The sequence below is a fragment of the Methanobrevibacter sp. YE315 genome, assembly GCF_001548675.1.
In the GTDB taxonomy this organism is placed as follows: domain Archaea; phylum Methanobacteriota; class Methanobacteria; order Methanobacteriales; family Methanobacteriaceae; genus Methanocatella.
This window is the reverse complement of record NZ_CP010834.1, coordinates 832,844-890,514: the sequence shown is the minus strand read 5'-3', so window position 1 is coordinate 890,514 and position 57,671 is coordinate 832,844. Positions and strand designations below refer to the sequence as shown.

Annotated in this window: 35 protein-coding genes (2 of these 35 running past the window's edge); 9 read left to right on the top strand and 26 right to left on the bottom strand. The window is 33.7% G+C overall.

Annotation, left to right across the window (positions count from 1 at the left end; genetic code table 11):
* The 7 genes from TL18_RS03850 to TL18_RS03820 form a co-directional block, all read right to left on the bottom strand.
* Positions 1-1,293: the 5' portion of a DUF2193 domain-containing protein gene (locus TL18_RS03850; RefSeq protein WP_067041592.1), read on the bottom strand. Its footprint begins 207 nt before the window's first position; only the first 1,293 of its 1,500 coding nucleotides appear in the window; it begins with the start codon at positions 1,291-1,293; its stop codon lies beyond the left edge, outside the window.
* 199 nt (positions 1,294-1,492) lie between these two features.
* Positions 1,493-1,831, bottom strand: coding sequence for a P-II family nitrogen regulator (locus TL18_RS03845; protein ID WP_067041589.1), 339 nt, complete (start codon positions 1,829-1,831; stop codon positions 1,493-1,495).
* Between the two features lie 31 nt (positions 1,832-1,862).
* Positions 1,863-4,751 carry an excinuclease ABC subunit UvrA gene (gene uvrA, locus TL18_RS03840; RefSeq protein ID WP_067041587.1) on the bottom strand — a complete coding sequence of 963 codons (2,889 nt, stop codon included), beginning with the start codon at positions 4,749-4,751 and terminating at the stop codon, positions 1,863-1,865.
* A gap of 83 nt (positions 4,752-4,834) precedes the next feature.
* Positions 4,835-5,218 carry a type II toxin-antitoxin system VapC family toxin gene (locus TL18_RS03835; RefSeq protein WP_067041584.1) on the bottom strand — a complete coding sequence of 128 codons (384 nt, stop codon included), beginning with the start codon at positions 5,216-5,218 and terminating at the stop codon, positions 4,835-4,837.
* Positions 5,218-5,460: a hypothetical protein gene (locus TL18_RS03830; RefSeq protein WP_067041582.1), complete on the bottom strand. Its 243-nt coding sequence runs from the start codon at positions 5,458-5,460 to the stop codon at positions 5,218-5,220. Before TL18_RS03830 ends, TL18_RS03835 begins: the two co-directional genes overlap by 1 nt.
* A gap of 277 nt (positions 5,461-5,737) precedes the next feature.
* Complete coding sequence (uvrB, locus tag TL18_RS03825) at positions 5,738-7,702, bottom strand: excinuclease ABC subunit UvrB (RefSeq protein WP_067041579.1); 1,965 nt, start codon at positions 7,700-7,702, stop codon at positions 5,738-5,740.
* A 5-nt stretch (positions 7,703-7,707) separates the two neighbouring features.
* On the bottom strand, positions 7,708-7,998 hold the full coding sequence (locus TL18_RS03820) for a hypothetical protein (protein ID WP_067041576.1): 291 nt from the start codon (positions 7,996-7,998) through the stop codon (positions 7,708-7,710).
* Positions 7,999-8,482: 484 nt separating this feature from the next.
* On the opposite strand from TL18_RS03820, the gene TL18_RS03815 reads away from it, so the two are divergent.
* Positions 8,483-10,939: a hypothetical protein gene (locus TL18_RS03815; RefSeq protein ID WP_067041572.1), complete on the top strand. Its 2,457-nt coding sequence runs from the start codon at positions 8,483-8,485 to the stop codon at positions 10,937-10,939.
* A gap of 281 nt (positions 10,940-11,220) precedes the next feature.
* On the opposite strand, the gene TL18_RS03810 is transcribed toward TL18_RS03815, so the two are convergent.
* The gene (locus TL18_RS03810; RefSeq protein WP_067041568.1) at positions 11,221-12,135 is read right to left on the bottom strand and encodes a ribose-phosphate diphosphokinase; all 915 of its coding nucleotides are present in this window, start codon (positions 12,133-12,135) and stop codon (positions 11,221-11,223) included.
* A gap of 90 nt (positions 12,136-12,225) precedes the next feature.
* Here TL18_RS03810 and TL18_RS03805 point away from each other — a divergent pair, with 90 nt between their 5' ends.
* The gene (locus tag TL18_RS03805) at positions 12,226-12,744 is read left to right on the top strand and encodes a hypothetical protein (RefSeq protein WP_082706476.1); all 519 of its coding nucleotides are present in this window, start codon (positions 12,226-12,228) and stop codon (positions 12,742-12,744) included.
* A 16-nt stretch (positions 12,745-12,760) separates the two neighbouring features.
* Here the strand turns inward: TL18_RS03805 and TL18_RS03800 are convergent, their stop codons facing one another.
* Entirely contained in the window at positions 12,761-13,132 is a 372-nt protein-coding gene (locus tag TL18_RS03800; protein ID WP_067041562.1) for a zinc ribbon domain-containing protein, read from the bottom strand.
* 19 nt (positions 13,133-13,151) lie between these two features.
* A complete protein-coding gene (locus tag TL18_RS03795; RefSeq protein WP_067041559.1) occupies positions 13,152-13,670 on the bottom strand; it encodes a GNAT family N-acetyltransferase in 519 nt (172 codons plus the stop codon).
* An 84-nt stretch (positions 13,671-13,754) separates the two neighbouring features.
* Here TL18_RS03795 and TL18_RS03790 point away from each other — a divergent pair, with 84 nt between their 5' ends.
* Together TL18_RS03790 and TL18_RS03785 are read left to right on the top strand one after the other, a co-directional pair.
* A complete protein-coding gene (locus tag TL18_RS03790) occupies positions 13,755-14,657 on the top strand; it encodes an ADP-ribosylglycohydrolase family protein (protein ID WP_067041556.1) in 903 nt (300 codons plus the stop codon).
* The gene (locus TL18_RS03785) at positions 14,647-15,129 is read left to right on the top strand and encodes a hypothetical protein (RefSeq protein ID WP_067041553.1); all 483 of its coding nucleotides are present in this window, start codon (positions 14,647-14,649) and stop codon (positions 15,127-15,129) included. Before TL18_RS03790 ends, TL18_RS03785 begins: the two co-directional genes overlap by 11 nt.
* On the opposite strand, the gene TL18_RS03780 is transcribed toward TL18_RS03785, so the two are convergent.
* Together TL18_RS03780 and lonB are read right to left on the bottom strand one after the other, a co-directional pair.
* On the bottom strand, positions 15,119-16,543 hold the full coding sequence (locus TL18_RS03780; protein ID WP_067041550.1) for a Mur ligase family protein: 1,425 nt from the start codon (positions 16,541-16,543) through the stop codon (positions 15,119-15,121). The two genes, TL18_RS03785 and TL18_RS03780, sit on opposite strands and share 11 nt — an antisense overlap.
* An 83-nt stretch (positions 16,544-16,626) precedes the next feature.
* Positions 16,627-18,507 carry an ATP-dependent protease LonB gene (gene lonB, locus TL18_RS03775; RefSeq protein WP_231483701.1) on the bottom strand — a complete coding sequence of 627 codons (1,881 nt, stop codon included), beginning with the start codon at positions 18,505-18,507 and terminating at the stop codon, positions 16,627-16,629.
* 613 nt (positions 18,508-19,120) lie between these two features.
* Between lonB and cobQ the strand changes: the two genes are divergently transcribed.
* A complete protein-coding gene (cobQ, locus tag TL18_RS03770) occupies positions 19,121-20,647 on the top strand; it encodes a cobyric acid synthase CobQ (protein ID WP_067041544.1) in 1,527 nt (508 codons plus the stop codon).
* Here the strand turns inward: cobQ and TL18_RS03765 are convergent.
* Complete coding sequence (locus tag TL18_RS03765) at positions 20,622-21,365, bottom strand: class I SAM-dependent methyltransferase (RefSeq protein WP_067041542.1); 744 nt, start codon at positions 21,363-21,365, stop codon at positions 20,622-20,624. The genes cobQ and TL18_RS03765 overlap by 26 nt on opposite strands.
* 76 nt (positions 21,366-21,441) lie before the next feature.
* Here TL18_RS03765 and TL18_RS03760 point away from each other — a divergent pair, with 76 nt between their 5' ends.
* The 3 genes from TL18_RS03760 (at position 21,442) to TL18_RS03750 (ending at position 25,378) form a co-directional block, all read left to right on the top strand.
* Positions 21,442-21,684 carry a hypothetical protein gene (locus TL18_RS03760; protein ID WP_067041539.1) on the top strand — a complete coding sequence of 81 codons (243 nt, stop codon included), beginning with the start codon at positions 21,442-21,444 and terminating at the stop codon, positions 21,682-21,684.
* Between the two features lie 332 nt (positions 21,685-22,016).
* Complete coding sequence (locus TL18_RS03755; protein ID WP_067041537.1) at positions 22,017-22,796, top strand: class I SAM-dependent methyltransferase; 780 nt, start codon at positions 22,017-22,019, stop codon at positions 22,794-22,796.
* Between the two features lie 392 nt (positions 22,797-23,188).
* The gene (locus TL18_RS03750) at positions 23,189-25,378 is read left to right on the top strand and encodes a hypothetical protein (RefSeq protein ID WP_067041534.1); all 2,190 of its coding nucleotides are present in this window, start codon (positions 23,189-23,191) and stop codon (positions 25,376-25,378) included.
* A 196-nt stretch (positions 25,379-25,574) separates the two neighbouring features.
* Here TL18_RS03750 and TL18_RS03745 read toward each other — a convergent pair whose 3' ends face one another.
* From TL18_RS03745 to TL18_RS03700, 10 genes are all read right to left on the bottom strand, one after another.
* Positions 25,575-26,372 carry a class I SAM-dependent methyltransferase gene (locus TL18_RS03745; RefSeq protein WP_067041531.1) on the bottom strand — a complete coding sequence of 266 codons (798 nt, stop codon included), beginning with the start codon at positions 26,370-26,372 and terminating at the stop codon, positions 25,575-25,577.
* 4 nt (positions 26,373-26,376) lie between these two features.
* Positions 26,377-27,072 (bottom strand): class I SAM-dependent methyltransferase, encoded by a 696-nt coding sequence (locus TL18_RS03740; RefSeq protein WP_067041528.1) that lies wholly within the window; start codon positions 27,070-27,072, stop codon positions 26,377-26,379.
* Positions 27,072-27,551 (bottom strand): isoprenylcysteine carboxylmethyltransferase family protein, encoded by a 480-nt coding sequence (locus TL18_RS03735; RefSeq protein WP_067041525.1) that lies wholly within the window; start codon positions 27,549-27,551, stop codon positions 27,072-27,074. Before TL18_RS03735 ends, TL18_RS03740 begins: the two co-directional genes overlap by 1 nt.
* Before the next feature lie 88 nt (positions 27,552-27,639).
* Positions 27,640-29,091, bottom strand: a complete 1,452-nt coding sequence (locus TL18_RS03730) for an ABC transporter ATP-binding protein (protein ID WP_067041521.1) — start codon at positions 29,089-29,091, stop codon at positions 27,640-27,642.
* A complete protein-coding gene (locus tag TL18_RS03725; RefSeq protein WP_067041518.1) occupies positions 29,084-29,803 on the bottom strand; it encodes an energy-coupling factor transporter transmembrane component T in 720 nt (239 codons plus the stop codon). The genes TL18_RS03730 and TL18_RS03725 overlap by 8 nt, the downstream gene beginning before the upstream one ends.
* A gap of 8 nt (positions 29,804-29,811) precedes the next feature.
* Entirely contained in the window at positions 29,812-30,393 is a 582-nt protein-coding gene (locus TL18_RS03720; RefSeq protein ID WP_067041515.1) for an MptD family putative ECF transporter S component, read from the bottom strand.
* Positions 30,394-30,424: 31 nt separating this feature from the next.
* Entirely contained in the window at positions 30,425-32,170 is a 1,746-nt protein-coding gene (locus tag TL18_RS03715; RefSeq protein ID WP_067041512.1) for an ABC transporter ATP-binding protein, read from the bottom strand.
* On the bottom strand, positions 32,171-33,961 hold the full coding sequence (locus TL18_RS03710) for an ABC transporter ATP-binding protein (protein WP_067041509.1): 1,791 nt from the start codon (positions 33,959-33,961) through the stop codon (positions 32,171-32,173).
* A gap of 221 nt (positions 33,962-34,182) precedes the next feature.
* The gene (locus TL18_RS03705) at positions 34,183-35,133 is read right to left on the bottom strand and encodes an AraC family transcriptional regulator (protein WP_067041506.1); all 951 of its coding nucleotides are present in this window, start codon (positions 35,131-35,133) and stop codon (positions 34,183-34,185) included.
* A gap of 363 nt (positions 35,134-35,496) precedes the next feature.
* Positions 35,497-39,759: an SAP domain-containing protein gene (locus tag TL18_RS03700; RefSeq protein WP_067041503.1), complete on the bottom strand. Its 4,263-nt coding sequence runs from the start codon at positions 39,757-39,759 to the stop codon at positions 35,497-35,499.
* Between the two features lie 1,009 nt (positions 39,760-40,768).
* Between TL18_RS03700 and TL18_RS03695 the strand changes: the two genes are divergently transcribed.
* Positions 40,769-41,437: a hypothetical protein gene (locus TL18_RS03695; protein WP_067041500.1), complete on the top strand. Its 669-nt coding sequence runs from the start codon at positions 40,769-40,771 to the stop codon at positions 41,435-41,437.
* Between the two features lie 142 nt (positions 41,438-41,579).
* On the opposite strand, the gene TL18_RS03690 is transcribed toward TL18_RS03695, so the two are convergent.
* From TL18_RS03690 to TL18_RS03680, 3 genes are all read right to left on the bottom strand, one after another.
* Positions 41,580-43,766, bottom strand: a complete 2,187-nt coding sequence (locus TL18_RS03690) for a hypothetical protein (RefSeq protein ID WP_067041496.1) — start codon at positions 43,764-43,766, stop codon at positions 41,580-41,582.
* A gap of 538 nt (positions 43,767-44,304) precedes the next feature.
* Positions 44,305-46,293 (bottom strand): phage holin family protein, encoded by a 1,989-nt coding sequence (locus TL18_RS03685; protein ID WP_067041494.1) that lies wholly within the window; start codon positions 46,291-46,293, stop codon positions 44,305-44,307.
* Between the two features lie 63 nt (positions 46,294-46,356).
* Positions 46,357-57,671: the end of a non-ribosomal peptide synthetase gene (locus TL18_RS03680; RefSeq protein WP_067041491.1), read on the bottom strand. The gene runs 21,133 nt beyond the window's last position; the window shows 11,315 of its 32,448 coding nt (coding positions 21,134-32,448); its start codon lies off the right edge, out of view; its stop codon occupies positions 46,357-46,359.

The following is a 57,671-nucleotide window of genomic DNA, read 5'->3' as shown; positions in this document are numbered from 1 at the left end:
TGCACATGCAGGATAAGTGTATCTTTGTGGGTTCATTACGATTTCACTATCTAAAACAGGGCTTAAGTCAACATCAAATCCAGCGATTTTTGGTACTAATTCTCCACCGGTAGCTGCTCTGAATTTTCTAGCTCCACTAATAGCGTTGAATCCTCTATAAATCATGTCCATGAAGTCACAGTTGTGTAATTCTGCAGCTGCACCTCTTGTTGGATATTGCTGTACATAGTTGTGGAATCTTTTAGAGAATAAATCCACTATCATTGGTGCGTTAAATCCATCTAATTCTAATATAAATTCAGTTGCACATGCGGATGCGCCAGTAGATAATTTTAATACATTGAATGGAGATTCATAATTATCTAAGTTGTTTTTTAAAGTGTTTTCAATTACACCAGCAGTTGCCTGAACAATAGCTAAAGTCATGTCATCTTTACACATGTTGTAGGTTGATTGGCCAATGTGGTGTCCAATATCTCCAACACAGTATGCTGGTACTGTTACAATGTTACCGTAGTGTACTCCATCATCCATTGCAGCTTTAACTACAGAAGTCATTGCTTTTTTATATTTGTTCATGTAGTCTCTTACATCAAATGAAGAGTGATCAGCATCATCCATTAAAGTACCTTGTCCTTCAATAGGAGTTTTGTAAATCATTTGTAATGCTGCAATTTCTTTTTCAGTAGCTTCAGCAGCAGTTGCTCCAGCTTCAATAGCATTTGCAAATGCATCTCCAATACCATAAGAAGTGTTCATACCCCATGATTTTGCAGATAAGATTGCTTGTTTGTGAGCTACTGGAATGTCAGTTTTTTGTAAAATTTGGTTTACTACATTACTAGTACTTCCAGGCATTAATGCAAAGTCCACTACACAGGTTGGTCCATAAAATCCACCGTATCTTCTGATAGATTCTTTTGCAATGATAGCTTCATTATCAGCGATAGCTTGAATGAATTTATCTAAACTGTCTGCAAAGTCACCGTCTTCTTCACATAAAATTTCTAAAACCGGAGGAGTTTGGAAATGTTCAATGAATGGGTCGTCTTCACATTTTAAAGTGTCGGTAATGGAAGATAAAATTTCATAATGGTTTTTAACAGACTCTTTGTGTAGGTTAATTACTGATTCTGCTTGATTATCTAATGCTTTCATGCCAGCTACTGCATCTGCATAAGGTTTTGCATCAGTAATTTTAAAGTCGTTGTACCTATTTTCTGATATAACGGCAACATCTGCCTTTTGAGCAGCCATTGATTCGTTAATCATCTTTTCATATAACTCTCTCATTTTTATCACCTAGGTAATAAGAGTATTATATTAAACACTCTTAGATAATAATTATTCACCATATTATTTAAATTTGTTTAAATAATCTTTAAAAATGAGAAAAGCGACATTATATGTTTAGATAAATTAAAAAGAGTTGAATAATATTAAAAAGCTAAGTGGAAAAAGTTATCCACTTTTAAAAAAAAAATTAGTTTAATTAAACTGCATCAGAACCTCGTTCACCTGTTCTAATTCTGATAACTTCTTCAACATCGGAAACGAATATTTTCCCATCACCGATTTCTCCAGTTCGGGCATTTTCAAGTATAACATCAATGATACGGTCCAAATCTTCATCATTAACAATCAATTCTACCCTTGTTTTTGGAATTAAATCAATGCAAACCTTAGATCCCCTATACGATTCTCTCATACGTGGCTGTCTTCCCCTTCCTTTTACAGAAGAAACATTCATTCCTTCACATCCTGCTTCTAAAAGGGCATTTTTGACATTATCAAACATCTCTTCACGTATAACAGCAATAATCCTCTTCATAATATCTCTCCAATATTGATTGTAGAACTGGTTATTTGCCTATGTCTTCAACCAATTCCTTTGCATAAGGAGTTATATTCTCATCAAGCATACGCTCTAAAAACTCACCAGTGTATGTTCCGGATTCGGCAATCTCTTCAGGTGTTCCAGTGGCTATCACTTGACCTCCACCATCACCACCATCAGGACCCAAATCAATAATATGGTCAGCTGTTTTTATAACATCCAAATTATGCTCAATAACAACAACTGAATTGCCGGCATCGGTCAATCTGGCAAGAACCTCTAAAAGCCTTTTGATATCGGCAAAATGAAGACCTGTAGTTGGTTCATCCAAGATATACAATGTTTTACCGGTACTGGTTCTTGACAATTCTTTTGCCAACTTAATTCTTTGAGCTTCACCACCTGACAGTGTGGTTGCAGGTTGGCCTATCTTCATATAACCTAATCCGACATCATATAATGTCTGAAGTTTTTTAGTGATTTTCGGAATGTTTTCAAAGAACTCCAATGCTTCTTCAACAGTCATTTCCAGAACTTCATAGATATTTTTACCTTTATATCTGATATCTAAAGTTTCCTCATTGTACCTTTTACCACCGCAAACTTCACATGGAACATAAACATCAGCTAAAAAGTGCATTTCAATCTGAACAATACCATCACCGGAACAAGCTTCACATCTTCCGCCTTTAACATTGAATGAGAATCTTCCAGGCTTATAACCTCTGGCCTTTGATTCCGGAGTATTTGCAAATAAATCACGAATATCAGTAAATACACCAGTATAAGTTGCAGGATTTGATCTTGGAGTTCTTCCAATCGGCTTTTGATTGATTGCTATTACCTTATCAACATTTTCCAGCCCTTCAATCTCATCATATTTTCCTGCAAAGGTGAATTTTTTAGAAAGTTTTCCTTTAGCGCCTTTATATAATATTTCATTAATCAAACTGCTTTTTCCAGAACCGCTAACCCCTGTTACGCAAGTGAATTTGCCTAATGGGATTTCAACATCAATGTGCTTTAAATTGTTTTGTGCGGCTCCTTTGATTGTTATAAATTTACCGTTTCCTTCCCTTCTGGTCTTAGGAATGTCAATTTTTTTAACTCTTGAAATGTATTGTCCTGTTAATGAATCGGGATTTTTCATAATATCCAGCGGTGTTCCTTGAGCCACTACCTTTCCACCATGCTCACCAGCACCAGGACCAATATCAACAACATGGTCCGCTGACAAGATAGTTTCCTCATCGTGTTCAACAACAACCAAGGTATTTCCCAAATCTTTAAGCCTTTTTAAAGCTTCAATGAGTTTAATATTGTCTCTTTGGTGAAGTCCTATACTCGGTTCGTCTAATATGTACAAAACACCTACAAGACCTGAACCAATTTGGGTTGCTAAACGGATACGCTGAGCTTCACCACCAGATAGAGTACCGGAAGACCTTGACATTGACAAGTAATCAAGACCGACTTCAACTAAAAAGCTTAGACGCTCTTTAATTTCTTTTAAAACCTCTCTTGCAATGAAGTTTTCTCTTTCAGTTAGTTCCAAATCCTGGAAGAATTGATATGAATCTTTAATTGCAAGGTCGCACACATCAATAATGGATTTTCCACCAACGGTAACGGCCAATATTTCTGGCCTGAGCCTTTTACCTCCACAAACATGGCATTTCCTATCGGACATGAATTTTGAGAGGTATTTTCTTGAATAGTTTGATTTGGTCTCTATGTATAATCTTTCCATTCTTGGAATAACCCCTTCAAATTTACGGTTTACCATGTAGGATTTATTCCTGCGTTTAAATGTGAAAGCGATTTTGTCTTTGCATCCATATAAAATAGTATTCTGATATTCCTTATCCAATTCATTGAATGGAACATCCATGCTGAAATTAAAATGCCTTGATACTGCTTCAAGCATCTGATAATAATAATTTTCCCTTTTGGAAGATTTTGACCAAGGCGCAATAGCTCCTTCGTTTAATGTTAATGTTTTATCTGGAACAATCAAATCCGGATCGATTTCCATTTTTGAACCGATACCATTACATTCCGGACAAGCCCCCTGAGGAGCATTGAATGAAAACATCCTAGGGGTTAACTCTTCAAAGTTTATTCCACAATCGACACAGGCAAAGTGTTCGGAGTATTTTTTCTCATATTCACCATCATCTGTTGTGTACAGTACTGTAATCAGTCCTTCAGTAAATTCTGCAGCTGTTTCCAGTGAGTCAACAAGCCTTCTTTTAAAGTCAACGTCTTTTCTGATTTTCAATCTGTCAACTACAACATCAATATTGTGCCTGTAGGTTTTTGCAAGTTCAATATCCTCATCCAAATCCCTTATCTTTCCATCTACACGTACCCTTACAAAACCTTTGTTTCTAAGGTCATCCAGAACGTCCTTGAATTGGCCTTTTTTATCCCTGACAATCGGTGACAATATCTGAATCTTAATTCCTTCACCTTCTTCAATGATTGAATCGCCAATTTGGCCGATGGTCTGTTGTGAGATTTCTTTTCCACAATTAGGGCAATGTGGAATACCTATCCTTGCATATAATAATCTCAAATAATCATAAATCTCAGTAATTGTTCCTACTGTTGATCTTGGGTTTTCCCTTGTTGTTTTCTGATCTATTGAAATAGCTGGGGACAAACCTTCAATTGATTCCATTTCAGGCTTTTTCATCTGGCCCAAGAACTGCCTTGCATAAGCTGATAATGATTCAACATATCTACGCTGTCCTTCAGCATAAATTGTATCGAAAGCTAGTGAAGACTTTCCAGACCCACTAATCCCAGTAATAACAATGAATTCATCACGTGGGACACTAACATCAATATCTTGCAGATTGTGCTCACGTGCACCCTTGATGATAATTTGTTTTTTAGACTCCTCTGCCATAGTAATCTCCTTAATTTAGTTATATATTATTAGAACAAACTACTTAATAAAATGTTTCAGAGAGCAGTTGAAAAGTAAAAATTCTAATCTATAACCGATATTCCTTGAATCTTTTTAAAATCAGCATCAAAACTTAAAATAGAATTAATTTTATTTTTATTCATTGTTGATAGAATTGTACAATCAGAATAATTAATTGATGAGTCATAATGTAAGTAAATGTCAATTGCTTCTTCATAATCGGATTTATTTAAATATTGAATATCAAACATCTCATCGATAATACTATATAAATCCTTACCTATTTTCCCACCATTGCCTGTAAATGCATTTAATGTTTCATTTAATACAGTATTATTTATAACTTTTCGTTCATAAATTGTTTCTGAAATTTTTAAAGCCTTATCATGAAATTTGTCTGTTTTAATAAGCAAAGCAATTAAAAAACTTGTATCAACAAATATCACTAAAATTCTCCCCTACCAGATTTTCTTTTTAAATCAACTGCATCAGTTTCTTCATCAAGAGAAATTGCAAATTTTGATAAATCAGATAATGGCCTTTGTTTTTCCACTTCCACAATAATCACATCCTTTTCAATTCTCCAATTAAGAGTATCCTCAAGAGTGATTCCTATTTCATTCCTAATTTTACTTGGAATAATAGTTTGAAAACCTTTGTAAATCTTTGAGCTTACAACATCATCCATAAAATCATCTCCAGTTAATAATATAAAATACCTAATATTTAAAATTTCAGAAATTTAATTTTTCTAAAATAATAAAATACTAATAATACTTATCTTAATATTAAAACCACTTTTAATCAATTAAATTCATTATTTGATTGAATAGATTAAAATACTTTTCTATATTAACCTAAAAGAAATTTACATGTCTTTAATAAAAATATAAAGTGATATCAATATTATTTTTCAAATAAAAACAATTATGGATATTTTGAAAAAGTTTACTCAAAAGAGAAAACTATTTATCAAAACCTTTCAAGGCATAAAGCTTATTTCTTAAATCGGCAGCCCTTTCAAAGTCAAGCCTTGAAGCTGCATCCTTCATGTCCTTTTCCAAATCCCTTATCAGCAGGCGAAGCTCATCCTTAGGCATTTTTTCGATGTCTGCACCGCGCACTTTGTATTTTTCATCTTCCTCAGCGAGTTTTTCTTTCAATGTCCTTTGGGTAGATTTTGGAGTAATTCCATGAACCTCATTGTATTTCATCTGCAGCTTGCGCCTTTTCATTGTAATGTCATATGCATTTCTAACAGAATCAGTCATATCATCAACATACATGATTACACGACCGTTGACGTTTCTTGCCGCACGGCCAATGGTCTGTATCAATGAAGTTTCGTTTCTTAAAAATCCTTCCTTATCGGCATCAAGAATAGCTACCAGAGAAACCTCCGGCAGGTCCAGACCTTCCCTTAAAAGATTTACACCTACCAAAACATCAAATTTGCCTCTTCTTAAGTCATTGACAATGTCAATACGTTCCAATGTATCAATTTCTGAATGCATATATCTTACTTTAACACCTATTCTCGCATAATAGTCTGTCAAATCTTCAGCCATTCTTTTAGTTAATGTGGTAACCAAAACCCTCTCATCCTTTTCGGCAGTAAGTCTAACCTCTTTAAGCAGGTCTTCAACCTGGCCTGTTACAGGCCTTATCAATACTTCAGGATCCACCAGACCGGTCGGCCTAATAATCTGTTCAACAACATTTCTTGACTTTGAAAGCTCATATTGAGCCGGTGTTGCTGATACATATATTACCTGATTGACAGATGACTCGAACTCATCAAACCTTAAAGGCCTATTTTCCTTAGCAGAAGGAAGCCTGAATCCATGCTCAACCAAAGTTTCCTTACGTGCACGGTCACCATTATACATTCCCCTGATTTGAGGAACGGTTACGTGAGACTCGTCAATTATTGTCAAGAAATCATCCGGGAAATACTTTAAAAGCGAATATGGCTTTTCACCCCATTCACGTCCGGATAGATGCATGGAATAGTTTTCTACACCTGGACAATATCCCATTTCACGAAGCATTTCTATATCAAAACGGGTTCTTTGCTCCAATCTTTGAGCTTCCAATAGCTTACCCATTGAATTTAACTCTTCAAGCCTTTCATCTAGCTCTTGAGAAATTTTAGAAATAGCCGTATCCATCTTGTCCTGGCCAACGACAAAGTGCTTTGCAGGGAAAATCATGTATCTTTGAAGCGATTCCTTTTTTCTTCCGGTAACATTGTCAATGATACTAATGGCATCAATCTCATCACCGAACAGTTCGATTCTAATTGGAGGTGTTCCATGAACCGGATTAATTTCAATTACATCCCCACGAACCCTAAATTGACCACGAGCAAATTCAATATCATTTCGTTCATATTGCATGAATACCAGACGGGCGAGAATTTCAAATCTGTCATAGACATCTCCAACTGAAATCCCAAAGGCAAATTCACCATAATCTTCAGGTGAACCGATACCATAGATGCAGCTTACACTGCTTACAACAATAACATCATCCCTTGATAATAGTGATTGGGTTGCAGAATGCCTCATTATATCAATATCATCATTGATGGACGCTTCCTTGTCAATGAAAGTATCAGTTCTTGGCACATAAGCCTCAGGCTGGTAATAATCATAATAGCTTACAAAATATTCAACTGCATTATCAGGGAAAAATTCCTTGAATTCCTCATAAAGCTGTGCAGCCAAAGTCTTGTTGTGAGAAATGACAAGAGTAGGCTTCTGGACTTTTTCAATGACATTTGCCATCGTGAAAGTCTTACCTGAACCTGTTACTCCCAAAAGAGTTTGTTCTTTTATTCCATTCTTTATGCCTTCAGCTAATGAGTTAATGGCTTTTGGTTGATCACCCAGTGGTTTATAAGGTGATTTTAACTTGAATTCCTTCATATTATCTAGTTTTTGATTGTAATATTGAAACTAATATGTGTATAATTTGGTGCGCAGCAAGGGATAATCTTCTCGTCTCTTACTGATAATTCACCATACCCTTTCAGTTGTTTTTCCAAGTCCTTTACAATATCAGAAACAACATCTTCATTGTAAACTCTTAGTGAACCTAAAAAGACTGTCTTGGCAGACATATTCATTACTGAAACGCTTTCAACAATATCCGGTTCAGCATACTTTGCTAGAATATTGTTTGACTCATCAACCAGTTCTTTTTTGATTGTTTCTTTATCCATTCTATTCCCTCAATACATATTAATATCCATTACTTTTACTTCTCTACTACTAATTATTATGCTGCACATTAGTTAAATATTATCACTATCATTTAAAAAAATGACTTAAAATCAAAGTGATTATTGTGTAGTAAAACTTCCTATATTTAACTTTCAGATTCCCAACCAACCTACCAATTTTTCATGGTTAATGTTACGTTGTTTTGAATGATTCATCGATAAGTTTCGCATAATCTAGTTTGAATACATAATTTTTTAGGCATGCCAAAATTTATATAGTAGAAAGAGAACATACTAATCAAGAGTAGAGAATATTTATGAAATGTCAAATAACAATTTAAAATTTTAAACATTCAAATAAAATTTAACTTAAAATATAAATAATTTGAACAAAACTAGATTTTCAGACATTTCTATTCATAATTGCAAATTGATTCTGAAAGAACGTTTAATTCTTGATGAAAAAATGTTTCGGAGTGGAAAAATGAAATTAACAAAATGTATTTTATTATCATTAATACTGATTACTATCTTATTTTTCTCTGCATTATCCGTAAGTGCGGCAGATGTACATGATAATTTTGATAACATATCTTTAGACACGAATGACAATGATTTGACCAATTTACAAGACAACATTGTCGATTTGAATTCAGACGATTATCAAACTGAGAATCTGAAAAACAATAGTGAAGTCTTGCAGAACAGTAACTTAGGAAATGATTTAAATGTTGAAAAGATTGATTTGAAAAATCTAACAGAACTATACAATATTACACAAACATCCGAAAAAACATTCATACTGTCATTACCCAACAATATTACATTAAATATATGCAGGTTAGGAGTCTATGATTTACAGAGCTTTAAGGATGCATCCGCATTCATTTCAAAACCTGATGAAAACTATGATTTGATTATGCTGGAATTTAAAGACAAGCTAAATCTCGAAATTGAACCGTGGGTCGATGAATTGATAAACTTGAAAAGCATTAAGAACCTTATGATTTATGGGCATGGCGCAACAATATCCATCAGAAACCCCAGAATCGACAATATAAAACATTTTTTAAAAGTCAACTCAGGCACCATGGCAACAATCAATAACATCACATTAACAGGATTTAACAGTGCCATATTAAATTACGGACAATGCCAAATGACAAAAGTTGACTTCAATAAAAACATTGTTGATTTTCGATACGAAATCAAATATGCGAACCCTATCTTGAAAATACCTGATTTTTCAGACGTAATAAACCACAAGGATGAAGTGGATTATGGTGGCGCAATAAGAAATTTCGGAACCTTGAATTGCATGAACTGTTCCTTTACAAACAATATCGCCAAACTTGGCGGTGCAATCTATAATGAAAAGGGAACACAGTCATCTTTCATAAACTGTTTCTTCAAGGGAAATGAAATTTACACTGTCGTAGTCTATGACACGGTCACAAAAACCAAATATGTATACGACAATGAAGAAAGGTATCCCAGAGAAATGAGACTTTTTGAATGTGAAGGTTTCGACTGCAATAACGAGTATGACATCCATACATGCGACCTAGCAAACTGTTTTGTTTACAATGAAAATGATGAAATATATATTGCATATGTTAATAATACTGCTGATTTGAATAAATTCTTTTCAAACATCAAAAGCATCAAATACATGAAATTCTGTATACTAAATTTCCAACCAAACACAACATATAATATCGATTCCGATTTTGAGGGAATGAACTATAAAAATATAGAAAATTTAATCATTAATGGAAATGGTGCTATACTCAATGTGAAAGATCCAAAAAACAATAACGAATGTCATTTTCTCCAATTGCACAGAAAGGCCTCCTGTCTGGTAAAGAATTTGACATTTATTGGATTCAATCAGGCATTCATTAACCAGGGCACATTGAATATAGTGAACTCAACTTTTAAAGTGAATAAATGCTATTATATGATTAAAGACGATTATGGATCCTCGATTTATAATAATGAAGGTTTAGTATACCTGTCAAATACACGTTTTGAAGACGGATATGCGAAAAATGGAGGAGCGGTTTATAATAATAGGGGAATTGTGATTTGCACTGGATGCGACTTTACAGAAAATGTAGTCTATGGCGATGGTGGCGCAATATATAACGCATTTGGAATTACAAGTTGTGAAAACTGTATTTTCACTTCCAATAAGGCTGACGATGGTGGTGCAATCTTCAATCATTACGGCACCCTAAGAATAATCAATACTATTTTCGGTTACTGTTCAGTTACAGGTGACGGCGGCTCCATATACAATGACTTCGGTGAACTTACAATTTCCAACAATACATTTATAAATTCACAAGCTGTAAAAGGAAATGGAAAGGATATTTTCAGTTATGGGGCAGAAGCAAAAGTTTCAGTAATAGGCGAATCATATTCAATTACAGAAATAGGGGAAAAGGTTACCAATCAGACAATTAAAATTACAGAAGATGCTCCTAATGAAATTGCAAGATATGCTGTTAGAGCTGTGGAAATCGTCCTATGTGTCGGATTATGTTGTGCCTTAACTTTTCTTGGAGTGCCAGAAGGTTCTGCAGCTGTTATCGGATTTGTTGTAGGATCTCTTTTAGCGGGTGCTGAAGAGCTTTATGAAGAATGTTGCCTTGACCATAATTTCAACATATACAATTGTTTAGCAATGGTAGTTGTTGCAGGACTCTCCGATTCAATCTGTGGAGCTGTGGGAACTTGGATAGGTACTACATTCTTTAAAGTAGGTACACAAGAATTAACAGCGAAAGTGGCTGGAAAATTAGGTGCAATCTGTTTTGGTTTAGAAGTTACTGGTGAAATATTAACTGAGTTCCTTCCACGTTTTGATTTTTCAAACATGGACATGGTTACAGTGCCAATCAATGACTTAATCAATCAACAAGTTCAAAAAAATTAAGATTAATTTCTTAATTTACTTTTCTTTTTTCGATTATACTTACATTTTGGGTTATTTTTATGATTTTTGACTTGCCAAGCTTAGCTGAAGACGCAATTATATTTCAAATCACTAGTGATATGACAATACACTGATGAAGAAAATACCTTTCAGTAATTCTAAAAATAGTTAAATTTAGATATGTTTGAATAATCTAAATTGGGAAAAATGTTGAACATCCCCGGCTTAAATAAGCCGAAGAATTCATGCAATATATTAAAATACGTAGTTTTGAGCAATAATTAATCTCTTAATGCATCTGCAATGCTTTTAGCAATAGATACACGTGAAGTATCTGAAGATAAACTGTTAGTACCTATAATCTTGTTTGCACCGGCCGCATAAATTCTAGTAGCTCCATTATTGGTTAAAATCGGATGTACACAGCATACATCAACTGATGAAGCGCCGTATTGTTTTAGAATATTGATTGCATTGACAATGGTTCCGCCGGTAGCTATGATATCATCAATGATAACTGCATGCATGCCTTTTACAGAGTCAACGTTGACAGTATTTTCACTTTCACTATCGCATCTGACATCAACTATTTTGGTTTCAACCTTGTCAGGCCCTAAACGTACTTTTGTCAGATAAGTGCAGTCGCAATCGAGAATATCGGAAATTTCCTGTGCAAAACCATATGCACCTTTATCCGGAGCGATAATTAAAGGTTTTTCATCTGTTTTTCTGAAATATTTCTTGTCCAAGTATTCCGCAATAGCAGGCATTGCTGAGATATTTCTTGCAGGAATATCAAAGAAATCCAGAACGCACTCTTCATGTATATTGAATGTAATGAATTCATCAGCACCAGCGGCCTGGATTAGATTACAGATGATTTTAGCTGAAATTGTCTCACCTGGATTGAAACGTTTTTCCTGTCTTGCATATCCCATGTAAGGAACTACTGCCCTGACTTTTTTAGCGCCCAAATCCTTAAGATTGGAAATTATGAACAATAATTCCATCAGGTTCTCGTCCTGAGGATATCCTGTTGACTGAATAACAGTAACTTCGTCTGCAATTTGACCATCGATTCTTAAATATCTTTCTCCATCTGGAAATTTCTTAGTTTCAACGTAACATAATTCTTCTCCAAGTTCACGTGCCACATGAGCAGCCAAATCTTGTGAAGATGAACCACCAATAATCACAATATCACCAAAATATTTATGATATAATATATGTTCATGATAATTAAAAAAGTTAAGTATTAATATTTGAACGACCAAAAAAACGAAATTATGAAAACCGGAAAAATGATATTGACCGCAATTATTTTAATCATTATTGCTCTTTTATTATTTACAATAACAAGCCCTATTTTAATTATTGCTGAAGATACTGATGAAGGAGACCCCGGCATTGATATGGCCGCATCATTTACCCCCTTAGGTGGTTTTGATTGGGTTTACCCGGGAAATTCCGTAAACGAATATGGTCAGACATTGCATAATATCCACCTGGACAGCCCTGACAATCCTTATGGTGCCGCACGTGACATCATGACATACACATATCATTATACACCCCATTTGATCGTTAGCGTGAACAATGAGGCTGCAGAATCAATTTTCGGCACAAACATCGTCGACAACATTCGTGCAAATGATGCATATAACGGCTATCCAGGCAATGAAAATGCTCAAGGAACAATGTCCAGGGGAGATGCAGTTGGAACAGCAATGGCAAACAGTGAAATAAATGCTTTTGAAATTCCACTACAAGTTTTAATGGGAAATATTAAATTTCACATCGTATAATTTCCCTATTCCTTTTTTAATGCAACAATACGTAAAATGAAAGAGCCACACCAACGAAAGATATAGCCATCATGATTAGACCATGTCTCCTAAGTGTTGGATGCTTTGACTGAACTAAATAAAACGGCATGAAAAATCCGAAAAATGTAAATGTGGCAAATATGGTGTTTTTAGAAATAAGCCCTACAACAAATCCGCTCCAGGATAAAAAGATTGTTACAATATACGCTGCTATAACGGCCTTTTTGTTTAATGGAGGAAGCTGATGGGAATTGTAGACATAAACCTGTTTTGGTCTTGCTCCCTCTATGAGTGGTGTTCCGCATTTTGCGCAATAGTCATAGTAATCCTGATTTTCAAAACTGCAGTTTTTACAAATTCTTGTCATTAATTAAAATTAATATTTTTTAATATAAATTATTTTTCAGTTTCACAGCTATTTCAAAAAAAGCTTCTCCTTTATAATTGACATTATTGAGCTTGGTATAATATTCAAATCCCAATTTTTCCAGAACTCTTCCTGACTGTTTGTTTTCATACCTATATGAAGCATAAATTTCATTGATTTTCAAATCTCTGAATGCTCTTTCAATTAAGGCTTCAGATGCCTCTGCAGCATAGCCATTTCCCCAGTACTCCTCAGCTATCCAATAGCCAAGTTCGGCCGAGTCATCACCCCAATAATGATTGCAATCAGGATGAAACAATAAACCGACACAACCGATTGGAATATCATCCTTGACAACGGCATAAGTTTCCTTTTTAGAAAAAACAGTTTTGATGATATTTAAACTATCCTCTACACTTTCATGAGGTGGCCAACCTGCAATAGGACCTATATTTGGGTTTTTTGCAAAATGATATAGGCATTCAGCATCCGCCTCATCCCATGGTCTTAAAGTGAGATTTTCAGTTTTCAAAATCATGAATTAAAGTTTGATTTCAAATGATATAAAAATTTTCACCTAAAATAAACACAATTAATTACTCCAAAAAACATATATAATATCATGAAGGTTAAAGACGGAATTTGCGGTTTTGTAATTGGAGATGCTTTAGGCGTGCCTGTTGAATTTACAAGAAAAGAGGAACTTGATAAAGACCCTGTTACAGGTATGAGAGAATACGGTACCTATAACCAACCTGCAGGAACATGGTCTGACGACACTTCCATGACACTAGCTACAATGGAAAGTATAGTTAATAAAAAAGCCATTGACTATGATGATATGATGGGGGAGTTTTTGGAATGGTACCTTAATGACAAGTACACACAAAATGGTCTATTCGATATCGGAATTACAACAAGCAGTGCATTGGAAAATTATCATTATCACGACACTCCAGCTTTAGAATCCGGACTCAGCGGTGAACGTGACAACGGAAACGGTTCTTTAATGAGGATTTTGCCGCTGGCCTACATGAAAAATATTGATTATGAAACAATTGAAAAAGTTTCGGCTTTAACACATGCACATGAAAGATCCAGAATTGCCTGTGTGTTATATGTTGAAATAGCCAAATCCATTCTTGAAAACGATTTGGAAATTCAAGAGCATATTGCAAACTCCTGTGAAAAGATAAAAGAATATTATAAAGATTCTTCTGAACTAGAGCATTTTGAAAGAATCTTCAATGATGATTTGGACTATGTGGAAAGCAGCGGCTATGTCATTAAAACATTGGAATGTGTCATACACTGTATGCAGACAACCTCAAATTACAGGGATGCAGTTCTAAAGGCGGTCAATTTAGGCAGGGACACAGATACTGTAGGTGCCATCTGCGGAGGATTGGCAGGAATTTATTATGGATATGATGAAATTCCTATAGATTGGCTTAATAAAATTTATAAACTTGAAGAGGTACTTGATTTATGTGAAAAGTACGAGGCGTTTTGTGATGAATCTTAGTGAAACTATCAAAAATATTAGGGCTTCCTGCAATAATTATGTAGACCCTGATCTGCTTGCTTTTCTCATTGATGACGACAACTACATGGGAACCAACAATATCCTGGAAATTGAAGGATATGGCATTGAAGACAGCGACGGCTATGATGAAAGGCTTTTAAAGATTCATGAAAAAGAGAACATATTCCTGCCAATTGGAATGATAACCTTCATGCCAATAATAAATGAATGCGACATATTCTCTACTGAAGACTATAATCTTCAGCTCTCACAGGAAGAATTTGATGAATACTGTGACAATGAAGAAAAGCTATTCGGAATTCTAATAAAAAAAGATTCAGACGAATTCCTGATAGGCAAAACAGATGTCTGCAGCTGCAGCATTGACGCTTCATTTGAAGAATTCAGAAAAACAGATTGCAAATTCTATAAAAAAATTAAGGAAATAATTGATAGCAAAATTATCTATTAATTATATTCCTTTTGATATTTTCCCACATTGCCTGCTCTTCACCGCAGCCAGTCATTATAACATTTTTATAATCGGATTCCAAAGCCAATTCAGTTAATTTAGCTATTCTTTTATCCATTTCCTCATAACTTAGCGGATAAAATTCTGCAGTTTCAAAATCCTTTTTGATAATGTTGTAATACTCTTCAGCTTTTTTTATAGACTGCCTTCCAGGAACAACAATAACATGGTCAGGATTCATGCTTTTTATAACCTTAAAGTGATCGTTGAAGATATCCTCCTCATTTTCATCAGGAGTTGTGTAAATGAATTCCAATGAATCCTTAGCATATTGTTTCATGAATAATGCATTGATTTTGATTGCATCACCGTTATCACCTTGTCCGAGTCCAATATGCTTGTCTCCAACCTTTACAACTTCAAACCTTCCAGGAGGAATGAATGACATGTCCAAATTGTTGAATACCTTTTTAATAGTGGATTCTATATTCTCTATTTTTGGAGTGAATGAGGCGTAAGCTGTAATTGATGCCAAAGTATTGTAAATGTTATGGAAACCGAATGGTGGAACTGTTATTTCCACATTAAAGGACACATCACAACTGCAGGTATAATTATACAAATCCCCTTCAATTGTCAGAGTCCATGATGAATCGCCAAATACGGCATTGGTTAATTTTACATTAGGTTCAGGGCGTTTAAAACCACAGGAACAACTATAGATTCCCCTATGATTTAAGAATCTTTTTTCATAACTTAATGTTGCCCCACAATTAAGGCATTCAATATCCTCTTCATCAAATATGTCTACAATATCATCAATAGCTATTCCATAGTAATTTACATCAATGTCCTGTTCCTTAAGATATCCGATATAGGCAGTGCGAGGATCATCTGCATTTGTAACGACAATACCTCTTGTCATGCCCTCAGACAATAATAATTTAGCCTTGAAATAATCCTTAAACGGATTTTTAACACCTGCCACCTGAGTGTGTTCCTGTGAAATGGTTGTATAAACCACCCCTACAGGGTCCACAACCCTCTGAACGGTGTCCGGGATTCCATATTTGATGTTACGAATACCATATTCAAACACTCCCAAATCCCCTTTTTGATTGATGAACGCAGTAGCTATAGCATTAATAGTGTTACTTTCAAAACTACTTCTAATTTGAGTGTCATTAGATAATAAGTCAATTAAAAGAGTTGTAGTTGTTGTTTTTCCATTAGTTCCTGTAAGTATAATAGAGCCATTTTTTAATTCTTTAGACAAATCTGAAATTGCCTCGATACCTGCAACCTTTGAAAATATTATACCTGGAAAACTTTTACCGCTTCCAGAACCGAATCTGGCAAAGGGTCCGCCAACTTTAGCCAAAAATTTCCCAACACTTGTTTTTACATTACTCATAAGTTAAATTATAAACTAGAAAATATATAAAAATTTTGTTAAAAATAAGAAAAAGAGAGTGAATTAAAAAATTTAACTCACATTTAATTGGTTGTTGGATTATTTATTGATGTTTGTGGAACTTTTTCTGCAACTTTGCTGCTGATGTTTTTCATTTTTTCAATAAGATTGTCCTTACGTGAACCGCTAATTAAAATGTTTTCCAAAACATCACTTAAAGTTTCAGTTGGAATGATTTCAATCATGTCTTCGTATTTCTTCTCAATCATAACATCCTTAAGGTTAGATTTTGGAATCAATACTTTTTTCATTCCAGCTTCTGCAGCCGCTTCGATTTTAGCGGTAGCTCCGCCAATAGGCATTACATCACCACGAACATTTAAAGAACCGGTTAATGCAATAGTTTGGTCTATCGGAATTTCTTCAATTGCTGAAATAACCGCAGTCGCAATACTTACACTAGCTGAGTCCCCTTCAACACCATCATATGTCTGGATAAACTGAACGTGAATATCATAGTCGGAAATGTCCTTGTTAGTGTATTTTTTAATTAATGCACTTACGTTTTGAACTGATTCCTGAGCTATTTCACCCAATTTACCTGTAGCAATAATTTGACCACCAGTCTTGGACTGGGTAGGTGCGGCTTCTGCTGCGATTGGAGATACAATACCACTTCTGTCACCGATTACTGCAAGACCATTGATAAGACCAATCCTTCCGCCTTCAGCTGAAACCATACTGTAGTCTTTTCTTTGCATGATTGATCTGTCAGCTATTTGCTGTTCTAATGTTCTTGCGAATTTTTTAGCTTCAAACACATGTTCTGCAGTTACTAAATTATCGCCTTTTTCAATAGCTACATCTCCGGCAGATCTGACTAATCCACCTAAATCTCTGAGCCTTAAAGTCAATGCATTTTGCTTTCCGGATCTTCTTTTTGCTTCCATGATTATTTCATCCAATGCATCTGGAGCGAAGTGAGGAATCCTTCCATCGTTTTTAACTTCCTGAGCTACAAATTGGACTAGTTTTTCTCTGTTTTCAGTTGTATCTTCCATATAATCTTTCATGAATACTTCATAACCGTATCCTCGGATTCTGGATCTCATTGCAATGTGCATGCCTTCCAATACCTGAAGGTTACCTGATGCAACCAATACGAAATCACATGGGACTGCCTGTGACCTTACCATTGCCCCACTGGAATTTTCGCTTTGACCGGTAATTGAATATTGCTTCTCCTGCATTGCTGATAATAGCTCCTGTTGGGTTTTCATTGACATTGTACCTATTTCGTCAATGTATAAAACTCCCTTATTGGCTTTATGAATCATTCCTGCTTCAACACGTTCATGTGCAGGAGTTCCAAGACCCCCTGATTGATATGGGTCGTGACGTACATCACCTAAAAGTGCACCGGCATGAGCTCCAGTCGCATCCATGAATGGTGCAAATCTAGATTCTTGATTATTTACTAATAATTTTGGAGACATATTATTAGCTTTTGGCTTAATTTGAATAGATATAAGTAAAATTAAAGCTGCTGCTATAATAGATTCTAATAATCTACCATACATGAATCCAATCACCAATATTCCGCAAATTGCAAACATTGTAATGATTGTTTTTCTTTCCTCATGACCTTTAGCAGATCCTTTTGTTGCCTTAACAATTTTTTTACCTTCACCTGCAGGCACAGTTCTTATCAGAGGATGATTGTTGTCCTCCATATTCGGATATACTAATATGTCTTGTAAGGTTTCATGAGGTAAAATTTGAGCCATACCTTTAGCAAGCATTGATTTTCCGACACCCGGATCACCAATTAACAAAACATTCCTTCTTTGTTTTGCTGCTTTTTTAATTGTTTCGATGGACTCTTCATGTCCTATAACCTGATCAATTAATAAAGGTGGAACTTCAATATCTTGTGAGCTTTTAATATTATTATAATCTAACATTGGCTGAGTCTCTTCATTTTTGGTTTCGTTCTCAACCACCACTTCTTCAGAAGAATCTTCAATTGATTCTTGTTCTTCAAATTTCATAAACAAACCTCACATAATCTAAATACATTCATCATTAAAAAGATAAGTTCTAAATACTATTTAAATATTATTTAAATCCACAAGATATAAAAAGTTTTCTATTTTAGTAAATTAAGGTTACTAAAATAATGTTAAAATTGACTTGAATGGCAAAATTGGAAAAAATCAGCAATATCGATATATCCTTGATTATATATCAAATAAAATAATAGTCATATTTTCAAGTATTTTTAATAAAAAATAAATGGATTTAAGTTCATTTTAAAAAATAAAAATTATAAACTAATAATAGACAATATTATATACTAAAATTAACATATATACCACTACAATATTAAATTATCAATGTTTATATATTGTTAATCGAGTTTGAAAGTATGGAATATATCACTTTCAATCAGTTTTTATATTCAAATAGTATTAGATATTAAATTGAAACCCCCGATATATAACAATCCATACTTCAAATAAGATTAATTAAATCTCATTTTAAATTATTTATAACATTAATTCAATATATCTTAACATGACTAAATGTATCATGGTTCAAGGAACCTCATCAAATGCCGGGAAAAGCATGCTTGTAGCAGCTTTATGTAGAATATATAAAAATAGGGGATATAATGTAGCTCCTTTTAAATCACAGAATATGTCCCTAAACTCCTATACAACCAAAGAAGATGGTGAAATAGGTATCGCCCAAATGCTGCAAGCAGAAGCGGCAATGATTGAACCGAGCATACACATGAATCCTATTTTGCTAAAACCAAAAGGAGATTTTACCTCCAATGTAATCATTCAAGGAAAATCAATTGGAGACATGAATTTCTATGACTACCAGCACAAATACCATGATACCGCTTTAAATGCCATAAAAGAAAGTTTTGGTATTCTATCTGAGAAATATGATATCATAATTATTGAAGGGGCAGGTTCTCCGGCCGAAATCAATATGAGAAAACAGGACATAGCAAATATGGAAATAGCGCATCTTGCTGATGCAAATGTAATCCTGATAGCTGATATTGAAATGGGAGGAGTTTTTGCAGCAATTGCAGGAACATACGTTCTGCTTGATGACTATGACCGATCCCGTTTAAAGGCAACTGTCATAAACAAGTTCAGAGGCAATCTGGATATACTGAAACCTGGACTTGACAGAATCGAAGAAATTACCGGCGAACCAGTATTGGGAGTCCTTCCTTATGATGAGACCTTAAAACTGCCCGAAGAGGATTCCGCTTCATTGACCACACATGAATTTGCAGAAAACAAGGACATCACAATAGGAGTCATCAGGCTTCCTAAAATAGCTAACTTCACAGATATCGATCCGTTTGAGTACGAAGAGGATGTCGGGCTTAAGATGATTGGCGTGAATGATGATATTGGTGATGTCGATGCCATTTTGATTCCAGGAACCCGTAATTCAACAGAAGACACCTATGCGCTTAATGAAAGCGGGCTTGCTCAAAAAATCATTGAAAAGTCAAATGAAATTCCTATTGTTGGAATTTGTGGTGGCCTGCAGATTTTAGGAAATATCATTTACGATGAAGAAAAACGCGAATCAAAGCATGGTACCATTGAAGGTCTTGGACTGTTAGATATCGAATCCAACTTTTCAAGAGCTGACAAGATAGTTACACAATCCGAAGCTACAATTCCTCATGAAATTGAAGGGCTTGCAGGCGAAATCTTTAAGAATATCGCAGGCGAGACCGTAACCGGTTATGAAATTCATGAAGGTACAACTGACCTTTTGACCGCATCTGCATTATTGAATGTTAAAAAAGGCCAAGGAAATAATGATGACGGACTAATTGATGGAGCTTCATCAGGAAACGTATTTGGAACATATTTCCACGGAATATTCCATAATTATAATTTCAGAAGAGAATTCCTTAATTATTTAAGAGTTAAAAAAGGTCTTGAAGCGAAATATGGTGAAGATCCATACGAAACCCAAAAAGATTACTCTTTAAATAGATTGGCTGAAATAGTTGAACAGCACTTGGATATGGACATCATTGACGAGTTGCTTTTCTCATGATATAAAATACGTAACTATAATCCCCGCTATTCTGCCTATAAATCTTTATTTCTTTTTTCAATTGATTTACAAATTCTTTTGCTGATTTATCTGAGCTTAGGGAATTCAGATTCCTTTCAAGTTTTTTGTGATACTCGCTCCAGTCCTCTTTAGGAACAATAACATAATCAACAAATTCATATCCCTCATCTTTTATCTGTGCAATCTTATTTTCAATCGTGTCTATTTCCTCATATGTTTCTTTCCAGAATTTTCTGCTTTCAGATGATGGTTTTCCAATCCATGAAACGTCAGACACTATCAAGAATCCTTCATTTTTAAGCAGTCTTTTCCAATCATGCAAAGCTTTTTTAAATCCCATAATTTCCACTGCGGCTTCGCAAAATACGATGTCAAACTCTTCGTTTGCAAAATCAGGATCATTCATATCCATCTGATATGTAAATACCCTATCCTCCAGATTATTTTCAGATATCTTTTCATCCAAAACTGCCAGATAATGTTTGAATAAGTCGATTGCTTCAACTGTGGCATTTTCAAAGTAATTTGCAAGCAGGATTGTAGATGAACCAACACCACATGCAATGTCAAGAATATTTAAATCTTCTGGATGGATTATATTGACTTTGCCAATTGCTTTTAAAGTTGTATCGTCACTGCCTGGGGATAATCTATCCAAATCTTTATATGCAAGATAAAAATATAAGGGTATTTCCATAATCTTAAATTTAAACCGCATTATTTAAAAATGTTAACTAACATAATAATTAATATCATTTAATTGGAGATTAATTATGATTGTAAATGTAAAAGCAACTAACAAAATTAGTGGTGACGTAACTTCATACAAATTAGAAGGTAACAAAGATGAAGGTTTCTTATATGAAGGAACCCACATGCAAGAAGTAGCAGACAATGTTATTAGAGAAATTAACAACAACTTAATTTTACTTGGTTCCCCTATTTACACCATTCAACCTGGTGAAAGTGCTGCTATTGAAGCTAAAACCTTTGATATCGAAATTAACGCTGAATAATTCAGCTACTTCTTTTTTTATTTTTATAATTCTTTTTTGTTTATTATCAATATAACTGGACTTTCCAACCCAGTTTACCTTTTTATCATCAATATTGCCAATTAAAAGTTGATAATCTTGATTTTGAAGCTTTAACTTCCTTTAATCGACATAATATTTGAATTTAGATGTCAGTATTGGAATTGTCAGCTACTTTAAGTATAATTTCAAAAAACGGCATTTTAAATATGACTATTCTGAAAAGGATTTTAAAAATTTAGGCATGCCTAAAAATTTATATAGTATCCCATACAATAATTATATGAATTAAACTTATCAATGGAGAACTACTTATGAATTTAGAAGGCGTAGAAAAAACAATGCTTTTGACATTGTTTGCTAAAGCAAGACATTCACAACAGAAAAATCATAAATTCTATGATTCAAAAGCAATAGAAGTCATATCTAAAATTGATTATGATTTCAGCATAGCTGAAAAGGATAAATTTATGCAACTTGGTACAATTTCAAGAACAATTGTATTAGATGAAATGGTTGGAGACTATATAAATGCCCACCCAGAATGTACAATTGTCAATATTGCATCAGGGATGGATACACGTTTTAACAGACTTGATAACGGTAAAATCAATTGGTACAATGTGGATTTAGAAAATTCAGCAAATTATAGGTTGAAATATATTGAAGATACAGACAGGGTTACAACACTTGCGTATTCGGCAATGGATCCTGGATGGGCTCAGGAAATCTCAATAAGAAATGATGTTTTATTCATCGTTGAAGGATTGACAATGTATCTAAATGAGAAAGATGTAGTAGACATCATTAATGTTATAGATTCAAATTTTGACAAATGTACAATCTATATGGAGATAATGCCTCCGATTTCCGTTAAAAACACAAAGGAAGAATCAATAGAAGATACAGACTCCAAATTCATATGGGGTGTCGAAAAAGGACATGAATTAACAAAGTTCAATAATAACTTTAGATGGATAAAGGATGTTAATCTCTTTGATGGCGTTAATGTTTATAAGCCCCATTATAAGATAGTCACTTGGCTTCCGTTGTTAAGAAAAAGAATGGATTATATTGCCGTTCTTGAAAAATAGAAAGCACTTTTTAAAAGTACCTCCACAGGTACTTTTTTAAAAAGCAAATTATGATTCACCACTAAAGATTAATGTTGAATAAGCAATCTATAAAAAAAAAATAGAAATTTTGATCAACAAACCAGAAAAAATCACCGAACCGATCTAAATATGTCATTTGAAAAGACTTATGATTGGATTACCATCAACCCAAATAATTTTTAATTCTACTTATGATTTTCCTTTAATAATAGGACATTAAAACCAAATTATTATCACCAAACTAATGCAAGCAATCACTTACTTGCGGAAAATATTATATACTATAAATAGGATAGAAAAAATTGTAGAATAAAAGAAATCCCTATTTAGAGGTGATAAAACTGAAAACGAAAAAGTATTTGTTTTTTATAATGTTATTCCTATGCATATTAATAGGAACGTCTTGCGTTTCAGCAAGCGATGTAGACACTATGCCGTTGAATGAACCAACACACATTAACCACACCCTGACTGACGAAACACCATTGCCCGGAAATTTTGACGACTTAAACAATGATATTCAAAATCTCCAGCCCGGAGACACATACGATTTTGACAAAGACTATTATTTTGATGGTAACGGAAAACATATAATAATCGATGAGAATGTAATCATAATCGACAAAGATAACATCACCATCAATGGTAATGGACACATCATAGATGCAGGAGAATATTTCTATGCAATATTTAAAGTAACAGGAAACAATGTTAAACTATTAAACCTGACAATCATCAACTCCAAACCAATCGGAATAAATATACCTGATAACTCTCCAATGGACGACTCAAAATACCGAAAAACATATCATGATGTTTTAAGCCCCATTAGCTGGAATGGTGATTATGGAATTATTTCAGACTGTACATTCATAAATAATGAAGCGATTAACGGTGGAGCAGTTAGCTGGAGTGGAAATAATGGCATTATCAATAACTGCATATTCATAAATAATACTGCACGGGGAATTGGTGGTGCAATTTATATAGGTGGCGCGGATAATACAATTAGCCATTCCTTTTTTATAAACAGCTTCAGCCAATTATCTCACGAAGCAATTTACATTGACCGCAACAAGAAAAATCTAAACCTCACAGAATGTGTATTCGAAGAGGGAGGTAAATACATTATTGATGGATCAGTAACCAATATTGATGTAAATTACCTAAGATATGATTTTAGTTCCTACCTAATCGATAAAAAATTCAATCTGGCTCATGTAATGTATTCCGCAATAATGAACAGCGGCCTTAATTATCTGGATAACGACATTGTATATTATATCATTTACGATAACGAAACCTGCACTTTTTCATTATCAATGATAAGATATTTCGAGGAATATGGAATTACCTACAGAAAAGATTACAATTTCAAAAACATTACAGAATTAAATGAAATTTTCAATTTAATGCGTGAGGGGAATTTTCGCAATGATTTAACACTTATGTTGAATAAAACCGTCAGCAGTACAGCAGATTATAATGCTTTAATAAAAAGCCATATATTAGAAATTTCATTCGCCTTTGAAGAAAGGTCTTGCCCTGATTTTGAGGGATACTTACCTTTAGAAAATTTATTGTATGTACTTAATGTAATTTTTACAAGTAATGTATCCATCAGATGCACAGACCCATGGCAAATATCATTTTCCCAATTTAACATGATAATCATTAATGGTCATCAGTCAACAATCTACGGCACATATGATGAAAGTGATGAATATCACTGGCTCGTAGTAGACCCTTCCTACTCAATTGTCGTATCTAATTTAAATATCGAAGGATATAACACTGCAGTTTATAATATGGGAGGATCATGTACTTTCAACAACGTAATATTCAAAAATAACAGAATGGACTACATCATTACAAGAGACTGGGGTGGAGCAATAATCAACCTAGGATCCATGACTTGCAATAACTGTAGTTTTATCAGTAATTATGCTAAACATGGCGGAGCAATCTTCAACCAGGGAGCATTAGTCTTGAATAACTGTACATTCTCAAATAATAAGGCTTATGGTAAAGGCAATGATGTCTGTGTAGGAGACGGTGGTAAGGTACAATTTAAGGGAATTAACCTTACAGGTGACTGTGGCCCTGTTTATTTTTCCAATGGTTTCAGCATGACAGACATATCACTAATTACAGCATGGTGTATTGGATCAACTATTCTTCTCAGTATTCTTGCAGGAGCCGCTTCAGGAGGAATGCTTATGGCAGCCAGTTTAGGATTGGCAATAGGTGCTATTCACGGTATTCTGGCGGCCAAATTAGTTAGTGACAATGTGTTTAATGTAAACTTTGACACAACAATATTTTCAGCGGTAATAATAGGTGGATCAATTATGGCTGGAATTGCTGCCGAAATTTTCGGTTTTGCATTTTTATCCGAAGCAAATTGCTGTGATTTTTGGTTATTAAGGCACATAGACGGCCCTGATTATATTTTCGTAGATGATGCAAGCTCATTATCTTCAGGTTCAGCGTCTGTTCTCTCAAACTCTGTAACTCTGCTCTCAGATTCAGCATCTGTTATCTCAGCAATGTTACCATGAAAAAGTATTAAGTGCATGCCACTATTGTGCCAAAAAATTAAACAATACTGATGGGATACTAAAGTATCTTCATCAAATTATTTTTTTTAGAATACCTCTTATTGACAAGCTGTTATTGATGGATTTATTAAAACAAATAAGAAATTACATTAATCGCAAAATGGTTGAATGGATATGGCTGATTACAAAAGATTAGTTAAATTTTTAGATGCAAAATCATTGCATTATCCCTTTTATCGGCTATTTTCATTGCAATTTTTGCATATAAACCTAATTTCTTATTTAATATTTTTATAGCATCTTTATAAAAACCTCTACATTCAATCAGCTGACAATTAGCCTTTTTTGAAAATTCATTTGCATCTTCAATATAGAAATACATTAATGCTGACTTATTTCCAGTTCTTTTAACATATAGATTGCAATATTTTATTCCAAATTTGTTTGTTGCATCAAATATCAACTCAGCATTTCTAAAAATTTTTTTAACATTTCCAATGAAATCGAGAATATCCTCCTCATGGAAGTATTGGAACACGCCTGCAACTATCATTAATGTTGGAAGATTGGTGTCTAATTCATCACACCATTCAAGTTTAAACAAATCTCCTTTAATGAACTTTTCATTTTCTGCGACTTCGAAATATTTCTTTCTTAGTTCAATCACTTCAGGTAGGTCAACTTCAAAAAAAAGAGAATTTTTTCTATCAATTCTATAATATGATGTTTCAAGGCCCACACCCAAATTCACAATATTGCATTTATCATGCTTATCAATGAATTTTTGAGCCATTTCATCTAAATTGTAGCTTCTAGCAACATTTGCCAGCATCGTATATTCTGATGATTTATTCTCAATTTGTTTGTTCTTAATCAAATTCTCCATTTCTAAGGCTTTTTCATCGAAAAAATACTCTGGAAATTTTTTAGAGACATATACTCTTCCAGTTAATGGTATGAATAATGTATCTTCCACACCTTCATATTCCTCCATAATATCACTTTCTTGCCACAATGGTCATCCATTGGACAAACTTATCCGAAAAAGAAACATGGTCATAATCATCATCAACGGTTTTTGTTTGCCCGCCAATCTCTTTTATTATTTCCTTTTTGTTTTTTCCGTCCCTCAAATAAACGGTAATTTGTGAATAATCGTTATTCCTTAAAAATTCTGTAATCTGCTCATCATCATATACTGTCATGTCAATTAATTTTTCAGATACTTTCATAATTAGGTTGTCTGATCCGTTCGATTCCATCCCAATTAGAAATGTTCCGCCAGGCTTAAGGACCCTTTTAACTTCGCCAAAGCATTTTTCGATATCAGGCCAGAAATAAACCGTTTCAAATGCTGTCACTACATCGAAAGTGTTATCTTCAAAGGGCAGATTTGCAACATTGCCCTCAAGAACCTTGACTTTGCCGTCATATATCTCCTGGCGGTTTACTTCACGTGACAGTTTTACGCTTTCTATGCTGTAATCTACACCATATACCATTTTTGCTTGTTTGGCCATTCTATTGATGTTAATTCCACCGCCGCAGCCTACATCCAAGATAGTATCGCCAGGTTTTATCTCCAAATGTTTCAACCCCCATAGTGAAACAGGAGTGTGTTCCTTGTTCATTGATTTTAATTGAATGTTTCCTAATTTTCCTTTTGGTTTTCTCATATTGTCAAAAAATCCCATTAAATCACCTTTGGTATGAATCTATTAACTTTTTTAGAATAATCCCTATAATCATCACTATATCTCTCAATTAACCACTTTTCTTCAGTATTTATCATTGCAACTGTTAGAAATGCCCAGAAAAATACGGGCAAGATAAATAGGAGGATATTCTGAGAGATTAATATTAATCCGGTTGCAGCATAAAAAAATGCGGCATAAATAGGGTGCCTTACATAAGCATATATCCCTGTTGTAACTAATTTATTGTTTTCAACTTCATCACTTATTTTTGAGACCAGAACTGCTGAAATCCAAAAAACAATCCCTAAACTTATTAATATTACTCCTAAAATAAAAAAGACCATATTTAATTCATTTATCTTATAAACTGGAATTAAATGGTAGTATGAGGATATGGAGAAAATTATAGTTATGATTCCAATTATTAAAACTAAATATGGTCCTACACCAAAAATTGGCAAATGATTCTCATACATAATATCACTAATCAAATATCTAATAATTCACATACTCATAAATCTTAATGTAATTTCGATTAAAACTCCTGAATTAAGGGTTAAAAGACTATTGAGACCCCCTTAAAAAGAAATCTTTCAGTTTTTGTTCATCAATCTTATAATTATCAATGATTTTGCCATCATCAAAATGCAGGATATGGGAACAAGACTCACAGATTAATTCGAAATCATGGGTTATGATGAATGAAGTTATCCCTAATCCCTGCAGATACCTTAAGTTTTCAGAAACTTTCATCATATTCCTTAAATCAAGACCACTTGTTGGCTCATCAAAAATCAATATTTCCTTTTTAGATGCAATTGCCGATGCAATAGCTACCCTTTGCTTTTCACCACCGGATAATGCCATTGGATGGGCATCTTTTAGATGAATCAGGTTCAAATTCCTAAGAATATCTTCAGCTAATTCCAAATCATCTTCATCCATACTCAACAAAACTTCATCAAGGACACTTTCTGTAAATAGCTGATGATTTACATCCTGCATCACCATATAAGATTTTTTAAGCCTATCCTTTCTTTTTAAGGATTTTCCATTGAAGACTAACTCGCCCTTGCATGATTTTTTAAGACCGCACAAACAATTTGCAAATGTTGACTTTCCGGCACCATTTTTACCAATGATGGCTATGATTTCGTTTTTAGGAATTTTAACATCATCAATGTCTAAAACTTGAGTTTTTCCATAGTTAAATTTAAAATTTTTAAGTTCCAAAAATTCCTGATTCTTGGAGTAATATTCTTTTCTTTTTAATTCTATATTGTCCAAATTTAATTGCCTTAAACCCAAATCTCGATGATTTATGTTTTTAAATTCATCGATTGACCATTCGTTTGTAATTTTTCCGTCTTTAAGAAATATTACCCTGTCAACGACATCACCTAAAAAGAATAATTTATGTTCGGCAATAATTACTGTTTTTTTCTGCTCTTTCCATTTCCTAATTATGAATTCAAAATCCCAGCTTGACTTGGAATCCAAGTTGGATGATGGTTCATCTAGAACAAGAACATCGGGAGATACCGCCGATACTGATGCACAAGCAATCTTTTGCTTTTCACCGCCGGATAACTTAAAAATATTTTTATCAACCAGATTGAATATGTCAAAGTCATCAACTACACAATCTAGCCTTTTTTTAATCTCATCAACGTTCATGGATAAATTTTCACATCCAAAAACAAGTTCGCTTGTCGTATCAACATTGAAGAACTGGGTTTTTGGATTTTGAAAAACTGATCCAATATGCTTTGAAATTTCATATATCTTCATTTCACTGATTAAATCATTACCCAAATAAACATTTCCTTCACGTTTACCATCGAAGAAATTCGGAATCAGTCCATTTAAAAAACGTGTGATTGATGTTTTTCCGCAGCCTGACTCGCCACAAAGCAGAATAACTTCCCCTTCTTTAACATTCAAATTTATATCAGACAGATTTTGAGTATCGCCATTATTATTATATGTGAATGAAACATCTTCCATTTTAAGCAATCAAGACACCTCTTAAAAAACCATATGCATATATTCCAAAACCAATGAATGTTATTGCTATAAGTGAGTAATCCAGTTTGGTCAATTTTACTTGAAGTAAATGAGTTCTTGGCTCCGGATTGCTGAGTCCTCTTGTTAGAGAGGCGGCTGAGAGTTCATCTGCTGTTTTAACTGCACTAATCAAAATAGGAATCATATAAAATTCTATTAGTTTTAAAGGGTTTTTCAAGGATTTGATATTTAATCCAAAGCCTCTCATTTTCATTGCATTAGTTATTGATTTAATTTCTTCATAAACTGATGGGATATATCTAAAAACAACTGAAACGGGAATAATGACATATCGGGGAATATTACTTTTTTCCATAGACGCAATGAATTCGCTTACTTTAGTAGTTGTTATAGTATAATATCCCATCATAAGAATTGGCAACATTCTAGAAGCAGTATAACTAAAAGTAATTAGTATAATTGCCATCAATCCTGTTGCTGTAGGAAGAATAAAAATTTGAATATATTTAGCCAATAAATAAACAGCAATATAAAGCCATGCTGATTTTTTATGGTTTGTGAAAAATAAACAAATAAATGGAATTAAAACTAAAATTCCACTAATATATAATGACACATCATTAAAAACCATGAAACTTAAAACAACTAAAATAATGATTTTAGTTCTTGGATCTAAGTTAAAATTTAGTTCTAATCCCATTATTACACCTAAGCTATACCTGCCTTTTCAAAGTGTTTTTTGAGCACAATTTTTCCAACATAAGCACTTGCAACACCTGCAATGAATGTTAAAATAAATAATATTACTAAAACACCATTGTTAAGGAATGGGGCAATGACATTAACATAATCATTTCCCATTGAAGCGCGCATTGCTTCCATGAAATAGTCTCTTAAAATGAAAAATGGCAACATATTACCCATTATTCCCATTATAAAAACACCATGACTAATAATTGAATTTTTAATTGATGAGTAATTACCCATTTTTAAGATACAATCTGCAATGAATGCAAATAAAGTAAATACAACAATTGGCACCCATGTATGGCCGCTTAAAAACATTACAATTCCCAGAATCAGCCCTAGCAATGTAACCATTCCAAATTTAGAAACTCTTGTTAAGAAGAGCATGTATGGAATTCCACAAATTAATGCTGCTAAAATTGGCAATGCCAACATTAAAATCGGAATATAACCCAACATTCCAAATGCGAAAATTAATACTATTAAAATCACTGCAAAAATACCCACAGTAATTAAATCATGTACATTTAATCTTTCAGACATAATTTTTTCTCCTATAATTTTTAAAAGGGAATTAGATTACCCATTCCCCGCTTAAATTTTGTAAATCAACCATTTTCTTAAATAGTCCATTTTGAGCTATCAACTCATCAGGTGAACCTTGCTCAACGATTCTACCTTCATCGAGAACAACAATCTTATCGGCATTAGCTATTGTACGCATCCTATGAGCAATAATTATGACAGTTTTGTTTCTTATTAGCTCAGATAATGCCTTTTGAATTTTGGATTCGTTTTCAACATCCAAAAATGATGTTGCTTCATCCAAAAGAATTACATTGGCATCTTTAAGCATTGCCCTTGCAATTGAAATTCTTTGCCTTTGACCGCCAGACAATAGCTCACCATTTTCACCGATGACAGTATCGTATCCATCTGGAAGTTTTGAGACAAATTCATCACATTCTGCAAGCTTTGCTGCTTCAATTACCTCTTCATCAGTTGCATCTTTCTTACCGACTCGAATATTTTCCAAAATTGAAGTATTAAACAATATTACATCCTGGAAAACTATTGAAAAGTTTTCTAAAAGTTTCTCACTATCGAGTTTTGATAAATCCTGACCTCCCAAAATTACTTCACCTGAAACAGGATCCCAGAATCTTGCAGCAAGTTTGGAAACTGTTGATTTTCCACCTCCTGAAGGTCCTACAAGTGCAGTGACTTCACCTTGTTTTGCTGTGAAATTAATATCAGTTAAAACATTTTTCAAATCATCATAATTGAAATCGACATTCTTAAATTCAATATCATAGCCGTTCAAGGAATATTCTGTCAATCCTTCTTCAACAACTAATGATTCTATTTCCTTGGTCCTGTCAATTTTTATATCCATCATCAATATTTCAGATAAAAACATCAATCCATTCTCAACAGGAGCATAGATTGTAGCAGAAGCTATCAGGAATATCAAAAGTGTAAATAGTGACACCTGTGAATTCATAATCAAGTATGACCCTAAAAGAATCACTGAAACTATTCCTAGATTTAAAACTACTTTGCCGGTAATTACTCCAGCAGATGCCATCAGTTCTGCTTTGATTCTTGACTTTTCAATTTTGGAAGTTAAACTGGAAATTTTTCCATAGTATTCATCCTGATAGTTGTATGATTTCAAATCCCTGACAGATTCTATGCATTCCTGCATTGTATCTCCACAATCAAGCAGGTCTTCCATGACAATTCTTCCACCTTTATAGATGAGAATCTTTGAAGCATACAATATTGCAAATGCTACCGGAACAGGCCATAATAGTGCAATGGCTAGCCTCCAATCAAAGGTTAGCAGTCCTATTGCAACAAGAACTAATGAAATAATTGAACCGAGCAATTGTGGAATTGCATGTGAGAAAACATGTTCCAAGTCTGTACAGTCATTCATGATTGTTGCAGTTAAATCCGCCAAGTCCCTGTTTTCAAAGAATGATAACGGAAGTTTTCTTAAGTTTTCACCAAGATTAATCCTTCTGTTTTCACTTTCTGTGTAGGTTGTATTGAATACGAAGTGATATTGTTTCCATGCCAATGCAAAGATAATTCCTAAAACAATCAATATCAATACGATAAACATTCCAAGGTTTGGTTCAATGATTTCTCCACCGGTTAATGGTTCTACCCACATGTAAAGTAGTAATGCATATAAACCAACCGGTAACATGAATGCAATGTTTAAAAGTGCTGTGTAGATGATTCCCTTAATCAGATTATCCGAACCTTCTTTTGTAAGTCCGAATCTTTCAACAAAATATTCAGATATCATTTATGCCACCTCACTTTTTACTTTCCATTGAATTGACTGGTTAAATTCATCCCACATTCTTGAATAAAGGCCTTCATCTTCAACAAGACTGCTGTGATTGCCCTCTTCTACAATTCGTCCATTTTCAACTACATAGATTCTATCTACATTTTTAACAGTGGACAATCTATGTGCAATCATGATTACTGTTTTGTCCATAGTGATTTGAGAAATTGCCTTTTGAATCATGTATTCGTTTTCTGGATCGGCTAATGCAGTAGCTTCGTCTAAAATGATAATTGGAGCATCTTTAAGTATTGCTCTTGCAAGAGCAATCCTTTGTTGTTGACCTCCTGAAAGATAGGTTCCTTCAGTTCCAATCACAGTATCGATTCCATCCGGCAATTCCTCAATGATATCATCACATTGAGCTAAACTTAATGCTTTTTTAACATCTTCTCTTGAGGCTCCTTTACGGCCAATAGCCACATTATTGTAAATTGAATCTTTGAATAAGGTTGTATTTTGGAATACGAATGAAATATTTTCCATCAAATCTTTTGTTGATATATCCCTTACATCTACTTCGCCGACTTTAATAGAACCTTCATCAACGTCCCAGAATCTTGGAATTAATGATGCTATTGTTGTTTTACCGCCCCCAGAAGGTCCGACTAATGCAACAGTTTCATTTTCATTGATTTTTAAATTAACATCATTTAGGATATGTTCATCACCACTAGTCTTTTCATAGTCAAAATAGACTCCTTCAAATTCAATTGAATGATTTTTAGGTTTTTGAGGATTGACTGCTTCGACTAAAGGCTTTTCATTTAAAATTTCTTCAATGCCTTCCAAAGCATGGCTTGCCAACATCCAATCTTGTGAAACTGTCATAATCTTGTTCATCATTACAGCGCAAATCGGTGTGAATATTATATAGAACATGAAATCCGCCAAGAATTTCTTATCAACTACAGACCCTGCAAGCAATATTCCCGCAGGAATCAAAAGCGCAAAAAATCCATTGATGGATACTGTAAAAGCTGTCATTGGAAGCTGAGTAGACAATGAGTAATTAGCTGAAAACTTTGCATAATTCCTAATTGCATCGATAAAGTTTTTAAATGAATATACACTTTGCTGGAATGCCTTTGTAACTGGAATTCCCCTAACATATTCAACGGCTTCACCGTTCATCTTTTCGAGATATGTTTGATACTGAACCATAATATTCTGGGATTCGGCGGAAAACATAGGATACATAAATATGAAACATAAAATAATTGGAATCAAGCATATTAAGCCTAAAAGCCAATCAAAACTGAATAACAATATAATAAATGCTATCGGAGTTATAATAGCTCCTGTCAGATCAAATAATTGATGAGCTAAAAATGTTTCAGTTTTTGAAGTGCTGAAGTCAATTACTTTTCTAATTCCTCCACTGGTATGATTTGAGAAATACCCCAAAGGCAGTTTAAGCAAATGATTGATAGCTGCATCCTTCATGTTTTTCTCGTTTTTAAATGCAGATAAGTGAGTGCCCATTAAACCGAAAAAGTTCAAAACAATTCCCGCAATTGCAAAAGCAAACGCATTAAATGCATAGGTCTCCAAGTTCTGTGCTTGAGAGAAGTTTGGAGCAGCAGCCAGAAGGGCATTGACAACATCCCATATGTATATAAATGGAATTAATAGGCATATTGCACTTAAAGCCGATAATATCATACCTAAGATTGATAAATACTTATAATTGCCCGAATAATTCAATAATCGTATAAATTTATTTTTACTTTGAGTATTTGACATAATAAACTCCTTAAAATTTAATTTAGGTATACCTAAAAATTTAAAATAATCCTAAAAGGACAATTCTTTAAAATATCTTAAAAATAGATAAAAGAATAATCCTAAAAGTTTTTGTAAAAAAATAATTAAATATACCTTATTTTCATTATTAACTTCTTTTAAAATAAGTATATATATTTATTTGAACTAAAAAGACAAAAAATATACCAAAAAGACAAAAACTATTTTTTATACTCTGAAGGTGTGCAGCCGACATAGTCCTTAAATGCCTGGCTAAATTTTGATGGTGAAGAATATCCCACCATTTTAGAGATTTCTGAAATGGAAAGATGGCCTTCTTCAATCAGTCGGCAAGCATAATCAAGTTTGTACTCTTTTCTCCATTTAAAAATAGGTTTTCCATAAACTTCCTTAAAGCAATTCTTCAAGGTGGTTTTACTTACATCGTATCTATCTGCCAGCTCATCAATTGTAATCTTGCTTTCCAAATCATTGATCAAATCATCTTTGACACTTTCAACTATATCAACATGTCTTTTGGAAAGGGAAAGTGATTCCATTTTTGATTCATTAGCAATAGAGACAAATAACAGTAACTCCAAACACTTTAATTTGAAATAAGGTTCTTTAATTCGCTCATCGACACAATACAACTCACCGATTACATGGTCGATTTTTTCATTTGCTCTAACTAACTTATAACCTTTAGATTTTTCTAAACTTTCATATAGCTCAATTAAATCAAAATCAGGAATAAGTTCTTTGATATGCTCATTTGCAACATCAACATCAATGAAAATCTCCAAACCTTCATAATATCCCAAAGGAAAATCGGAAACTGTCTTTGTTAAATCATATATGCTAACGCACAAATCACCTTTTCCAAAATAAACAATCTTATCATCGCCTATTGCATATGAGTATCTACCTTTAGCACAATGGTTGATTTGAAGTAAACGGGAAGGAAGTTTATCTTCAAAAAACACATTATCAATATTGTCAATGTTAATGTCCATAAAAGCAATGATAACTCCATCAAATAACGAGTAAGTTTCCATTTTTCCATATTTGGCATCTTTTCCTAACTCAATTGTCTTTTTTGAAGCTTCTTCTATAATTGAAAATTCGGATTGTAAAACCTTATCAAACATTCCATAAAGATTTTCATTCATATACTTAAATTTGAGATGAGTTTTATTTAAATTTTACAGACCCCTGCCCTTGAACTTCTCCGGCTTTAAGCAGCCTGAGACTTCTTGAACAGTTATGTTAAATTAATTGACATATTTCCATCTTTTCAGTTGAAATGTCTCCTCTCTTGATTAACATCAATTGCATATCCATGTAAAATTGTTTATAGCATTGGAAGTTGTTGCATTATTACCTCAAATCATTGATGATATTGTTGATTATAATAAGGACTCAATTTTTATCGTCAGCATTTACGATTAATTTAGAAAGATATTAACTATTAAAAAAAAAATTAAATTTAAATTTGATTCTTTTAAAAAAAAAATAATGAATAATAGTGAAAATTATTCCACTACTATTTTTTCTGCATAATTATCGGATTTTCCTTCACTATCTGTGAATTCCACAGTTATTTCATGTTCGCCAAGACATTCTTCAATGATTTCAAATATTTCCTGTGTTAAATCATCGGTTGTATCTCCTTCGAATACCAACTCATCATCAATACATACTTTTAATTGTCCATTAATGAAAGACATATCAAATAACTTGTTTAAGGATTCAAGATTGAATGAATCTGACTCGCAAATTAATTCATTGTGTGAGGCATCCGGAAAAGTTTTATCAATGAACATGCTTACAAGACCATTCAAGACTTCTGTTAAGTCGAATCCATTCATATCGAAGTTATCTGAAATTCCGGAAATACCCAAGCTGGATAAATCAAGACCATTCAATATACCTGACATGTCAAAGTTTTCTGAATCGAAATTGGCTATTAAACCAGACATATCGAAATTATCAAAGTCAAGGCTGAATGCTTTTGAGATAACTGCAATAGCTGTGTTGATGAAATCAGAATTGGTTAAGATATCAATAACATCTGACAAGCCGATTGCAGACAAATCATAATCTGACACATCAATGCCGAACTCAGCCAAATCAATACCCAATGAATCAACCAAACCGGATAAATCAAGCACAATCGCATTTAAACAGGAATAATCACAGTTTTCGAATATGTCCGCAAAATCAACATCCATATTGCCGAACATATCTGTAATGCCTGAAATATCCAAGTCAGATAAATTAAGGCTAGCCAATAAAGCGGATAAATCAAAGTTATCTGAGTCGAAACTGGCTATTAAACCTGACAAATCAATTCCATCCAAGTCAAGGCCGAATAGCTTTAACATGGCAATAATAGTTTCCATGTCAAAATCAGCATTATTTAAGATGCCAATAACATCTGACAAGCCGATTGCAGACAAATCATAATCTGACACATCAATGCCGAACTCAGCCAAATCAATACCCAATGAATCAACCAAACCGGATAAATCAAGCACAATCGCACCTAAACATGAATAATCACAGTTTTCAAATATGCTGGCTAAATCTAAATTAGTGAACATGCCCAAAATAGCGGAAATGTCCAAGTCAGATAAATTAAGACTCTCTAATAAAGTGGATATGTCAAAGTTTTCTGCATCAAAACTGGATATTAGACCGGACAGGTCAAGGTCATCCAAGTCAAGACCGAATAATTTTAACAGAGCTGAAACAGTGGACATGTCAAGATCAAGATTGCCCAAGATACCAATAATGTCTGACAAGCTGATTGCAGACAAGTCATAATCTGACACATCAATGCCCAAATCAGCCAAATCAATACCTAATGAATCAATCAAACCGGATAAATCAAGCACAATCGCACCTAAACATGAATAATCACAGTTTTCAAATACGCCTGCAAGATCAAGATCGGAATTGGTGAACATATCCATAATGCCGGCAATATCCAAGTCGGATAAATTAAGACTATCTAAGAAGCCTGCTAAATCAAAGTTTTCTACATCAAGACTGGCTATTAAATCAGACAGTTTAATACCGTCAAACTCAATGCTGGACAGGTCAAACTTAGAGATGTCGAAATCAGAATTGTTTAAGATATCAATGACATCTGGCAAGCTGATTGCAGATAAATCATAATCTGACACATCAATGCCTAAATCAGCCAAATCAATGCCAAATGAATCAATCAATCCGGATAAATTAAGCACAAGTCCATCCAAGTTTGAATAATCACAGTTTTCGAATACTCCAGCGAAATCAATTTTCGAATTGGCGAACATATCTCCAATAAGGGAAAGGTCCAAGTTGGATAAATCAAGACTATCCAACAAACTGGCTAAATCAAAGTTTTCTGCATCGAAACTGGCTACTAAATCAGAAATATTAAGCTCATCTAAATCAAGACCGAATAATTTTAACAGAGCTGAAATGGTGGACATGTCAAATTCAAGATTGCCCAAGATGCCAATAACATCTGCCAAGCTGATTGCAGACAAGTCATAATCTGACAGATCAATGCCTAAATCGGCCAAATCAATGCCTAATGAATCAAGTAATCCTGTTAAATCAAGTACAATCGCACCTAAACATGAATAATCACAGTTTTCAAATACGTCTGCAAGATCAAGATCTGAATTGGTTAACATATCCATAATGCCTGCAATGTCCAAGTCGGATAAATTAAGACTGGCCAATAAACTGGAGATGTCAAAGTTTTCCACATCAAAACTGGCTATTAAGCCAGAAAGGTCAATGTCATCTAAGTTAAGACCGAATAATTTTAACATAGATAAAATAGTAGACATGTCAAAATCAAGATTACTTACGATACCGACAACATCTGCCAAGCTGATTGCAGACAAGTCATAACCTGACACATCAATGCCGAACTCGGCCAAATCAATACCTAATGAATCAAGTAATCCTGTTAAATCAAGCTTAATTGCACCTAAACATGAATAATCACAGTTTTTAAATACGCTACCTAAATCTAAATTACTGAACATATCCATAATGCCGGAAATATCCAAGCCGGATAAATTAAGACTATCTAACAGACCAGACGGATCAAAGTTATCTACATCAAAACTAACTACAAGACTGGACATGTCAAAGCCATCAAAGTCAAGGCTGAATAATTTTGACACAGCCGCAATAGCAGACTTGACAAAATCAGAACTGCTTAATGTATCAATAAGGTCTGACAAGCTGATTGAAGACAAGTCATAATCTGACACATCAATGCCGAACTCGGCCAAATCAATATCTAATGAATCAAGCAATCCAGTTAAATCAAGCTCAATTGCACTTAAACCTGAATAATCACAGTTTGCAAATACAGCACCTAAATCAAAGCCTGAATCATCGGAATCTGATGCCTCTGCACCAGAAATATCAATAACATCACCATATGAAGAACGTTTATATTTATCAGACATATTACGGGTGTAAGTATCAAGGTCAAATCCTGAACTCAATAGGTTGCCAATGCTGATTAAATCCATATTTTTGAAAATATCTAAAAGGGACATAAGGGCAGTCAGCTTAATGAGTGATTCAGAATCATCAGTAGGGTTTTTAAAGGTTACACTAGTGATGTTCATCATTGGGAACAATTCATCGAAAGAATTCAAGCCAATTGCATCCATTCCATCCATACGAATAATTACATTAATGTTATTCAAATCTGAAATAGGTTCAAGTGATACATCTACATTATCCATATCAATAACAACATCATCAAAGTTTGTGTAATGGAAATCTGACATCAATATGGATAAATCAAGACTTGATACTTCTGTATCCGGTAGCAAGATATTCAGATTTAAATCAGATAAGTCCACCCTATAGTTTTTGTTTAGGAGATTTAATTTAGGCAAATTCACTGATACATCAAGACTTTGTCCGTCCAATCCTATTGACAGATTAAAATCAAGATCTTCAAATTTAATGGTTGCATCAAGATCTGGATATATGAAGCTTTTTATATCAATATCTAAACGTACACCCCTTTCATCAGCGAAAGATTTGAAAAACAGATTTAGACCTTTTAAATTTACATAATTTGTTTCAGTTATTATCTCCAAACTGTCCATAATTGCTGAAAACTCAAGAGTCTGTGGACTTGAACTAGGCAGAATAGATAAATCAAGATCTTTAAATGTAAAGATGGTACTTTCAAAGTCACTATAGGAAACTTCAGGAATATTCATTTTCAAATCAATATTTGAAGAATCTGAAGCTGCCACAATTGACATGGTAGAATCAGACATGATTATACCGTTTTGAGTAAAGCCTTGAATATTTAAATTGATATTATCTTTCATAAATATTTTGTCTTTAATAGGCAGATCCTCATAATTTATCCCATAAATGCTAAGTACAGAACTTAACATCTCATCATTTACTGGGAAAAGTAGACTCTCATCATCTTCAGAACCATAATCTTCAGTTTCTGCTGAAACTACTTTTTTAACTTTAAATGTTTTTGCTTTTTCTGTTGCTTTGGAATCATCCGCCACATCTTCACCAGAGGTTTCACTTGAATCATTATTTAAGATAGGTAAAACTCTTTCAACGAGTTCTTGCTTTTTGCCTGAAACTTTTAAACCGTTTTCTTTTAAAATGTATTTCAATTCTGCAACGGTGTATTTTTCAGATACCTCCTCGGCTGTTAATGCTTCCCTACCAGCATCAAACTCTCCTTCGAGATATTCTTCATCGTCTTTTAACGCTTTTTCGTTTTTAGTCATGATATCATTTCCATTAATTGGTTACATGATATATTCTCTTGTATATATTATATTTAAGTATTATGATTTTTTTTAAATATTATTTAATTTTATAACATGAAAAATAATCAAATAATATAAAATTAGTAAATTTATTAAAAAATATTTAAAATTATTGGAAATAAAATTATAAATTATAAATTGATGTGATAAAAGTAAAATGATTATCTGAAAAAAACCAAATAAACATAGGGAATTTCCAAAAATTAAAAAATATAAAAATAAAATTAATAAAAGAATGAAAAATTTAAAAAATTTAAAAAATATTGTACATTTTAAAATTATTATTTATTGTACTAAAATTTCAATCATCTAATCGACATTACGTTAAAAATAGCATATAATTTTTAAAAATTTATTAATTTTTATTAATTAAATTTAAAAGAATTATTTTTTTAAAGTACGGTCTCGGTTTAAAGAAGTGAAATAATTGTTTCACATGATAAAACGAAGGAATTTAAAAAAAAGACCAAAGCAACTTTTGTTGCGCATAAATATAACAGATATTTTTCGATGATTTCAGATTACCCGTGACAAATCATCACCCACATAGCCATCGAATACTAGTGTACCGTCAAGGTATACTTTTAAATTGCCGTTGGTCAGGTTGAGCTTGAATAAGTCAATAGTGATTTCCCATCATGCATTTTTTTATGAATATCCCCTTTTGTATTTGCATAAGTCTATAAAAATTATCTTCAGCAAATACAATCCAGTTTCCTGCATTACAAACAAATAAGGCTTAAAGTATCTAAATTTTCCACTACATTTGTTAAATCTGTTTCAGATATAATAAAATTACTTATCAATGATGCTACAAAATCTTATAAATTATGAAGTATAATCTTATTATGCAATTAATAGTTATAGTTGTTTTAATCAGGTTTTAAAAGATTATAATATTAATTAGCCTAATGTGGTCGTGAACAAAAATAACTTATGATCTATTAAAATAATGAGGGCATAACCTATGGACAACAAAAAGATAATTATAATCGGCATATTACTTTTAATTATTGCAGGCGTCATCTTAGTAATGCTTACAAACACCGTGAATTATGAAAGAATTGAAATAACCCCCAACGGGACAAGCATAGATGTTCCAGCCAATCAAACTAAATTTTGCGGCAATATTGAAGGCGTTAAAATTTGGAAATGGGAAAATGGAGCATTAATTACTTACAATGATCACGAAGGCAGCGGAATAAGTAAATTAACTGGATTAAGTTTCAATGCCCTAAATGAATTAATAAAAAATGGGGAAATGCAAAACATTGACGGTTCCACATGTTACGTAATAAATGGCGATGAATTATTAGAAATCCACTTGTTTGACATCATTAAAGTAAATTATAAAGGTAAATTATATTGTATTCCGTTAGCTAATGAAACTTCCCATGATAACATTATAATCTGCTGCAAAGACAAGGACATGGCATTGCATATGGCCCAATCAGTGCAGTACAAAAATGTTTATCCAAACAATACCGATTTGGATAATGCCATCTCATCAATAGAAAATATGACCGGGGATTTACAGTCTAAAGCAAATGCTTATGTAAATAATACTGATTGGAATGGCATTAAATCCGAAATTGAAGATAAGATCGAAGATTTAAAAACTAACAGCCCAATATGATTATAATATGAGGATGTTCCTTATTACTAATCAGAGCTTTTCTTGATTTGGAATTTCTAGAAAGCGTTTAAAAAAAATAAGTGCATTAAAAAATGCACTTAAAAATTTCTACAATTTTGATTGAAATTTTACATGATTGAATCTATATACTTGCTGCACCCTCAGATACCTCTTCAATAATTCTCAAAGTTAAATCAGATCCAGTATCAGATTCAATAGAATCAAGACTACTCTGAGCATCAAACCAAAAGTCATCAACCGCACCTCCCATTTCACTAGCTTCAGCAGCCCCAGCCGCCTCGCCAGATACGGCAATATATGATCCAAAACATCCTCCAAGTGCACCTGATACTGCACAACCTCCAATTAGAAGCAAACAAGTTTTGAATCTATTATAATTGACGTCATAAGTGGTTTTTATAAGATAGACTGAAGCTATTGTTCCAATAACTGCCCCTATAGCTGCGCCGGCAAAAAAACCTATTGCAGGATTTGCAGTAACGGCACCAATAATAGTTCCTACAATGAAACAAAAAGCATAACTAAAGATATGAATCAGACCTGAAGCGATTTCATCAGTACTTTCAATATATGTAACCCATCCAGAAGAACCGGTAATTTCATCATAATCAATAGTTACAAGGCCTTTATCTACATTTAAAATATTGTTCCCATTACGATATGCCTCATTGCCTCTAAACTCACAGTTTATCAAATTTAATACTCCTTGATTGAAAATTGCACCACCATTGCTGCAATAGTTATTGGTGAATGTACAACCAGTACAATAACAAATTCCAGCATTGAGAATAGCGGCTCCCCAATCCCTATCAATCAAATAGTCCATCCTGTTATTATTCAAATGGACATAATTTAAAATGCAGGTGCCTCCTAAATTTTCAATAGCAGTATTGAAACCTGATACAGTTAACGAAGAAACACCAAATATATATCCTTCAGCTATGGTAGCCCATTTATTTTCATCCCTATCTCCAGATTCTGTTTTGATTGTAGAATCGCAACCCTCAATATTGATTGTATTAAATCCGGTGAAAGCCGGATTCCATGTACTTTTGGAATTAATAGTAATGGGCTTTTCAAAAATCACATTTAAAACAAAAAATACCTCACCTAAAGATCCTCCTGCTGAATCAAACCTATTTATATCATCAAGTATTATGGAATATTCTTTAGAATGGTTAGATAACATTGCATGAGCATCCAATGCTATTACACGCTCATAATCAGCGGCATTGTTTACGCTTACATCTTTATAGAATGTTACATCCAGTTTATAATCTCCACGAATTAATCCAGTATATAAATCAGACAAATCTTCAATGTCATCAAAATGAGAATTCCATTCATAAGTAAGACCATAACCGAAATCCTTAACCAATGTAAAAATGAATTTTTTGGAATAATACTGAGCATAATATGTTATGTCATCAGTTAAAAAAACACAATCATCACGACTTACTATTGCTGAATAAAATAATGGAATGAGATCTATCTTTTCACCAGCAAAAACTATTTCATATCTATAATTTAAATCATCTACATCAATATTGGTAATGCTTCCGTCAGAAAATAAGCTTTCACCATTGAAAAATGCGTGTATTTTACAGTTTTCATGGTTTCTGTCAACATAAACCGCTTCACCACCTATTCTTGAAGTGGAATTATAGAATATGCAATTAGTAAACGTATTATTTGCACCACTCGCATATATTGCGCCGCCAATAATACCTGCAGTGTTATTTATAAAAATCGAATTATTGATTAAACCATTATTTCCCATCCAGGTTACTGCTCCACCCTTTACTAAAGCGGAATTTCCCATAAATATACACTTTGAAATTATTCCATTATCTCCTTCCCAATGTATGGGACTGCGGCCTCTTTCAACACTATATGTATCATATTGCGTCACTTTAGGACTATGGAAATATGAATTCATGAAAGTTAAATTGAAAATTTTAACATTGTTTCCATAAACGCTAAATAATGCACTTTTATTCTTTCCATCGATTACATGTCCGTTACCGTTAATAACCACATTATCAACATTGATAATGATTCCATATTTAGCCTGGACAAGATCTCCGTCATCATAATAATAATCTTTATCTATATTATATGTATCTCCAGGATACAGATTGCGAATATCATGATCCAAATCATCAAAAGTCCCTTCATTGGCAATAAAGCCCATATTATCAGAACTACTATTATCAACAACCATTGAATAATAATCTAAATTATCAGAAGCACCATCAACACTAACAGCACTATCAGATTCACTTGCAAAAACACAAGAAACACTCATAAAAATACATATACATACTAATATTAAAATTAAGTTTAATTTTCGCTTTTTAAACATTATTCCATTATTCCCCCTAGTTTATGATAATTTGGGAATATCTTCTATTCTTCTCTTATAAATTTAGCTATGCCAAAACTTATTAATATACTTTCCCGCATGCAAGTGCTTGCTTTCAATATTTAATAAACAATTTAGAGTTCATTTCAATTATTGAATCTCCAGAGATACGATTAAAAAGACAACACATAGATTGCGTGAATATTAATACGATTTACATACCTGTTATAAAGGAAATCCATTTCAAAAAAACGCTCAAAAAAATAGCCAATTAAATAAGATTTTGCTGTCTATTGATATAGATTGAGCCACTAATTTCTTTTACAACATCATCTTATTTGATATTTCCAATCAATAGCGAAAAATCAGAATTGTGAAGCTTGAAATTCATTTTAATCGATTTTATGCTGATTTGCATAAATCCTTCGAAATTATCTAAATCCTTTGTGGATTTTGTTTCAATATGAGGAACATTTTTGAATCACTTATTGATTTTAGAGCTTTCTTTAATATTTTCCAAATTTGTCTTCAGCACCCTGTAAATGTTTTCGGCACCTACAATTTCCTCATCCGGAACATTCCAATCTGAGGGATATAATATAAACGGTTCTGATTGGCTTCCTCCAACACCCCCATGGCTTCCGACTAACTCTTCAAAAGCGCAAACCTCATCATTTTCAGCGTCATAAAAGCTGTTGACTAAAATGTCCGGTGTGTATTTAAAGGAGCTGTTTCTTTTCAAATGGTGAACAATGTTGTCACCGAAATCTTCAAGAGGATTTTTTCCTTCTATTTCATCATCATCCAAGTAGTATGTTCCGTTTTTAGCAATTACCATGTCACCCCTTTCGGATGAGCGGACAAGAATAAATCCTATGTATTCATTGTTGACGATTTCATTAATCAGCTCTGGAAACAAACTGTTGATTTCCTCATATGTCAGTCTATGGTCCCATTGGGTTAGGTAAATCAATGCAAGATTTCCCGATGCAAGAACAATGACTTCGGACTCTGACAGCACCTTTTCCTCATCTTCCTTGTTTCTGTTTCTAATGTTATCGATTTTATCTGAAAATGGAATGTATACTTCCGCAAAATGGTCTTCGTTTGAAGACATGTTCGCATACATGCTAAGGTCCTGTGGAAGCAGGGATTTGACAAAATCTTCAAATGACTCGCCGTATCTTTGTGTGAATGTTGCACCGTTAGTCTGGCCATGATCGGATTGTATCACGAATTGGTATTCTCTTGGAGAGTATTTGTTTCCATCAAGCAAACGTTTTATCTGCCTGTCCATTCCTTTAAGGGCGAACCATGCATCATCGTCCCTGACTCCGGAATGGTGGGCGATTTCATCATAACCCAAATATGTGGAATATGCAACATCAATATCTCCAATCATCATGTCTCCAATCAGTGTTCCGGTATTGATTTCCCTCATGAACACATTGGTACCTGCCCTTACCGGAACATATTTTATTCCACGTGAAATTCTTGGCTGGATGTTTAACAGCCTGTGTTTCAATTGGGAATGTATTTCGTGGACCATGTCTTCAACGACCAGCACGACTATACGTGCGAATTCGCTTGGATTTGAAAAAACGGAAAACCATGCGCCGTTATACAGTTTTCTCAAATCGGTTATTTTGCTGAAGGTGAATATTACGTTGTCCGTATCTCCTGAAAACAGGTTGGATCTGCTAGCCCCATTTTCAACAAGCAATCCATTTCCATCTGATACTCTTTCTTCAATTATTTTGACTTTTGTAACTCCTGAACACTGCATCATCTGATTGTCATTTTCTTTTTCAACCCATCTAAAAGCGGTGATGTCTTCATTGTTTCCATGAAGAATCCCAGCTTGGCTGGCTCCTGTCTGAGAAGATAAATCGGTTTCCCATTTCTTAAGGGTATGGGTTTTGCCATCCATCATTGACTTGACAGTCGGCATAATGCCCTTGTCGACAGCTTCACATAAAACGTCATATGCAAGCCCGTCAATTTCCACAATTATCAATCCGGGATAATCCTTAATATTGCCTTTTCTTTTCCTTTGGGCTTCCCTTAGCACCGCCTGGTAATATGCCCTATCATCTTCAATTCCAAATAGGGACGATAAGACGATTGTAATTAATGCTATGGTTAATGGTGCGAGAATTATTCCCCATCCGGTAATGTTTAAACCAAATAACGGTCCGAAAAAAGCAAATATCCCCCCATTTAAAATAAGAGTCCCTATTCCAAAAGTCCATACCAGAACCGGCATATACACCTTTATTATAAGCGGCCACAATACCACATTGAAAATACTGATGAAAAATACGAAAAGCACAACCTCACCTAATTTGTTGATGGTAAAATCCAATCCAAAGCTAATTAAATACAATCCAATTACATTTGCAATGAACATTATCAAATAACTTTTCAATGACAGTCCCGGCGTTTTCTTAAGTTCATCAATGTCTCTCATATTTAACCTACTTCTATTTTTTTCCTATTGAAATCCTCAGCTTAATTTACTGGAATTATTTAATTATTTTAAATATTTGACAATTTTATCAACATCACTTGTAATAATTGCTGTATGATCACAATCCTCAATGAAGATGAATTCACAATTTCTTGCGATATTTGCCAATTTGTCCTCATTTTCATGTTCACTAGCCAGATAAATTACCGGAGTATCCTCGATTTTTGCAGCTGGGAAGTCCCATATAGAGTTTACAATGATTATTTCCGCCATTTTATCAATTAACTCATCATGGTCTTCTGATCCTAACTTATCAACGTCAAAGCCTAGATCATATAGTCCATTAATAATATTTAATGCCTCTTCCTTATCCGGAAGGTCATCACTGTAGAAGTCTAATGTACCGTCGATTAAGACACATTTTTCTATTTTCTTCTCTTTTTCCAATTTTTCGACAATCAGAATTGCGAAAAGACAACCTAATGAATATCCGGCTATAATGTCCCCATCCTGAAAGATGTCTTTGATTGCATTCCAGTATTTTTCAAATGTCATATTATGGTCAGTGTTTTTGATTTCATCGATTGTTAAATCAAATTTAAAGTCATCAATAAGATAAACATTACCTTCAAATTCCAGATTGTCAACCAATTCTGAAAATACCACAGATGTTCCGTCCCATGGAGGCAGTATAAACATGTTTTGATCTGCAGTACCTTCTTTGGCCAGATAGAATCCATATTCATCATTGCCTTCATCAATGAATTTTGCAATATGATAAGGAGTTTTATTATCAAAAATAAACTGGGCGTTAACACTAATACCATATTTAGACAAGATTGAGATTATTTTAATTGCAGTTAATGAATCACCACCAAGACGAACGAAGTCATCATAGATACCAATTTTATCCTGATTAAATACCCTTTCAAATGCTTCAACAATGCGTTTTTCAGTTTCAGTGGTTGGTGCAACATACTCCACTTGCAATTCTTTAACATCAACTTCAGGCAGTGCACGCTTGTCCACCTTACCATTTACATTCAATGGAATCTCATCCAATTCAACAACAAATGACGGAACCATATACTTAGGTTTACGCTCATCAACATAAGCAGAAATTTCCTCTTTAAGGTCATCACCATCAAATTCATCAGATACGACAACATAAGCAACCAATTCATTGTTAGTACCATTTTTAACTGTTTGAACAGTCAAATCCTCGATGAAGTCTATTTCACGTATGACCGCTTCGATTTCTGACAGCTCCACACGGTTTCCTCTGATTTTGACCTGGCTGTCACGACGACCAACAATACCTAAAGAACCATCAGGCAAGACTCTCACAATGTCTCCTGTCCTGTACATTACCTTGTAGTCTTCTCCTTCATCGAACGGATTTTCAAGGAAAGCTTTCACTGTTTCTTCATCACGATTGAGGTATCCGTCTGCTATTTGATTACCTGCCAAGTATAATTCACCAACTGCACCGACAGGCACACGTCTGAACTCATCATCCAATACATAAGCCTTGATGTTGTCAAGCAGGAAACCGATAGATGACGGATTGATTCTGTCATCTGAATCAATACTGGTTACGTCCACACATGCTTCTGTCGGACCATATGAATCTACGAAACGGTAATCCACATCAATTTCACTTTCACCCAGCTTTTCTCCACCGGTTGTTAAAACTTTCAATGAAGTTTCATCAACCTGACTTATGAAGAGTTTGGCCACCTGTGTGGATATTTCCGTGTGTGTTACGCCTTGCTTAATGAAGTATTCATTCATTGCGTTCATATCTAGTTTGATATCTCCCGGAATTACAGTCAAGCATGCTCCTGCACAGATTGTTGGGAATATGGCTTTCATTGCCACATCAAATCCGATGGAAGCGAACAATGCATAAACATCATCTTCACCAAGACCATATTTTCGGATATAAAACTCTGACAGGTTCAATACAGATTTCCTAGTAATTTTAACACCTTTAGGAATTCCAGTAGTACCACTGGTGTACAATATACATGCCAAATCACCATAAACAACAGGCAAAGCATCCAAAGTACCGATATCATCTTTCATCATATCGGAAATATTTAAAAGAACAACTCCATCATTGACCAACATTCCTGCACGTTCATAAGTTTCATCACTTACAATCAGAACTTTAACAGCAGTATCCTCCAATATGAACTGTATACGATCATCAGGGTGAGCATCATCTAAAGGAACATAAACCGCACCCACAGACAAAATACCTAGAACACAGAACATATAGAGTTCAGAACGTTCAACAAGGAAAGCAACACAATCCTGTTCATCAACATCCATATCCTTTAAAGTTTTAGCCAGTTTATCAGCAATGAATGCTCCTTCACCATAACTATATACATCATCCTCATATGATACAAGAGCATTATCCGGATTATCTGAAAGATTATCATTAAATGCATCCAAAATATCATCATACACCAAAGCATGTTCAGTTTTATTAATATCATCCAAAATCTCCAAATCATATTCGGAAACATATTCAATATCAGATAGTCTTTCAGCATCCAAAATTTGGGTTAAAATTTCAGAATATGCCTCAACAAAACGAACACCTGTTTCATGAGAATACTTATCCGAATGTTCCAAACTGATAAGATATCCATCATCCAAATCATTAATGACACATGAAAAGTCAGAAACTAAATCCCCTACAGGTTCAACGACTAATTCATCTTTAACATGAGATACATCATTTAAATCAAAGTTATATTCAAAACCAACATCATTATTCAAATCAAACTCCTTTGCGATTAATCTGAATGGATAAACACTATTTATCATTGCATTCAAGTTCAAATCAGAGAAATAACTTAAGAAGTTTTCAACTGAGTCATCCTTACAGTCAACCAATAGAGGAATTGTACGAACAAACATTCCCAGAGCGTTCTTGTTATACTCCTCATGACGACCATGCTCAGTAAAAGTATAGTAAACCTTATCACTACCTGCAAAGCGGGAATATGTATATGCAAATATCGAATTCAATAACGCACCTACAGTAATGCCCCTTTCAAAAGTAAATTCTTCAACACGATCACGAATACCTCTAACAGGAAGAGATAAATTCTCCGAAGTACCATCAAAATCATCCAAAATAGTGTTTACTTCATCAATATCTGCAAATAGGTTATTAAAGAATTCATGTGCAGATTCATAAATAGGTTCAAATTTAGATTTAAATGAATCAGTACTATCATATACAAATCCTAAATCAACTTCATCATCCAACTTACCTTCAAGAGCCGCAAGCAAGTCTTCAACTATTATTGAATCAGTAGTTGCATCCCCAATAATATGATGAACATTGTAAAATATGACCTTTTCACAATCATTAATATAGAAATAAGAAAGACACTCACCAAAATTAAAAGCTTTAATTAGACTTCCATAATCATCAGTAAAAATCTCCTCAATTTCAGGGACACCATCACAAACAATTAATGGTAAATCTCCCTTATCAACAATACGACCTTTTAAAATAGGATGCTTATCAATCAAAGTCAAAATCGCATTCTTCATATCTTCAACAGTACAGTCTGAACTGCATTCAACAAGACCCGGACAAGTATAAGCTATACCTTTATCGTTGACTTTTTCATCCAAATAAATTCCTAATTGGGATTCAGATAAGCAGCAGACAATACCGTCTTCAATTCCATAACCATCAATAAATTCTAATTCACATTTAATATTGCTTATAAACTCATTTAATGCATTATCAATATATGTACCTTCTGCACAATTACCAGATACAACATACTCATCGTTTTCACGTGTAATATTTAAATCAATACCATAATAATCTTCATCAGAAGCTTCAAATTCTATTTCATTTTCAAAAGATATTTTAGGAGTATATGATTCAAACAACTCGTTTCTGAATTCAAATTCTGTACTTAAGAAGTTGAAAGTTACAGGACAATGCTTAAACTCCAATTCATTAGCAGTATAAATCAATGAAGAATAATTTAAACCTAATTTTTTAACTTCATTGAATGCTTTTTTAATCTTATAAACATCCTCCATCAAAGAGACATAATCATACTCATTACCAACATGTACAATAACCGGATATTCTGAAGTGAACCATCCAACTGTTCTGTTAACATCAGCCAAAGTCTCTTCACGACCATAAGATTCACGATTGAAAATTATATCCCTATCATAAGTCTTTTTATATGCACGTGCAATGGCCAATGCAAGATATTCCTCTTCAGACAACATCAAAATATTATCAACATCATACACAGCATTTTCAATATTAAAGATGAAAGGTTTAGATTTACCTTTAATATCCAAATCATCCAATTGATTATTAATTTCCATCCAATACTCACGTTCTTCAACAGAAATATCATCCAATAAACCTTTGACATCTGCAACCCAATTTTTATATGGATAAGGCCTTAAAAGATCAATTTCATTTCCCAAAACCAGATTATTGTATATATGAGTTAAATCATCCAATATAATGCTCCAGCTTACACCGTCAACAATCAAATGATGTAGAACAAAAATAACATAAGACTCACCATCATGTCTCACCAAACTAATATCCATCATCCTATTATTATAAATATCAAGTGAATTAACGGCATTTTCATGAATTTCAGCAATATTCTGATCTAAATCACCATCAACAACAAATTCCCTAATCTCACATACCCGGGTATTCAATGGCAGAATCTCCTGAATAGGAACACCATCTTCAAGACTGTAACTTACCCTCAACATATCATGAAGATTAGATAACTCATCCCACGCACTTTGCAAAATACCAACATCCAAATCAACAAGAGATTTAACAATAAAAGACTGAGTATAATCATTCTTATGGACTTTATCAAAGAAATAACTCTGAATAGGTAATAAATCAACAGGACCTTCAACAGCATCATAAGAAACTTGCACCTTATCCTCAATAATTTGAGCAATAGCATATGGAGTCTTATAATCTAAAATATCCTTAGCAGCACAATTAATACCCTCTTTTTGAAGCAATGAAATAAGCCTTATGGATTTAATTGAATCACCACCAAGACGATTAAAATCATCATACAAACTAACGGCCTCTTGGTCAAATACAAGTTCAAATGCCTCAACAATTATCCTTTCAGTTTCATTTGTAGGAGCAACATACTCCGCACGCAAACTGTCCACATCGACTTCAGGCAGTGCATGTTTGTCCACCTTACCATTTACATTCAATGGAATCTCATCCAATTCAACAACAAATGACGGAACCATATATTCAGGCTTACGTTCACCAACATAAGCAGATATATGCTCTTTAAGGTCATCATCATCGAATTCATCAGATACAACAACATAAGCAACCAATTCATTGTTAGTACCATTTTTAACTGTTTGAACAGTCAAATCCTCAATGAAGTCCATTTCACGTATAACCGCTTCAATTTCTAATAGCTCCACACGATTTCCCCTAATTTTAACCTGACTGTCACGACGACCAACAATACCTAAAGAACCATCAGGCAACAACCTTACCAAATCCCCTGTACGATACAGAGTTTTATACCCTTCTTCATCACTGAATGGATTTTCAATAAATGCTTTGGCATTTTCCTCATCACGGTTTAAATAACCATCAGCTACCTGATTACCTGAAATGCATAATTCACCAACGGCACCAATAGGTACACGCCTGTTTTCATTATCAAGAACATATGCTTTAGTATTGTTGAATAAATAACCGATTGATGATATGTCTATTTTATCTTTTATTCCAATGGCAGTTACTGATACACAGCATTCTGTTGGACCATAAGAATCAACTACTGAATAATTGACAGAAGGGTTAATTTCACCTAACTTCTCCCCACCAGTTACTAAAATTTTCAATGAAGTATCCTTGATTTCATTAATAAATAATTTAAATATTTGAGTAGGGAGATGGGCATGTGTAACACCATTTTTAATGAAATGTTCATTTAATTTTTTAATATCTAATCTAATATCCTGTGGAACAATTGTTAGACAAGCTCCGCAATAAAATGGTGCGCAAATACTTTTTACAGCACCTACATCAAAGCTTACGGAAGCATATAACGCAAAGACATCACAGTGATTCATGCCAGATTTATTGATATAATAATCCACATAATTAACAATTGATTTACGTGTTATCTTTACTCCTTTCGGAATGCCAGTAGTACCGCTGGTGTATAAGATACAAGCCAAATCATTATAAGCTATCGGCAAGCTATGCAATGTTCCAATATCATCACCCAATATATCTGAGATGTTTAAGATGACTGAATCATTAGTTAACAATTTAGCACGTTCATAAGTTCCATCACTGGCAATGACAACCTTGGAACTAGTATCCTCTAAAATGAATCGTATACGATCATCAGGATACACATCATCTAAAGGAACATAAACCGCACCCGCAGACAAAATTCCTAAAACACTGAACATATATAACTCTGAACGCTCCACAAGGAATGCGACACAATCTTGCTTTTCAACACCCAAATCCTTTAATGTATTGGCCAGCTTATCAGCAATAAATGCACCTTCAGCATAAGTATAAACATTCTCATTATATGATACAAGATTGCTATCCGGATATTTGGCAAGATTGTCATTGAATGCATCCAGAAGATCTTCATAATCTAAAGCATGTTCTGTTTGATTATATGTATCTAAAAGTTCCAAATCAGATTTTGAAACATAATTAATTTCACTTAACTTATCAACACAGATTATTTGTGATAATATTGATTTATAAGATTCAGCAAATCTATTCATCACATCTCCGGAATATTTATCCGAATATTGAAGACATATCGAATAAGACCTGCCTTTTTGAATAATATCAATACTTAAATCACTAATTAACTCCTCTATGTTTTCAGATTCACTATCCTCCTGCATAGATTCAAATTCACTGTAGTCTGTATCATCATTATCTATCCATTCCGGCATGAATTGGAAAAAAATACTTGAATCAATACCATATTCTTTTGCAAGCAATCTGAACGGATAATAATTATATTTCATTACATCATATACCAAATCAGACATATATTCCATGAAATCAGAGACATTTTGGTCTTTACAATCTGCCAACATTGGTAATGTGTTTACATACATTCCTATTGCATTGTAATTGTTGAATCTGCCACGCCCATTCTCAGCAACATTGAAAAAGACATTGTCACTGCTGGTAAATCTGGATAATGTGTAAGCAAACACGCCGGTGAACAGTACATTTTCACTAACATTATACTTATTTAAGAATGATTTGAATTGGGTTAAATCTAATTCCAAATCCAATAGAATAACATCAGGACCATCACCACCAACACAGTTCAATAATCCACTTACTTCATCCACATCCGCAAGCATTCTATCATAGAAGCTTTTAGCATCAGCATATTCGTCTGTTTCTTGTATTTGTTGACTGAATGCAGAAACTTTTAAGAATGAATCATCAACTTCTACACTGCCACCATCAAGGATTGTTTGTAAATCTTTTTTAAATACTCCATCAGATAATGCATCAAAGATTATATGATGGAAAACAGAATATAATGAATAACCTTCATCATTTCCAACAACCAAGAACCTGGACAGACTATCGTATAATTCAAATGGTTTTGTTAAAAATTCCATGAGATAATCATCGTTCGCATAGGATTTGAATTCAATAGATGGTTTGACTCCTTTTACCAAATAAGGAACATCATTATCATCACTAACGCACATGCCTAAAATCGGATGAACATCCAATATTACATCCAATGCATTTAATATACTATCCATATCATATTCATTACCTATTTCCATAATACTTGGAATAAGATAGATATCAAATTTATTATTTGCAACTATATCCAAATATACATTCAATTGAGACTCATTTAAAGGACAACCACTTTCCAAAGTGTAAATATCCAAATCCAATGTATCTTCTTTAATGCTTTCAGCAATTGCAAATGGAGTGCGTAAGCTCAAGATATCCGCCGCAGTAATATTATAGTCGCCAAGATATGACAGCACTTTAATTGCAGTTAATGAATCACCACCAAGATGAGTGAAATCATCATAAACACCAATATTGTCCTGATTGAAGACTTCTTCAAATGCATGTACAATTAATTTTTCAGCTTCAGTGGTAGGGGCAACATACTCCACACGTAAACTGTCTACATCAACATCAGGCAATGCACGCTTGTCAACTTTACCGTTTACATTCAATGGAATTTCATCCAATTCAACGACAAATGAAGGAATCATATACTTAGGTTTACGCTCACCAACATAATCAAAGATTTCCTCTTTAAGGTCACCACCATCAAATTCATCAGATACAACAACATAAGCAACCAATTCATTGTTAGTACCATTTTTAACTGTTTGAACAGTCAAATCATCGATATATCCCATTTCGCGTATGGTCTCTTCGATTTCAGATAGTTCCACACGGTTTCCTCTGATTTTAACTTGGTTGTCACGACGGCCAACAACACCCAAAGATCCATCAGACAATACACGTACCATATCACCTGTACGATACATCACACCATAATCTTCACCATCTTCAAATGGATTATTCAAGAATGCATTATTAGTTTCTTTGTCACGGTTCAAGTAACCATCCGCAATCTGATTACCTGCAAGATACAGTTCACCAACAGCACCCACAGGAACATGCCTGAATTCATCATCCAATACATAAGCCTTGATATTGTCAACCAGATGACCAATAGACGATGAATCAATTCTATCTGCTACATCAACAGTTGAAACCTCAACATAAGCTTCTGTAGGACCATAACCATCAACAAAACGACAATCAATCTCTTCATTAAATTCACCTAACTTCTCACCACCAGTGAACAAAACATCCAATGGAATATGATCAACTTGAGAAATTAATAATTTAGCAACTTGTGTGGTAATATCAACATGATTTATGCCCTGTTTGATGAAGTGATTATTCAATGCATCCGTATCAAGTTTTACATCATTTGGAATAACATCCAAACATGCTCCAGCATAAATTGCTGCAAATATCGCTTTATAAGCCGCATCAAAACCAATTGATGAATAAAGACCGAAAACATCGTCGCTAGTCAAACCATAATTTCTAACATAATACGAAGACAGATTAACAAAAGCAGTTCTAGGAACTTTAACACCTTTAGGAAGGCCAGTAGTACCACTAGTGTATAAGATACAACCCAAATCATTATAAACTATCGGCAAGTTAGACAATGTTCCAATATCATCACCCAATATATTTGAGATGTTTAAGATGACTGAATCATTAGTTAACAATTTAGCACGTTCATAAGTTCCATCACTGGCAATGACAACCTTAGAATTAGTATCCTCTAAAATGAATCGTATACGATCATCAGGGTGAGCATCATCTAAAGGAACATAAACCGCACCCGCAGACAAAATACCTAGAACACAGAACATGTAGAGTTCAGAACGTTCAACAAGGAAAGCAACACAATCCTGTTCATCAACATCCATATCCTTTAAAGTTTTAGCCAGTTTATCAGCAATGAATGCTCCTTCAGCATAACTATATACATCATCCTCATATGATACAAGAGCATTATCCGGATTATCTGAAAGATTATTATTGAATGCATCCAAAATATCATCATACACCAAAGCATGTTCAGTTTTATTAATATCATCCAAAATCTCCAAATCATATTTGGAAACATATTCAATATCAGATAGTCTTTCAGCATCCAAAATTTGGGTTAAAATTTCAGAATATGCCTCAACAAAACGAACACCTGTTTCATGAGAATACTTATCCGAATGTTCCAAACTGATAAGATATCCATCATCCAAATCATTAATGACACATGAAAAGTCAGAAACTAAATCACCTACAGGTTCAACGACTAATTCATCTTTAACATGAGATACATCATTTAAATCAAAGTTATATTCAAAACCAACATCATTATTCAAATCAAACTCCTTTGCGATTAATCTGAATGGATAAACACTATTTATCATTGCATTCAAGTTCAAATCAGAGAAATAACTTAAGAAGCTTTCAACTGAGTCATCCTTACAGTCAACCAATAGAGGAATTGTACGAACAAACATTCCCAGAGCATTCTTGTTATACTCCTCATGACGACCATGCTCAGTAAAAGTATAGTAAACCTTATCAGTGCCAACAAAGCGGGAATATGTATATGCAAATATCGAATTCAATAACGCACCTACAGTAATGCCCCTTTCAAAAGTAAATTCTTCAACACGATCACGAATACCTCTAACAGGAAGAGATAAATTCTCCGAAGTACCATCAAAATCATCCAAAATAGTGTTTACTTCATCAATATCTGCAAATAGGTTATTAAAGAATTCATGTGCAGATTCATAAATAGGTTCAAATTTAGATTTAAATGAATCAGTACTATCATATACAAATCCTAAATCAACTTCATCATCCAACTTACCTTCAAGAGCCGCAAGCAAGTCTTCAACTATTATTGAATCAGTAGTTGCATCCCCAATAATATGATGAACATTGTAAAATATGACCTTTTCACAATCATTAATATAGAAATAAGAAAGACACTCACCAAAATTAAATGCTTTAATTAGACTTCCATAATCATCAGTAAAAATCTCCTCAATTTCAGGGACACCATCACAAACAATAAGAGGGAAACCATCTCCATTTACAATACGTCCTTTTAAAATAGGATGTTTATCAATTAAAGCCCTGATAGCATTTTTCATATCTTCAACAGTACAGTCTGAACTGCATTCAACAAGACCTGGTGAGGCATAAGCTATACCTTTATCGTTGACTTTTTCATCCAAATAAATACCTAATTGGGATTCAGATAAGCAGCAGACAATACCGTCTTCAATTCCATAACCGCCAATAAATTCTAATTCACATTTAATATTGCTTATAAACTCATTTAATGCGTTATCAATATATGTGCCTTCTGCACAATTACCAGATACAATATAATCATCATTTTCACGCCTAATATTCAAATCAATACCATAATAATCATCATCAGAAGACCCCATTTTACTTAAATCATCTAAGGATATCTTAGGAGCATATGATTCAAATAACTCATTTTTGAATTCAAATGCACCGCTTAAAAAGTTGAAAGTTACAGGACAATGCTTAAACTCCAATTCATTAGCAGTATAAATCAATGAAGAGTAATTTAAACCTAATTTTTTAACTTCATTGAATGCTTTCTTAATCTTATAAACATCCTCCATCAAAGAGACATAATCATACTCATTACCAACATCTACAATAACTGGATATTCTGAAG

Bases quoted from the DNA above. Each gene is read 5' to 3' on its own strand.
- uvrA (WP_067041587.1), bottom strand. From the start codon at position 4,751: ATGGCAGAGGAGTCTAAAAAACAAATTATCATCAAGGGTGCACGTGAG.
- TL18_RS03845 (WP_067041589.1), bottom strand. From the start codon at position 1,831: ATGAAGAGGATTATTGCTGTTATACGTGAAGAGATGTTTGATAATGTC.
- TL18_RS03800 (WP_067041562.1), bottom strand. From the start codon at position 13,132: ATGACAAGAATTTGTAAAAACTGCAGTTTTGAAAATCAGGATTACTAT.
- TL18_RS03820 (WP_067041576.1), bottom strand. From the start codon at position 7,998: ATGGATAAAGAAACAATCAAAAAAGAACTGGTTGATGAGTCAAACAAT.
- TL18_RS03795 (WP_067041559.1), bottom strand. From the start codon at position 13,670: ATGATTTTGAAAACTGAAAATCTCACTTTAAGACCATGGGATGAGGCG.
- TL18_RS03685 (WP_067041494.1), bottom strand. From the start codon at position 46,293: ATGAGAGACATTGATGAACTTAAGAAAACGCCGGGACTGTCATTGAAA.
- TL18_RS03690 (WP_067041496.1), bottom strand. From the start codon at position 43,766: ATGAGTGTTTCTTGTGTTTTTGCAAGTGAATCTGATAGTGCTGTTAGT.
- TL18_RS03755 (WP_067041537.1), top strand. From the start codon at position 22,017: ATGAATTTAGAAGGCGTAGAAAAAACAATGCTTTTGACATTGTTTGCT.
- TL18_RS03740 (WP_067041528.1), bottom strand. From the start codon at position 27,072: ATGGGATTTTTTGACAATATGAGAAAACCAAAAGGAAAATTAGGAAAC.
- TL18_RS03695 (WP_067041500.1), top strand. From the start codon at position 40,769: ATGGACAACAAAAAGATAATTATAATCGGCATATTACTTTTAATTATT.
- TL18_RS03785 (WP_067041553.1), top strand. From the start codon at position 14,647: ATGAATCTTAGTGAAACTATCAAAAATATTAGGGCTTCCTGCAATAAT.
- TL18_RS03705 (WP_067041506.1), bottom strand. From the start codon at position 35,133: ATGAATGAAAATCTTTATGGAATGTTTGATAAGGTTTTACAATCCGAA.
- TL18_RS03735 (WP_067041525.1), bottom strand. From the start codon at position 27,551: ATGTATGAGAATCATTTGCCAATTTTTGGTGTAGGACCATATTTAGTT.
- TL18_RS03710 (WP_067041509.1), bottom strand. From the start codon at position 33,961: ATGTCAAATACTCAAAGTAAAAATAAATTTATACGATTATTGAATTAT.
- TL18_RS03830 (WP_067041582.1), bottom strand. From the start codon at position 5,460: ATGGATGATGTTGTAAGCTCAAAGATTTACAAAGGTTTTCAAACTATT.
- uvrB (WP_067041579.1), bottom strand. From the start codon at position 7,702: ATGAAGGAATTCAAGTTAAAATCACCTTATAAACCACTGGGTGATCAA.
- TL18_RS03720 (WP_067041515.1), bottom strand. From the start codon at position 30,393: ATGTCTGAAAGATTAAATGTACATGATTTAATTACTGTGGGTATTTTT.
- TL18_RS03760 (WP_067041539.1), top strand. From the start codon at position 21,442: ATGATTGTAAATGTAAAAGCAACTAACAAAATTAGTGGTGACGTAACT.
- TL18_RS03725 (WP_067041518.1), bottom strand. From the start codon at position 29,803: ATGGGATTAGAACTAAATTTTAACTTAGATCCAAGAACTAAAATCATT.
- TL18_RS03790 (WP_067041556.1), top strand. From the start codon at position 13,755: ATGAAGGTTAAAGACGGAATTTGCGGTTTTGTAATTGGAGATGCTTTA.
- cobQ (WP_067041544.1), top strand. From the start codon at position 19,121: ATGACTAAATGTATCATGGTTCAAGGAACCTCATCAAATGCCGGGAAA.
- TL18_RS03780 (WP_067041550.1), bottom strand. From the start codon at position 16,543: ATGAGTAATGTAAAAACAAGTGTTGGGAAATTTTTGGCTAAAGTTGGC.
- TL18_RS03715 (WP_067041512.1), bottom strand. From the start codon at position 32,170: ATGATATCTGAATATTTTGTTGAAAGATTCGGACTTACAAAAGAAGGT.
- TL18_RS03745 (WP_067041531.1), bottom strand. From the start codon at position 26,372: ATGGAGGAATATGAAGGTGTGGAAGATACATTATTCATACCATTAACT.
- TL18_RS03815 (WP_067041572.1), top strand. From the start codon at position 8,483: ATGAAATTAACAAAATGTATTTTATTATCATTAATACTGATTACTATC.
- TL18_RS03750 (WP_067041534.1), top strand. From the start codon at position 23,189: ATGTTATTCCTATGCATATTAATAGGAACGTCTTGCGTTTCAGCAAGC.
- lonB (WP_231483701.1), bottom strand. From the start codon at position 18,507: ATGTTAGATTATAATAATATTAAAAGCTCACAAGATATTGAAGTTCCA.
- TL18_RS03765 (WP_067041542.1), bottom strand. From the start codon at position 21,365: ATGGAAATACCCTTATATTTTTATCTTGCATATAAAGATTTGGATAGA.
- TL18_RS03700 (WP_067041503.1), bottom strand. From the start codon at position 39,759: ATGACTAAAAACGAAAAAGCGTTAAAAGACGATGAAGAATATCTCGAA.
- TL18_RS03805 (WP_082706476.1), top strand. From the start codon at position 12,226: ATGAAAACCGGAAAAATGATATTGACCGCAATTATTTTAATCATTATT.